We start from the raw sequence: 55,081 nt of genomic DNA, 5'->3' as shown, positions 1-55,081 counted from the left end.
GCCGAGGTCATCGGATGGCGGGTGGTCCCACCTCCCCGAGGTGCTCGTGCGCCAGGCGGACGGCCATGGCCCCCTCGCCGACCGCGGAGGCCACCCGCTTGACCGAGCCGCTGCGGACGTCGCCGACGGCGAAGACTCCCGGCAGACCGGTTTCCAGTGCGAGCGGGGTGCGGGCGAGCGGCTTCCAGAGGTCCGCTGTCGGATGGACCACGTCCTGCCCGGTCGGAATGAAGCCGCGCGGGTCCAGGGCGACGGCGTCGGCGAGCCAGGACGTTCCGGGGCGCGCGCCGATGAAGACGAACAGGGCAGCGGCCGCCAGCACCTGCTGCTCGCGGGTGCGATTGTCCTCGACGACGACGGATTCGACCCGGTCCTCGCCGGTGACCTCCCGGACCTCGGTATGCAGCCGGACATGGATCCGGGGGTGCCGCTCGATCCGGTCGATCAGGTAGCGGGACATGTGGTGGCCGAGATCCCCGCCGCGGACCAGCAGATGGACGGCGGGCGACTCACGCGCCATGAACAGGGCTGCCTGGCCGGCGGAGTTGCCGCCGCCGACGACGGCCACCGGGTCAAGACGGCAGCTCCGTGCCTCCCAGAGGGTGGCGGCGTAGTGGACGCCGAGCCCCTCGAGGCGTTCGATGCCGGGGGCGGTCAGCCGCCGGTAGCGGGCGCCGGTGGCCACCACGACGTTCTTGGCGGCGACCGTGCTGCCGTCGGTGAGCCGCACCACGTTGGTCCCGTCGCGCTGTTCCAGGCCGGTGGCCTCGGCGGGGACGGAGATTCGGGCGCCGAACCGGTTGGCCTGCACGACGGCGCGTTCGGCGAGCTCCATGCCGGAGATCCCGGCGGGGAAACCGAGGTAGTTCTCGATCCGGGGGGATGTACCGGCCTGGCCGCCGGTCGCCACGGCCTCCAGGACGACCGTGGAGAGTCCCTCGGAGGCTCCGTACACCGCGGCGGCCAGGCCCCCGGGTCCTGCGCCGACCACCAGCAGGCCGCAGACGGCCCTTGCGGTGGTCTCGGTCCGCAGCCCGATGACCTGGGCGAGTTCGACGTTGGAAGGATTGCGCAGTACCCGGTGGTCGTGCCAGACGACGACCGGGGTTTCCTGCGGAGTCACACCGAGGCGCATCAGCAGCGCCTCGGCCTCGGGTTCCTTCTCCAGATCGACCCAGCGGTGCGGGAGGCGGTTGCGGGCGGCGAACTCCAGCAGCCGCCGGGTGTCGGGGGAGAAGGCGGAGCCGATGATACGGAAGCCCGTGCCCGCGCCGGCCAGCATGCTACGGCGCAGCAGGTAGGCCCGCAGGATCACGTCGCCGAGCGCGGGTTCGCCGCTGAGCAGGTCGCGCAGGGCGGCCGAACCCACCCCCAGCACCTCGCCGGGAGTGCTCACCACCGCGCTGAGGACGGCGGTCTGGCCTTCCAGGAGACCGAGTTCGCCGAGGAAGCTGTGCGGACCGTGCACATGGACGACGTGCTCCTGGTGGCCGTGGCCGTGGCCGTGGCCGTGGCCTTCGACCACGGCCACCGTGCCCCTGAGGACGACAAAGAACTCCTCGCTGGGTTCGCCCGCCCGGACGAGCTGTTCCCCCTTTCGGACCGGCCGTACCTGTCCGCAGGATCTCAGGATCGCGATCTGGTCGTCCGTCAGCCGCGGATAGGCGCCGTAGACGTCGGCGACGTGCGAGGCATTGGTGGCGGTCACGGTTCACTCCTCTCGGCAGAAGCAGCGGCGGAACCGGAAAGCGGAGGCGGAAAGCGGAACCGGAAAGCGGAGGCGGAAACGGCGGGGGAAGCAGATGCGGAGGCACCAACCCTGGACGAAGCGCGGCCGGGCGGGCCCGCCGGGCTCAGACCATCGCCTCGTGCACGAAACACCACCGCCAGTCCTCACCGGGCTCGAACGACCGCACAACCGGGTGCCCGTCGCTCGCCGCGTGAGCACGGGCGTGCCGCATCGGCGAGGAGTCGCAGCAGCCGACGTGGCCACAGGTCAGGCACAGGCGCAGATGCACCCACGGAGACCCCAGTCGCAGGCAGTCCTCGCAGCCCTGCGGTGTTCTGGGCGTGACGGGCCGGACCATGGACAGGTGCGGGTCGGGCAGAGTGGTCATCGCGGCCTCCCCGAGGTGGGATCGGCTGGTCCGTGGGACGCCGACAGTGACCGGTCCACCCACTGCCGCAGCGCGTTCGCGGGTGCGGCGCCGGTCTGGCGGGCGACGGGCCTGCCGTGGTCGAGAATCAGCAGGGTGGGTACGGCTTGGACTTCGAACCGCTGCGCCAGGTTGGGCGACTTGTCGATGTCGACCTTCACGAGCTTGATCCGGCCGGCCAGGTCCTTGGCGACCTGTTCGAGGGCGGGGCTCACCATGCGGCAGGGGCCGCACCAGCTGGCCCAGAGGTCGACGAGCACGGGCAGGTCCGCCTGCTCGGCGACCTCCCCGAAGTCGGCGTCGTCCGCTTCGGCGATCCACGGCAGCGAGGCCCGGCAGTTGCCGCAGCGCGGCCTGCCCTCCGCCGCGGCGGGTACGCGGTTGGTCCGGCCGCAGTTGACGCAGGCGACCGTCCGCACCGAGGTCCCGGCGCCGTCGGTACTGCCGTCACGGCCGCCGCGGTCGGCGCGGCCTTCTGGAGAAGCACTCATCACGGCTCCTGCGGCTCGTCCTGGAGGGTGACGGTCAGTTCGTCGCCCTCGGCGTCGACCAGGATGGTCACGCCTTCGCGTGCCTCACCACTGAGCAGCGCGCGGCCGATCCTGGTCTCGACCTCGTGCGAGATGAAGCGGCGCAGCGGCCTGGCCCCGTAGACCGGGTCGTAGCCCTCGCCCGCGATCAGTCGGCGGGCCGGCTCGGTGAGGACGAGGGTGATGCGCTGCTCGGAGAGGCGGTCGCGGAGCTCGTCGAGGAGCAGATCGACGATGCGCTCGATCTGTGCGATGCCGAGCGGGTGGAAGAGGACGATGTCGTCGACGCGGTTGAGGAACTCGGGACGGAAGTGGCCGTTGAGCTCGGCCATCACCAGCGCCCGGGCTTCGGGCTTGATCTCGCCGGCCTGGGTGGCCTCCTGGAGGAGGTACTGGGAGCCCAGGTTGGAGGTCATGATGACGACGGTGTTGCGGAAGTCGACGGTACGGCCCTGGGAGTCGGTGATCCGGCCGTCGTCCAGTACCTGGAGCAGCGTGTTGAAGACATCGGCGTGCGCCTTCTCGATCTCGTCGAACAGGACGACCGCGTACGGCTTGCGGCGCACTGCCTCGGTGAGCTGGCCGCCCTCGTCGTAGCCGACATATCCGGGGGGCGCGCCGACCAGCCGGCTGACGGTGTGCCGCTCCTGGTACTCGCTCATGTCGAGGCGGATCATGTTGGTCTCGCTGTCGAACAGCGCGGCGGCCAGTGTCTTGGCCAGCTCGGTCTTGCCCACGCCGGTGGGGCCGAGGAAGATGAAGGAGCCGATCGGCCGGCGCGGGTCGCGCACTCCGGAGCGGGCCCGGATCACCGCGTCGGCGACGAGCTGGACGGCCTCGTCCTGCCCGACCACCCGCTCGCGCAGGATCTCGTCCAGCTTGAGCAGCTTCTGCCGCTCGCCCTCCTGGAGACGGGTGACGGGGATGCCGGTCCACGCGGAGATGATCTCGGCGATCTCGTCGGCGGTGACCACCTCGCGCAGCAGCCGGCTCTCGCCCTGTTTGCCGGCGAGCCGTTCCTCCTCGGCGCCCAGGCGGCGCTCCAGTTCGGCGACGGTTCCGTAGCGGAGCTGGGCGGCCCGGTTGAGATCGTAGGCGCGCTCGGCCTGCTCGGCCTCCTGCCGGGCGGCTTCCAGTTCCTTGCGCAGTTCCTGGACCTTGCGGATGGCCTGGCGCTCGGCCTCCCACTGGGCGTGTTTGGCGTCCACTTCGCCGCGCAGGTCTGCCAGTTCACGGCGCAGGTGCTCCAGGCGGGCCCGGCTGGCGGGGTCGGTCTCCTGGTCCAGCGCGGCCTCCTCGATCTCCAACCGGGTGGCCCGGCGGGAGAGTTCGTCGAGTTCCGCGGGCATCGAGTCGATCTCGGTCCGCAGCCGTGCGCAGGCCTCGTCGACCAGGTCGATGGCCTTGTCCGGGAGGAAGCGGTCGCTGATGTACCGGTGGCTGAGGGTGGCCGCGGCGACCAGAGCGTTGTCCTGGATCTTGACGCCGTGGAAGATCTCCAGCCGCTCGCGGATGCCGCGCAGGATGGAGATCGCGTCCTCGACGGTCGGCTCGTCCACCAGCACGGTCTGGAAGCGGCGCTCCAAGGCGGCGTCGGACTCGATGTGCTTGCGGTACTCGTCCAGCGTGGTGGCGCCGATCATGTGCAGCTCGCCGCGGGCCAGCATCGGCTTGAGCATGTTGCCCGCGTCCATGGCACCCTCGGCGGCGCCGGCCCCGACGACGGTGTGCAACTCGTCCACGAAGACCAGGATCCGGCCCTCGGCGCCCTTGACCTCGGCCAGTACGGCCTTCAGCCTCTCCTCGAACTCACCGCGGTATTTGGCTCCGGCCACCAGCGAACCCATGTCGAGCGAGAACACCGTCTTGTCCCGCAGCCCTTCGGGCACGTCACCACGCACGATCCGCTGCGCGAGGCCCTCGACGATGGCGGTCTTGCCGACCCCGGGCTCGCCGATCAGCACGGGGTTGTTCTTGGTCTTCCGGCTGAGGATCTGGATCACCCGGCGGATCTCGGCGTCCCGGCCGATCACCGGGTCGAGGCGGCCGACGCGGGCCTCGACGACGAGGTCGCGCCCGTACTTCTCCAGGGCCTCGTACGCTTCCTCGGGATTGGCGGAGGTGACCCGCTGATTCCCGCGCACCGTGGTGAGGGCCGCGAGGAATGAGTCCTTGGTGACGCCCTGTTCGCCGAGCCGCCGGCCGGCCGCGGTGGTCGAACCCTCGTCCACCAGGGCCAGCACCAGGTGCTCGGTGGAGACGTACTCGTCCTTGAGCCGCTTGGCCTCCTGCTCCGCGGTGTCGAGCAGCCGGGCCAGCCGCTGGGTCACCATCACCCGGCCCGGGGCGGCGCCCGGACCGGTCGTGCGCGGGCGCTTGGCGAGATCGGACTCGACGCCGTCCCGAAGGGCGGCCGGGTCGGCCCCGGCGCCGGCCAGCAGACGGGTGGTCAGGCCGTCCTGCTGATCGAGCAGGGCCAGCAGCAGGTGCTCCCCGTCGACCTCGGTCTGGCCCATCCGTACAGCGACGCTCTGCGCTGCCTGGAGCGCTTCCTGGGACTTCTGGGTGAGGCGGTTCATGTCCATGTCGTGGGCTCCTTGGCGGCTCGTTCGCTGCGCCGCAGCGCGGCCTCCAGGCGATCGATACGGTCGAGCAGGTCCATGACGACGCCAACGGCCGCGTAGTTGAGGAACAGCCCGGCCCGCAGCCGCTGCACGCGGGCGATGGCCGACGGCGCGTCGGCCCGGAACCACAGCCGGCCCCGGGCGTCACGCTCGGTGTCCACCAGCCCGAGGGCCACGAAGCGGCGTACCAGGTCGGGGGGCAGTCCGCTGTGGAAGGCCACGTCGGCCATGGTGAGCTGGTAGGGGCTGGTCCGGTGGACCCGCACCAGGGGATAGGTGGCCCCGGCGCCGGCCTGTCCGCCATCTTCGGCGGAATGACGCTGATCGGCTCTCATGTCTGCTTCCTCGGGTCGAAGGAGGAGACGGCGGCCAGTTCCTCGAACAGCTCCCGTTCGCGCGGGCCGGGCGAGGACGGCACCATCACCTTGATCTCGGCGTAGAGGTCACCGGGGGAACCCTTGGGATGAGGCATCCCCTCGCCGCGCAGCCGCAACCGGCGGCCGGTGGAGGTACCCGGCGGCACGTGCACCTTGACCGTCCCGCCCGGACCGGAGACCGGCACCGTCGCGCCGAGGGCGGCCTCCCAGGCGCTGACGGGCAGATCGACGTGGATGTCGCGCCCGTCGAGCCGGTAGCGGGGATGGGGGGCGATGCGGACCAGGAGGTAGAGGTCCCCGGCGGAACCCGGGCCCCGGCCTCGGCCGCCCTCACCCGCGAGCCGGATGCGCTGCCCGTCGACCACCCCGGCGGGGATGCTGACCTCGTAGCCGCGCTCCCCGCCGGGGCCGCCCAGGGTGATCTTCCGCTTCCCGCCGTGGTACGCCTCCTCCAGGCTGAGCGTGAGTTCGGCCTCCTGGTCCGCGCCGGGGATCGGGCTGCCGCGCCCGGCGCGGCCGGGCCGGCCGCCGAACATGCCTCCGAAGAGGTCCTCGAAGTCCACGCCGGAGGTGTCGAAGTCGGTCTGCGTCCAGGTCCGGGCGCCTGCCCGGTCGGCGCCTCGGGCGCCCCCGAAGGGACTGCTGCCTCCGAAGGGAGTGCCGCGGTACGCGCCGGCTCCGCCGCCGAAACCGTGGCCGGCCGCGACCCGCTCGTCGTAGTCCTCCGGAACCTGCCGGAAGTCCGGGCCGAAGCGGTCGTAGCGGGACCGGGTGTCGGGGTCGGACAGCACGCTGTACGCCTCGTTGATCTGCTTGAAGCGCTCCTCGGCGGCCGGATCGCGGTTCACGTCGGGGTGGTAACGGCGGGCCAGGGTACGGAACGCCTGCTGGATCTCGGCGGCGTCGGCGGTGCGGGGGATGCCCAGCACCTCGTAGTAGTCGGCTGCCATGGCGGCCTCACTCCTGCGTGCGGCTGACCACTACCGCGGCCGGCCGCAGTTGGCGGCCGGCTTCGCCGTAGCCGGCCCGCAGCACCTGCACGACGGTGCCCGCAGCGGTGCCTGGCTCATCCACCACGGACACCACCTCGTGCTGCTCGGGGTGGAAGGGGACGCCGGTCTCCTCGTAGCGGGGGTAACCGAGGCTTCGCAGCACCTCGACGGCCTGGTCGCGCACCGCCTTGACACCGCTGACGATCGCCCCGGAGTCGGAGTCCGCGTGCTCCAGAGCCAGGTCGAGATTGTCGACGACGGGGAGCCATGCGGAGGCCACCCTGACGCGCTCGGCCTCCAGCTCCCGGGGGAGTTCGCGGGCGTACCGCTTGCGGAGGTTGTCGAGGTCGGCGAGGGCACGCCGCCAGTTGTCCTCCAGTTCCGCGATACGGGCGTCCTGCTCCTCGGGTGGCTCCTGTCGCGCCTCATCGGGCATCCGTGCCCCTTCCCCGGCCTCGCGGGCCTGGGGTTCGGTCGCGGCCGGCTGCGCGGGCTCGGGCGGGGGCCGGCCCTCGGGGGAGCGGGCCACGGAGCGGCGGCCCTGTTCCTGATCCGACATGTCGGCGCCTCAGCTCTTGTCGAAGTCGGCGTCGATGACGTCGTCGTCGCCACCCTGAGATCCGCCGCCGGGCCCCGCGCCGGGCCCCGCGCCGGGCTGGCCGCCCGGCTGTCCGACTCCGGCGGCGTGGGAGGCCAGCGCCGCGTGGATCTGCTGGAGTTCGGAGAGGAGACCCCGGACCCGGTCCAGCGGCGCGTCCTGCTTGTCGGCGGCCCGCGCCTCCTCGATGAGCATCCGGGCGCGGGCCCGCTCGTGCTCCGGTACGGCATCCTCCAGCTCGTGCAGCCGGCGCTCGACCTGGTAGGCGGCGGCGTCCAGCTCGTTGCGGGCGTCGATGGCCTCGCGCATGGCCAGGTCGGAGCTGCGGTTGGCCTCGGCTTCCCGGATCATCCGCTCGACCTCGGACGGGTCGAGGTTGGAGCCTTCACTGATGGTGATGCCCTGCTCGGCTCCGGTGTCCTTGTCTTTGGCGCTGACCTTGAGGATGCCGTTGGCGTCGATGTCGAAGGTGACCTCGATCTGGGTCTCGCCTCGGCGGGCAGGCCTGAGGTTCTCCAGCCGGAATCGGCCGAGCACCCGGTTGTCGGCGGCGATCTCGCGTTCGCCCTGGAGCACCACGATGTCCACGGCCGGTTGGTTGTCCTCGGCGGTGGAGAAGATCTCCGAGCGGCGGGCCGGGATGGTCGTGTTCCGCTCGATGATCTTGGTCATGACGCCGCCTGCGGTCTCCACGCCCAGTGACAGCGGGGTGACGTCCAGCAGCAGGACATCCTTGACCTCGCCCTTGAGCACACCGGCCTGGGTGGCGGCGCCCAGCGCCACGACCTCGTCCGGGTTCACGCTCATGTTCGGGTCCTTGCCGCCGGTCAGCCGCCGTACCAGCGCCTGCACGGCGGGGATACGGGTCGAGCCGCCGACGAGGATGACCTCGTCGATGTCGTTGGCGGTGATCTTGGCGTCGCTCATCGCCCGCTTGACCGGGCCGAGGCAGCGCTCCACCAGGTCGGCGGTGATCTGCTCGAAGGTGGAGCGGCGGAGCGTCTCGGTGAGGTGCTTCGGCCCGGAGGCGTCCGCCGTGACGAAGGGCAGACTCACCTGGGTCTGGGTGACCGAGCTCAGTTCGGTCTTCGCCTTCTCGGCCGCCTCGAACAGGCGCTGCAGCGCCTGCGGGTCCTTGCGCAGGTCGATGCCCTCGGTCTTCTGGAATCCGTCGGCCAGATGGTCCACCACCCGGCGGTCGAAGTCGTCGCCGCCCAGGTGCGAGTCGCCCGCGGTGGCGCGGACCTCGACCACGCCCTCGCCGATGTCCAGGATGCTGATGTCGAAGGTGCCGCCGCCGAGGTCGAAGACCATGACGGTCTCGTGGCCTTTCTTGTCCAGCCCGTACGCCAGCGCGGCGGCGGTCGGCTCGTTGATGATCCGCAGTACGTCGAGGCCGGCGATCTTCCCGGCGTCCTTGGTGGCCTGGCGCTGCGCGTCGTTGAAGTACGCGGGTACGGTGATGACCGCCTCCGTGACCCGCTCGCCGAGCGCCTTTCCGGCGTCGTCGGCCAACTTCCGCAGCACCTGCGCGCTGATCTCCTCCGGCGCGTACTGCTTGCCGTTCACCTCGAAGCGGGCCACCCCGCCCGGTCCCTCGACCACATCGAAGGAGACCGCCTTGGCCTCGTCGGAGACCTCGTCGTAGCGACGGCCGATGAACCGCTTGGCCGAGGTGATGGTGCCCTTGGGGTTGAGGATCGACTGCCGGCGCGCGAGCTGCCCGACCAGCCGATCACCGCTGTCGGAGAAGGCGACGACCGACGGGGTGGTCCTGTTCCCCTCGGCGTTCGGGACGACGGAGGGCTCGCCGCCCTCCCAGACCGCGATGACCGAGTTGGTGGTACCGAGGTCGATGCCTACTGCCTTCGCCATGGGAATCTCCTCCGTCGCGACGCGGGACCGTATCGGCGGGCTGCCGGGACCGCACTTCTCGTAGCCTGGCGCGGTACGCCGCGCGCTTCCTCGTCCCGACAGGGCCAAACCGCGCCGCCGTACCGGTCCGCCAGGACAGGAACGCGGCACATCCGGCAGGTGGGACCTCGTGCCGAGCGGCGTAGCGTGGAGGCGGGAAGCCGCTGTCGGAGCCGCGAAGGGACCTGCGATGGACGCTGTTCCCGCTGCGACCGCCGGACCCGCGCCTGCCGTCCCAGAGCCGGAGGCCGCTCGGCACGCACTGCTACGGCTGGTGACAGTCATGCTCGACGGCGGCGACGAGCGCGAGGTGCTGTGGGGTGCCATGGCGGCGATCGTCGCCACCGGCCCTTTCACCGCCGAAGCCGCGTACACCGTGCACCACGGCCTGGCGCGGCGCTGCCCACCACGCGGGGTGGCTGCCTCCGCCGTCGCCCGGCCGGGGAGCGCGGTGGCGCGGGGGCCGGCAGTGGACCCCACCGGCGAAGCCCCGGCTGAAGCAGCCGCCGCCGAAATGGTGGCCGCCGACCGGCTCGACCGGCGGATCGACGCTCTGGACGGCCACAGCCGGCGCCTGCACGAGCCGGGCGGGCCGTGGGTGCGGGCCATCGCGCTGCGGTACCAAGACCACTGCCTCGGCTATCTCGTCGTCCGGTCCATGACCACTCCCTCGGTCGAGGAGACCGACCTGACCGATCTGCTCGCGCAGCAGACCGGGATCGCCCTCGCGCGCCATACCGGGCGCCGGGGAGTGGCGGACCCCGCCGGGTCGGAGAACTTGCCGGGGATCGGGGAGGACGCGCTGGTGACCGGGGGCGGCGCACCCACCGCCGCCCTCGGCGCGACCATCTCCGCCCTGGCCTCGCAGCTCGCCGTCCACGACGCGCTGTCCCGCGCCGCCGTCTCCGGCAAGGGCGAGGCAGGAATCCTGCAGATCCTGTGCGACCACACGGGATTCGCTGCCCTCACCGAGGACCGCTTCGGCAACCCGCGGGCCTGGGCGGGTCCCGGCCGGGGCGAACCCCGGCAAGGACCCCCCGGCGAACCGGGCGCGGGGCCGGGCGCTGGGCCAGGCGCGGGGCCGGAGAGCCAATGCCGGGACGCCCTGATGCACCGCGCGCGGCGTCGGCCCGGCGCCGTACGGGACCGGAACCGGCTGGTCGTCCCCATCGAGATGGCCGGGGACCTGCTCGGCGTGGTCGCACTGGTCGACCCGGACCGGCGGGCGGCGGAAACGGACACCTTGACGCTCGAACAGGCCGCTCTGGTGCTGGCTCCCCAGCTCTTTTATGAGCGCAGGCTGGCCGAGCTGGAGCCCCACCTGAGGCGCGACGTGGTCGACCGGCTGATCTCCGGTGAAGCGACCGACGACGCCTTCGCCCAGGCGGCGTCCCTGGGCCACGACCTGCGCCGGCCGCACAGGGTCGCCGTACTGGAATGGGCAGGGACGGCCGAGCGGGCCGCGCTCGGCGACGCGGTGGCGCGCGCGGCCGGGCGGCTGCGGTGGGACGTGCTCGTCGGCTCTCGTGGCGAGACCACCGTTGTCCTGATCGCCGGTGAGGACCGGCGCGATCCGGGAGGCGAGCTGCACCGGGCCGTCTCGGAGGAACTCGGCACCGGGACCGGCGCGATCGGGGTCGGCGGCCACTGCGACGTCTTCACCGATCTGCCGCACTCCTACGACGAGGCCGTCCGTGCCCTCACCGTCCGCCGCCGGTCCCGGGATCCGTACGGCAGCACCGGTTTCGAGGAGCTGGGCCTGTGCCGCATGATGGGCACCGGCGAAGGCGAACGGGAAGCCGACCGCTTCGTCCGCGAATGGCTGGGTCGGCTGCTGCACTACGACGCCCGCCACCACACCGAGCTGGTGACGACACTCTCGCGCTATCTGGAGAGCGGCGGCAGCTACGACGCGACCTCCGAGACGCTCCTCATTCACCGCAGCACCGTCCGCTACCGCCTCCAGCGCATCCGCGAGATCACCGGACACGACCTCAACAACGTCGAGACCCGCCTCAACCTGCACGTCGCCACGCGCATCCGCAACGTGCTCAACACACCCCGCTGAGCCGCGGGCGAGCCCATGTCGGTCACCGCGTGTGGGCCGACCCAGGCCCAGCGGTTTGAGCGAAACGAAGAACAGGGTGGACAGCCGGACAGCAACGGGTCACGGTAGTCGACATGCTGTCACTTCCGAGCATTCCCCCTGCGGTTCGCTCCCGGACCCCGCTCACCAAGGCGGAGCGCGTCCGCGTGCTCGACGAGTTCAACGCCGCCGTGCGCTGCCCGGACGCGCACGGTGGGCTCGCGTGCCTGCCGGTCTTCCTCGATACCCTCGCCCAGGACGAGACCCGGCCCGACGGCACGCGGTGGATCGTGGACGACAACGCGCGGTTGGACATGGCGGCACTGCTGCGCTACTGCTTCCCCCAGCCGGAGATACACGTGGTGGCCGCAGAGTACGGCGCCGCAGCTCACAGGCGTGGCTGGCTCCGTCTCGATCGAGCCTTGCGGACTCACGAGTACACGAGTCTCAGCGAGACAGCCGAAGCCTGGGCGGAGAGCGACCGCACCTTCGACGACGTTCTGCAGGCCTATGGTCGACCTTCCGCAATCTTCGGCGACCAGGATCCGCGCTCGGCCAAGACCCTCGGCTACGGCTCCGCCGACCGGACCGCTCCGCTCGCGGTTTTCCACTTCGGCGAAGCGGGAGACGCCCCATCGGCACGCCTGCTCGCCTTCCGGAGCGGTGACGACATGTTCGGAGCGAGCATGGGCTTCACCCCGTTCGGCGACGCCCTTGCTGACGAGCGCGAGAGGCGTCAACACTGACCCGGTCACTCTGAAGCGCGACGCAAACCGTCCGGATAGACGTTGAGGTTGGCGTGTCGCAGGGGGAAGCCGGGCGACGTCCTCGTCCGCCGTCGCCGAGATGGGCGACGGCGGATATGCGTGCGGGGTGAGATGCCCCGGGCGGACACGGTCCTCAAGCCTGCGCGTGACGGCATCCGACGCCGACCGCGTCCTGTCGCTGATGGTCGAGTCGAGTCCGGGATGACCCGGACCCTGTGGGTGGCGCGCCACAGGTGCGTGACCGTCAGGCCGCCCTCGTGCCCAACCCGTGCCTGGGCTTGACGTGCCGGGGCTCGATCGGCGGGGAGACGGGCTCGTTGCCGGAGCTGAGGGAGGATGCCGGCCCTGGCCGGATGAGGGAGGATGCCGGCCCGGCCGCCGAGACGTTTCGCGGCGGCGAGTGTCCCTGCGGGGTGTCGCCGGTCAGCTCTGTTGGTAGAGGACCGCGCCACGGGCCGCCCGCCGAGCTCGGCACCGAGCAGTTGCCCCGGGCCGGCCATCGGGCCGGTCCGGACCGTGTAGGGGTTCGACCTGCGCATGCGGTGCCGAACCTCGCTGTTCTCCACGGGGAAGAGGGGACCGGCACCGTTCGCCGGGCGGCCGCCGAACCGCGGACCCTACCAGCCAGGCTGCCTCACCCTCTCCTGACCCGGCGGGCCGGCCGAACGGCGCACGACGACCTCCAGGTTCCCCGGACGCTGCCCCCGACACTGCCCCTCGGGCCCTTGTGCGAGCCGCGGAGCCCGTTATAGACCGGAATGGACACAGAGCGACCGCGGCTTGAACCGCCTGTCCAGGAGGTGCATGTGCACGCGCATGACCAGAAACCGCGGGGCGAGTCCGAGCGCCGTGACCGCAGCCGGCCGACCGCACAGCGGCAGTCCGCGCCGCTGGAGCCCCGCTCGATCGGTGCGCTGCAGCGCACCATCGGCAATGCGGCCGTTGTCCAACTGCTCAGGCAGCAGCAGGAGTCGGAAGAAGCACCGGTCCAGCGTTCGACGGTCCACCAGGTGCTGCGGTCGCCGGGCCGTCCGCTGGCCGACGGCGTGCGGGAGGAGATGGAGGCCCGTCTGGGCGCCGACTTCAGCAGCGTGCGGGTCCACGACGGCCCCGCCGCGGCCCACTCGGCGGCCGAGATCAGCGCCCGTGCCTACACCTCCGGCGAGCACGTCGTGCTCGGCCGCGGCGGCACCGACAGGCACACGCTGGCCCACGAGTTGACCCATGTCATCCAGCAGCGGTCGGGCCCGGTGGCCGGCACCGACCACGGCGGCGGACTGTCCGTCAGCGACCCCGGCGACCGTTTCGAGCGCGCCGCCGAGGCGAACGCCGTCCGGGCGCTGAGCGGGCCCGTGCCCGATGCCGTCCAACGGGCCGCCGTCGGGTCTCCGTCCCCGGCACAGGAGCTGTCGGTACAGCGGGCGTTCACCGGCGCTGCGTACGTCAGCTACGGCGGAGTGAACGCAAACGGCGTCGGCACCACGATGCACGCCGAACTCTGGCCCGGGCAGCTCGGAACGGGCTCCGTGCCCAAGGAGCAGCCGTCCTGGTGGCCCAAGACCGGCACGACCGGCACCTGGTTCAAGAACTACATGGTGCAAGGGCACCTGCTCAACCACAACGTCGGTGGCCCCGGCGTCATGAAGAACATGACGCCGATCACCGCGTCCGCGAACTCGGCGCACCACGCCAAGGTCGAGAAGGACGTCAAGGACGAGGTGCTGAACAAGGGCAACGTGGTCGAGTACTACGTGGAGGCCGACTACAGCAAGCACCCCGCCGCGAAGGACTTCAAAACGGGCGACCCCGGTGTGGACACCGACATCGACACCAACTACGCCGACAAACTCGCAGGCAAGGTCCACGCCGAGTACACGGTCTACGACACCACCGGCAAGGAGCTGCGCGGCGACGCGTGGGAGATCGAGAACAACCGGATGTAGAACCGACCGCACCCGCTGTCGTCGCTGAAAGCGCCGAAGGAGACGTACGTACGTGATCAACCCCCGTGCCCGGCTGACCGCGATGATCGCCGACCTGGACCGCAACCCCCGCGTGCAGCTCCTGGAGGCCACCGTCGAGCCACCGACCCCACCGGACGACATCGAGCTCGCCACCCGCCTGGCCGACGGCCGTCTCCCGGACGGTGTCGAGGCCTTCTACCGCGAGGTCGGCGCGGTCCGCCTGACGTGGCGGCACACCGTTCCCGAGTTCCTGAACAACGACCTCTCGGATCAGGGCGTGATCGACCTGCTGCCGTTGCGTGAAGTCTTCGGCGACTGGAAGGGCGTCACCTGGCACACGGCGAAGGACCAGGAATTCCGCGCCGTCAAACCCTTCGACAGGTTCGTCCCCGAAGCCTGCACGGCCTTCGTTCCCCCCCTCGACACCGTCCACTACCACTACCTCGGCGAGGAGCTGTACGACACCGGGTACTCGTTCGACGCGTACCTGGAACGGCTGATCGCCTCCCGTGGTTTCTGGTACTGGCCCCAGACCCTCTGCCGGGGTCTGGAGGACAGTGCGGAGGTCACCGCGTTCCGCCGCGCGATGCCGGCCGTCTTTCCGGACTACGACGACACGCTGTTCCACCCGGCACGGCACTGAGCCTGTGCACCGCCGAACCGGCGCTGCGGAACGGCCGGCCCCTCCGCAGCGCCCGGACGGTCGGCGTCCGGCGGTGTGCCGCGGTCATGCGGGTTCCCGGACGATCGCCTGGCCTTGGGCCGGGCTGTCCTGCGGGCCGCCTGGGGCGGTCGGGGTGTGGTGATGGCCGGCCGGTGCGGGCGGGCTGCCCGGAGGACCTTGCGGCGGGACGGCCGGGGGTGCGGGGGCGGCTTGTGGGGGCCGGGGCCAGTGGGCGAGGTCGTGGCGGAGGGCGTCGAGTCCGGCCAGGCAGGTGTCGATGGTGGCGATGGCGGCGCTGCTGTGCTCGCGGATGCGGCGTTCGATGGCGGTGAGCCGGTCTTCGATGTGCTGCCAGCGGCCCTGGGTGGTGAGGGGGTCAGGTGCGTCGTTGGTCGCTGTCATGGCGGAGGCGTTCGGTGCGGTCGGTGAGGTCGTCGAGACGGGTGGCGAGGTCCGGGTGGGTGGCGGTGAGGTGGGGCCGCATGTCGGCGAGGGGTGTTATCAGATCGGCCGGGTCGGGGGTGCCGAGGGCCGCGGTGAGCGCGGCCAGCGCGGTACGGGCCCGGGGGGCCAGGCCGGGCGCGGCGGTGATCTGCGCGGCGAGGACGCGCAGGTCGGCGGCGTTGTCGCGGGCCCAGGCGGTGACGGCGCGGTCCGCGGCCCGGCGGTCGCGGACCGCCTTGACGCGTTCGGCCCCGGTTCCGGTGGCGGCGCGGGTCCGCCCGGCGGGCCGCAGGCGCAGGTAGCGGTTCTCGGCGGCCTGGCGGCTGGCGACGCCCATCGGCTGGGCGAGGTCGGCCCAGGTGGCGCCGGCGTCGCGGGCGTTCTCGACGAGGCCGGCTTCCCAGCCGGCGAGTTCGGTGCGCAGTTCGCGCAGCAGGACCAGGGCGGCCAGGGCGGGTTCGGGGCCCTCGCCGGGTGCACCGGTGCCGGACCGCGTGGGCGGGGTGGTGTTCTGGGCGCTGCGGACGGCGTCGTCGATGGCGGCGAGCGCGGCGGCGGCGGCGAGGAAGGACGCCGGTCCTGTGGGCGGGCCGCTGCCGGTGGCGGAGGTGTCGGGCTGCTGTCCCATGGCTGTCACTCCTTTGGCGACCCAGGTTTTTGTCATCGGATGGATGACATGCTAGAACAGTTTCAGGTGAAGCGCACTGGCACCCATTCGATCAGTGGAGGTGTTTCGCGATGCTGATGCGCACTGACCCGTTCCGCGAGCTGGACCGGCTGACCCAGCAGTTCCTGGGCACGAACGGCACCTGGTCGCGGCCGGCCCCGATGCCGCTGGACGCGTACCGCACCGGCGACGAGTACGTGATCTGCTTCGACCTGCCCGGGGTGGACCCGCAGGCGATCGACATCGACGTCGAGCGGAACACGCTGACCGTCAAGGCCGAGCGCCGTCCCCGCCACGAGGGCGAGGGCGTGAAGTGGGAGCTGTCCGAGCGCCCGCTCGGTGTCTTCTCCCGCCAGGTCATGCTCTCCGACACGCTCGACCCCGCCGGGATCAGCGCCGACTACGACGCCGGCGTGCTGACCCTGAAGATCCCGGTCGCGGAGAAGGCCAAGCCCCGCAAGATCGAGATCAGCCACAGCGGAAGCCGCAAGCAGATCCAGGCCTGACCCCTCCTACCGGACCGCCGTCCCGCACCGACCCCCCCCGGGCCCTGCGGGACGGCCCCCGCCCGGGCCGAACGACCCACCCGGCCCAGCACGTTCCGGCACTACGGTGTCCGGCCGGGCCCACAGCAAGAGACCACCATGCGCGACCAGCGGCACGAACCCATCGTGGTACGGGCGAACGGCGAGATCGACCTCGACACCGCCCCCTCGCTGCGCCGTGCGCTGGCCGCCGCGCTCGAGTCACACCGGGAGGTGGTACTCGATCTGTCGGAGGTGACGTTCATGGACTGCGCGGGCCTGGGCGCCCTCGTCCACGCCCGCAACGAGGCCGACCGGCGCGGCGCTCGTCTGGCCCTGCGCGGGGCCGGCCGCCGCGTGGTGCGGCTGCTCAAGCTCACCGGTCTGCACCGGCGCCTGGCCGTGGAGCCCTGACCGGGCGCCGCCTCGCGTCGGCCCGTGCCGTGCGACGGAGGGAGAACTGCGGTGACTCTTCGATGGGAAGCGTTCCTGGACACGGTTCAGGAACGCGGTGAGTACGACACCCCTGGGGAGGCCGAGCGGGCGGCGCGTGTCGTCCTGGCCCTGCTCGGCGCCCACCTCGTCGGCCAGGTCCGCGCCGACCTCGCGGCCCGGCTGCCCGAGACCCTCGCCCTGATCCTTCTCAACCCGCTGCAGGCCGCCGAGCCGCTCACGTCCGAGCGGTTCGTGCGCGCGACCGCGGCCTGGATCGAGGGCGCCACCGAAGCCACGGCCCTGTGGGACATCGGCGCCGTTCTGTCCACCGTGGCCGACGCGGCCGGAGACGATCTCACCGAGCGTGTCCTGCTCCAGCTGCCGCCCGGCTACGACCTCCTGTTCGGCCGGCCCCAGCCCGGCCACCGCCCCTGAAAACCGCCCCGTGCCGCCGCAACTGCCCGGCCGGCCACCGCCCCGGAAGGCCACCGTCATGACCCGGTACTGCCTCCTTCTCCAGCAGGTCCGCAACCTCGGCCGCTACACCTGCGACGAGGAAGCCGAACGCGTCCTGCACGCGGTCCTTTCCGTCCTCGGCTCCCAGCTCACCGGCGAGGAACGCTGCGACCTCGCCCAAGCCCTGCCCCAGCGGGCCCGCGCCGTCCTCGTCTCGCAGATCCCGCTGCCCCGGCCGGTCGCCGCACCCGCCTTCGTCGAAGCCGTCGCCCGCGCCCTGAACACCAGCCTCACCGGCGCCCGTTGGGACAGCTCCTCTGTCCTGGCGGCCCTGAGCGACCTCGCCGGGGAGCACCTCACTGACCGTCTCCTCGCCGGCCTGCCCCGCGGCTACGCCCTCCTGTTCGGCCGCGCCGACCTCACCACCGCGGCTTGACCCGGGGCGGCACCACCGCCACCTCGCCCCACCCCACCCCTCTCCGCAACGGTGGGGCGCCGCGGCCGTCCGGCGGCGCAGGGCGGAGTCGGTCGCGGCGAGTTCCCACGGCCCGTCGGTGAGCTGGAGTTCCGCCTCATGGACGACCTGCTCGACCGCCCTGACCATGCCCACGGCGGGAAGCCCATCGGCGGGAAGCCCATCGGCGGGGCCTGGCGCGCCGTCCGAGGGGGCGTCAGGGCAGTGGTACGGCGTGCAGGCAGGTGTGCCGGCCGGGCCCGGCCGGCTCCGTGAGGGGCCGTGCCACCTCCCCGGTGATCTCCACCTGGAAGGCGCCGGCTTCGTCCGCGTATACCGGTACCCCGTCCGCTGTCACCGTTCCGGTGGCGTGGACGACGACGACTTCCGGCGGGCCGTGCCGGCCGGGCAGTCCGGGCAGGGTCACCGCGTACCGCGCGGGGGCGTCCACGGCGGGCCCCCTCAGCGTGGCTGCCGGCCGGCGCCGGCCAGCAGGGCGACGGGAACGGTGGCGTGGATGGGGAAGACCTCGTCGGCGCCGGTGATCTCCAGCAGTCGCCGGGTCTGGGCCGGCGGCGCGGCCAGCACCATCCTCACGCCCGCGGCTTCCGCCTGCAGCCGTACGGTGAGCAGGGCGTTGAGACACACGGAGTAGCAGAAGGTCAGCCCGGCCAGGTCGATGATCAGCCGCGCGGGGCTGTCCGCGAGCGCCTTCGCGAGGACGTCCTCGAGTATGCCGCGGTCGCCCTGGTCGACTTCACCGTCGAGACGGACGGTCACCGCCGTCCCGGAGCGCGTCGTGGTGATTCGCAGGCGCGGTGTGGTGACCCGCAGAACGGATTCGCTGGGCTGGAGCACCGAACTCACCGCCCTTCTCAGCAGCCGGGCCCGTCGGCGGCCGGACCGTCGGGGGTGGCGCCCGGGGCGGGGTGCCCTACACCGGCGCGGTGGCCGGCGAGGACCTCGACGTGTCCGGACGCCCGGTTCCGCGATCGCCCGCCACAGGGACACGGTGCGGCGCTGCGCCGGAGGAGGTCGGGGGCGGGCTCACGCGTACTCGTCATGATGATCACCCCTGGAAGGTGAGGTGGCGGTACCGGGGCCGGAACCAGGATCGACATCGGCGAACAGGGCCAGCAGACCGGCGATCTCGTGAGGGGCCTCGGCAGGGTGGCGGAAGTGCGTGCCGTGTACGACGCGGTAGTGGTTGCGGCGTCCGTGCCGGGTGTGGGTCAGGTAGCCGGCGTTCTCAAGATCGGTGACGATCCCCTGAACGGCCCGCTCGGTCACTCCGCATACTGCGGCGAGATCTCGCAACCGCACTTCCGCGTCACGCGAGATCATCAACAGCACACGGGCGTGGTTCGTCAGGAACGTCCAGCTCGTACGCGGTTCCCGCTCGTCCGACATACCACAAGTATGAACCCGGATTCCGGTTTTTCAATGCCTGATCCCAGGTTCCGCCGTGGCTCAATCCGCCTGCTCTCGGCCCTCCCGGACACCCGCCCCGAGGCCTTACGCCGCCGGGCCCGCTGCTGCCCCTGCCGCCGGCCGCAACCTGCGCCGGGCCCGGTGTGGTGGCGGTACGGCCGCGCCGGACGGCACTCCATGAGCGACACGCTCGACAACCCGGACGACCGCGCCGCCTGGATCAACGCCAGGCCGCCCGTACGGCGAACGCCGCGCCGTCCCGGCCCGCCCGGCCGGGACAGCCTGCCCGGCCGCCCGGTGCGGCCGGAGGCTGAAGGCGAGCCGGTCTTCAGGACGGCGAGGACTCACCAGATCGGCAGGTCCGGAAGCCCCGACACGGGTGATCCGGAACCACTGCCCGAGGACCGGGACAGTCCGTGCCTAGGAGGTTGTCTCACGTGGCAAGTTTCGAGAGCTTCTTGTAGCAGGTCAGGGCGGCGGCCATGGCCTGGCCTCGGCTCTGCCAGTCGTTGCGGACCACGTACGGGATCTTGAGACCACGAGCAGCCCATGGCAGGCTCATGCCGCATGATCGATGAATTCGCGAAAGACAACCTGCACGGGAGACTGCGGCGGGACCGCAACGCGCTGCTCTGGAAACTCGACGGCTTGTCCGAATACGACGCCCGCCGACCTTTGACAGCGACCGGGACCAACCTCCTCGGCCTGGTCAAACACGTGGCCACCGTCGAGGCCAGATACTTCGGCGAGGTCTTCGACCGCCCTTCCCCGGAACCGCTGCCCCGGTGGCAGGACCATGACGGCAGCGATCTGTGGGCGACCGAGGACGAGACCCGCGATCAGATCATCGGGTTCTACCGGCGCACGTGGGAACACTCGGACGCGACGATCAACGAGCTTCCCCTCGACGCCCCCGGCCACGTGCCGTGGTGGCCGGAGCCTTGTCCCAACACGAACCTGTTCGCCGTCATGGTCCATGTCCTCGGCGAGTCCAACCGGCATGCCGGGCACGCCGACATCCTGCGCGAGGGCCTCGACGGCCGGACCGGGGTGCGCCCCGAACACGGGAAGCAAATCGACGAGGAGGCCCGTGCAGCCTACTGCGCGAAGATCGAGCAGGTCGCCAGATCGGCCGCGCCAATCAAGGCTTAGAGGTTGTCCCACGTGACTTGATGTTCGTGCGCCATGATGCCGGTCGGGGGTGCTGATCTATCGAACCGTCTGGTTCCTGGGGAGCTCTGGCAGCCGGCCGGCCCGTTGCTTCCGTCACTCGCTGCTCGTCCGCAAGGTGGTGGGAGACCGCTCCATCGGGAAACCCGGCCGGTTCGTCGCCGACCACTTCGGCGGCCCCAGACCTTCACCACCGGCGACCTCGGCCCGGTCGTGCTCCACCGGGCCGGCCGCCACCGCGCCGCCACCGACCAATCCGCGGCCTCGGTCGCTCCGGTCGCTCCGGTCGCTCAGGCGGCTTCCCGACGAGGTGTCGGTGCCCAAGCTGGGGCTGAGCCAGGCCACCGGCTGGACGCAGCCCACCGATCGCGGCCTGGGTGAGGCGCGCCGCGACTCCGCCCTCGGCGACGGCCTGGTCCACCTCACCTGGCCAGCCGCCCCCGGCGTCCGGGCTCTCGAACAGCGCGGCCGCCTGGCCGGTTGGACCGAGGTCTGCGACGACCTCGGGAACGGGGTCGCCCTCGTCTCCGGCCGACCGGCTGCCCGGCCGCGGACCCGCAGGCCGGCACCTGGCCCGGCCGGCGTGCGGATGCTGACGCGGTTCTCGTACTTGCGGCGGGCCTTGCGCTGGGCCTGCCGCGGGAACGCCGTGCCCACCGTCGAGCGGCCGGCGTGGCGGGCGAGGAGTCTGAACGAGGGCCGGACGTGGCGTCCGGTCCCGCGCCCCGCAGGCCTTACGTCGTGCCGGGTCTGGTGGGCCTCTGGTCAGTCGGCCCGTCCGCCGGCGGCGGAGGAGGTCCAGCCCTGCTGCCGGAGCCGTTCGAAGCCGTCCAGCAGCAGGTCGAGCGCGAACTCGAACTCGAACTGGTCGTCGCAGCCCTGGCCCACCACGGAGTCGTCGTCGTGGGCGCTTGCCCCGGCCAGCTCCGCGACGTAGGGGTACCGCTCCGCCAGCTGCCGGAACGTTGCGTCCTGCTCGGCGGCACGCGGGTCGGGCCCAGTACCGGGCGCGGTGGCGGTGGCGGGCGGAGCGTCGAAGACCTCCTGGGTGAAGCCGAGAATGCGACTGCCCAGGGCGTGCATCACGTGATGGGTGAGGTCGACCGAGAGCCCGCCGGTCCGGAAGCTGCCGATCACCGCGTCCATGTGGGCGAGCAGCGCCGGCGTGGGGCCGCTCCGGGACCGGATCACCTGCAGGGCCCAGGGGTGGCTCCGCAGCGCCTCCCGGGCCGCGAGGATCCGCCCGCGGACGGCGGCGCGCCAGTCGGGGCCGGGGTCCGGCGACCCGATCCCGCCGACCACCGCGTCGACCATGCCGTCCAGCAGCTCCTCCTTGTTGGCGACGTGCTTGTAGAGCGCCATCGGCACCACGCCCAGCTCCTGGGCGAGCCGGCGCATGCTGAGCGCCTCGATCCCCGTCCCGTCGGCGAGCGCGACGGCGGCGCGCAGCACCCGGTCCCTGCTCAGGGGGGCCCGTCGGGCCGCGTCCGTCGGCTGGGCCATCTCCGGTCTCCCTCGGTTCGACTGCCGGACCGGTGTTCCGGCTTGACGAGTGTACGGCGTACGCCTACCGTGAGTGCCAGGTGTACGCCGTACACCTTTCGAGGGGAGTGTCCACGTGAGCCCAACCAGAGGAACCGCGGTCGTCGCGGGTGTCCTGTTCCTTGTCACCGAGATCACCGCGGTCGGCGGCCTCGTGCTGTACGGGCCCGTCCTGAAGGGCGCCGACTACGTGACCGGCCCCGGCGCCGACGGCAGGGTGTTCCTCGGGGCGCTGTTCGAACTGCTGCTCGCGGCGGCGGTCGTCGGCACCGGGGTCACGCTGTACCCCGTCCTGCGGCGGCAGCACGAGGGGGCCGCACTCGGCTACGTCTGTGCCCGCCTGCTGGAGGCCGCCGTCATCGTCGTCGGCATCATCGGCGTCCTGTCGGTGGTGACCCTCCGGCAGGACTTCGCGGCCGGCGCCACGGGCTCCGACGCCGCTGCGGTGCGGACGGCGGGTCGGGCCCTGGTGGCGGTCCACGACTGGACCTTCCTCATCGGGCCCAACTTCGTACTGGGTGCCAACACCCTGGTGCTCGCCTGCCTGCTGTACCGCGCACGGCTGGTGCCGCGCTTCGTGGCGGTGCTCGGGCTCGTCGGGGGGCCGTTGATCTGCGCCTCGGCGACCGCCGTACTGTTCGGCCGCTACGAGCAGGTCTCGACCGCGGGGTCGCTGGCGGCGCTGCCGGTGTTCGTCTGGGAGGTGACGCTGGCCCTGCGGCTGATCGTCAAGGGCTTCGAACCCGTCGGCCCCGCCGTCCGCCAGGCCACGGCGGCCGCCTGACGGCCCGGCGACCTGACAGCCGGTACGCCTGGTGGCCCGGACGGCAGCCGTCCGGACCACCAGGCGTACCGGCGCCGGGGAGCGCCTTCGGATGCGTCAGGCCTGCACGCGACCACCGACAGCACTGCCCTCGCCTGAGTGAGTCCCGGGCAGTATGCGGCGGCTGCCGGGCACGGACCGGAACGGCCGGGGAGCGGCAGTCGTCGATGCCGGTGTTGAAGCGGCCCAGGGCGCCCGGGATCAGCGAGGTGTCGCAGGGCAGGGGCGCGTCGGTCAGGACGAGCTCTGGCGCGGGCCCGCTCGGCCCCGCCGGCTGGTGGCACGGGCAAGGACACAGCGACTATCCGGGGGCCACCCGGCTGCTGATCACGGCGGATGCGGGCGGCTCCAACGGCTACCGCACCCGTGCCTGGAAGGCCGAACTCGCTGCCTTCGCGGTGGAAACGGGCCTGGAGATCACTGTGTGTCACTTTCCTCCCGGCACTTCGAAATGGAACAAGGTCGAACACCGGCTGTTCTCGCACATCACGCTGAACTGGCGCGGCAGGCCGTTGACCAGTCACGAGGTCATCGTGAACAGCATCGCCGCGACTCGCACCCGCACCGGGATGACCGTCCACGCCGAACTCGACACCAGCACCTACCCAACCGGCGTGACCGTCGGCGACCGGCAGACAAATGCCTTGCCGCTGGACCGGCACACCTGGCAGGCGACTGGAACTACACCCTCCGCCCCGAGCCCTACGCCGAGATCAACGAAGCCCCGGACCCGTTCGACCAGCCCAGTCCCGACCTCGCCTGGCTGCGGCATCCGACGTTCACCGGGCTCACCGCAACCGAATGGAACGGCCTGACCGCCCAGCTCCTGGCCCTCCACGACACCCAGCGCGAGGGCCAGCTCGAAAAGCGGCGCGGGCACCGGCCCCGCATCAAGGGCGACGGAACCACCGGCCGCCGCCCCGTCCCCACCCTCGCCGACCGCCTCCTGGCCGTCCTGCTCCACCAGCGGCTCGGCCTCCCGCAGGTCGCCGTCGCCCGACTCTTCGGCGTCACACCCGAAACCGTCAACCGCCGCAGCCGCGACATCCGCCAGCTCCTCCAGGCCGCCGACCGCATCATCGAGCCCGCCGAACCCCAACTTGCCAACCTGGACGCGCTCTTCGAGCTCGCCTCAAGCCAGGGCATCACCCTCCTGGCAGAGATCAAGACCGCGAGTTAATCCTCTGCAAGCCCTAACTGAACGGCGTTGCGGCTAGTACTCCAGTGCGGCTGCGTGATCTGCTTCGATGACCGTGCACGGTTGATGGGTCGGGGCGTTGTGGAGGTGGGGTGGGATGGACGAGCGCGCGGTGGTCCTGAACGGGCTGGCGCAAGGCATCCGTCCGCTTGATCAGGGTGTCGACTGGTTCGAGGGTCTGGCCGGCACCGAGAGGTTCGAAGTCCTGCGCGACCTGGCAGGGTTCTGCATCCAGGCCCGCGCCGTCATCGAGGACGGACCGGAGAGCATCCGCAGGGCCGGGATCCGGCCCACCCACACCCCGGCCGTGCTGCTCACGCGCGGGCACCTCACCGAGCAGCTCACAAAGATCGTCAATCTGCGGCAGGACGAGCGCGTCAAGGCGTTCCGGCTGTTGGTCGCACTGCTCGGCGTGGCTGACGAGCGGCGGAGGGCTCGGTTCTGCGCCAACGGGTGCGGCCACGCCTGGCACCACCTGGGCACCGGTGCGGGGAACTGAAGCGGCGCCCCGGGGCCGTACGCCTCCTCCAGCTGCGCCACGACGCCCTCGGCATCGCGGACGACGGCTTTCAGCTCCGCTTCGATCGCCGTACTCGCGTCAGCCAAGCTGCCCGGTCGGCCGCATGGTGATCTGGTTGATGTCCACGCCCGCAGGCTGGTTGAGCGCGAAGGCGATCGTGGCCGCGATCTGCTCGGGGGTCATCGCCTCCTCAGGGGTGCCGCCGCGCTCGGCCCAGAACGCGGTGTCCACCACTCCGGGGGCGATGACGGTCACGCCGACTCGGTCCTTGCCGACCAGCAGCCGGGTGTTCTCGGCCAGCGCGTGCGCAGCCCACTTGGTGACCGAGTACAGATTGCCGGGTGTGTTGCGCACCCCGGCGACGGAACCGATGAACACGATCCGGCCCTTGGATGCCCTCAGCTGCGGCAGGGTCTCGCGCACCAGCAGGGCCGGGCCCAGAACGTTGGTGAGGACCATGGCGCGCATGTCCTCGGGGGCGTGGCTCTCCAGGTTGCCGGGCAGCGAGAAACCGGCGTTGGCAATGACGTTGTCCAGTCGGCCCCACGCCTGAACCACGCGGCGCACGGCGGCGGCGACGTCCTCCGCCTCGGCGGCGTCGCCGGTGATCGTCAGCAGCTGCTCACCCGCTCCGGCCGAAGCGGCGAAGGCGGCCAGCTTCCCCGCGTCACGTCCGGTGACCGCCACACGGTGGCCCTGCTTGAGGAGGGTGCGGGCGGTGGCGGCACCTATTCCGGTCGATCCACCGGTGATCAGCGTGACGGGCTCCATGCAACGGCCTCCTCGGCGACGTGGTCATCAGTTCCGCAAAACGCCTGCACTATACGTGGGGTGAGCTGCTGCCAGGGTTGTCACGCCGTACCGACTCCGCCCAGGCCCGCTCGACCGCCGCCGCCCCTGCGAGCTCCCACGGGTACCTGGTCCGGCCGCTCTCCTGCCCACCGCCGGGACGAGATGATCTCCGCCTACGAAAATCCTGCCAGAGCCAGATACAGGTGTACGCCGACATCTGCCGGCGCTGGAACGTGCCCGCACCTGGTGCGCTGGGAGTCGGCTCGCAGGACTCCTCCCTCTGCCAGGTCCCGGGCGCACCCACGCGACCCGCATCGCCCAACTGCCCACCGCCGACGCCGCCGTGGCCGCCGCCACACTGCGCCACTGCGCGGAGGTGCAGTCGGACCGGGTGCCCGGGCCGCGGTACCGCGGCGATATGGTGTCGGTCATGGGAAGTCGGATACGCGAGGACCGGCCGCTGCGAGACCTGCTCGGCTGGCTGGGGGCCGACGATCCGGCGTCGGCGCGTCGGCGCAGGGTGCTGGCCGGTGCACTGGTCGTGGTGGCGCTGCTCGGGTCGAACGCGTGGGGGCGAACGGAGCCCGGGACCTGGTCCGAGGTGTGGATCGGCACGACGGACCTGCTCCAGTGCGCCGCACTGATCGTCACCGCGTTTCTCCTGGTGTGGCATTCACGGTCGGTCGCGTGGGCCGGGGCCGCGAGCATGACCCTGATCCTGCTCGGTGCCTTCTTCGACGTGATGACGACGGAGGGCGAGGGCGCTTCGTACGCGGCACTTGCCGAGTCCCTGCTGATCAAACTGCCCACCGTGGTGGTGCTGGCGGTCCTGGTCAGGCGCGGCAGGGAGTGGTGACGGCTCGGCCGCCGGTGTTCCGGGACGGCCGAGCCGCAATTACCGTTGCTTTAGGAGCTGTTCAAGGTTCGTACGGCCTCCAGGGCGGGCGCCCCGATACTGGCGCCACGCGCCTCGGGTAGCAGCGCCCCGGGAAATCCCCTCCAGGTCCGCCCGGAACCTGTGAAACGTCAGCCGGTCTGGCCGTACTCGTCGGGCCAGTTGGGGAGCGGGACAGGGCCGCCCGGCCGATCGGGGTTGACGGCCAGACAGAGCACGACGACGCTTGTCGATCGCTTTTGGGTGTACGAGCCGAAGACGTCGGGCCCCTCGTCGTAGCACGCCCGCCTCGCGCAGACCAAAGCCAAGCAGCAGCGAGGCTGGCCCAAATCATCTGGAGATCGCCGGGGTTCCTGGCAGGCTGGGGACATGGCACCCTTCGATGATCAAGAGCTGGACACGGCGGTTCAGAATGCTGACTCGCCGGCCTGGTCCCTTCGCGCCGCTGCCGGGCGGCGGCTCGCGATATCGGACAGGATCGACGAGGTGACGGACGTCCTTCACCGCCTCCTCCTGGATGTTCAGAACACCGCGGTCATCCAGGAGACGGCGGTGGCCCTGCTCGAACGCAATGACACCACCGGACTCCGCTGCGTGCTGCTGGCCAGAAGCTACGCGTCAGAAACCTGGACTGCGGATGAGATCCAAGCCGCCCTGGACGGCAACCCCGAATGGATGACGACCGAAGGCGCAGACCGGCTGATCAAGCAGTACCGCGAGTTGGCAACGGACCAGGACGCCGGCGTCCGCGACGAAGCCCAACGGCTCCTGGCGCGGCTGCGACCACGCGAGGAATGGGCGCGAGACGCAGAGGCCGACTCCTGACTCTCGATTGCTCGTGCGGCGACGGCGGAGACGCGCCGCTCGAGGACGGAACCCCGGTCGACGCCGACCACGACACCGCCCAGGACGGGGACGAGCCCGACGATGTCCACGGACACTGGTCCGTCCGGGTAGGCGGACAGTTCGTGATCCTTGCGGGCGGACAGTCATCTCCCGCTGCGGTATGACCATGAGTCACTCGTCCGGTCGGTGTTGGGATCCGGCCGGACCCCAACTCCGGCTCACGTGAGCGGGACGACGCCCTGGCCGTAGGTGGCCCGGGCGAGGCGGAGGCTGGTGGCCTCGGTCAGCACGATGTGCGAGTGGTGCAGGAGCCGGTCGACCGCCGCGGTGGCGATGGTCTGGGCATGATCGTGCCGAAGCCGGCCGGGTGGATGTTGCTGGTCACGATCATGGACCGGCGTTCGTGGGCGGCGTCGATCACGCGGTAGAACGCTGCGGCGGCGGCGGCCTGGTGGCGGCCGCGTGGTCGTCCGGGTCGCTCGGTTCGCCTGCTGCGAGTCCGCTGCCGTCGTCGCTGTCCGGACGGGAGGGTTGTTGACGGTCGACTGTGGGGCCGGCCCGGTGATGGCCGGAAAAAGTTTTCGGAGGGTGAGCGATGAGTTTCCCGCGCGGGCGTGGTCTTCTCCTGTGCAAGGCGACAACGGACTTCCCGGTGACCGCTGGAGCGGCACCTTCCGAAGGGACGAAGAAAATGATCGAGCTGAACGCGGAACGCGCCCGCCGGACGATCGTCGAGCACACGGAGCGTCTGGCGGCCTCAGCCGTCCTGGCCGGACCCGACGCCGCGGTGCCGACTGCTCCGGAGTGGAGCGTCACCGACCTGGTCGAGCACGTGGGCCGGACCCAGCACTGGGTCGCGGAGATCATCGAGCGGCGCATCACGGACCCCGCACAGCTGCCCACGGAGCTGGCCGTACTCCCCGCTGACCCCCGCGAGTGGCCGACGTGGCTGTCGGAGTCCGCGCGGCGGGCCGCGAACGCGTGCTCGGACGACGCGCTGGACGCGCCGGTGTTCAACGCCGCGGGAGACGAGCGGCCGGGAGCGCTTTTTTGGATGTCCAGCCTCCTCAACGAGGCGGTCGTCCACGGCTTCGACGCGGCCGCCGCAGCCGACACGGCCCGCGAAGCCGACCGACTGACCGACATCGACGCCGACATCGCGGCGGCTCTCATCGGCAACCACTTCACCATGCTCGCCTCCCCCACGTGGAAGCTGCAGCGCCCCGAGTCCGCCACAGCGATCAGCGGTTCGGGGCAAACCCTGCAGTGGCTCGCCACCGACATGCCCGGTGACGCGGGCGCCTGGTTCGTGGAACGGCACGCCGACGGGGCGAGGTGGCAGCCTCGGATTCAGCCCGCCGACGTGACGGTCACCGGCCCGGCACGCTCGCTCCTGCTGACCCTGACCCGACGGCTCCCGCTCACCGGCCACGACATCACCGGCATCACCGTGGAGGGCGACACCGCCCTTGCCCGGCACTGGATCGACAACACCGCCCACGCCAGCGGCTGACCCGCCACCAGCGGACCGACGCCCGCCCGAGCTGTTGTGCCGGACCTGGCCGACCGAGACCGATTTCCTGCTGCCGGGCGGCCGACGCAGGTGCGCTGCGGGAGAAGGCCGGCCCGGGCCGGCTGGAGTGCCCGGGCTGCGAACAAGCCCGAGCCGCACAGGATTTGGGCCCGCTGGCGATGCCCGCCCCGGCCACGCTGGAGCTGGTGGCCGCACTGGCGTAGCCGGCCGTGCCGTGCATGGACACGGGTCACGTGGCGGGGGAATTGGGGAAACCGCCCCGTCAGACGATCAAGACCGCAGACTCCCGCCCACCAGCACGAGCACGAGCACGAGCACGGGCAAGGACCGTCACGCCAGCCCCGCTGACCAGCACGTTTTGAGGACGGAGACACTTCAATGGTGCCTCCTACGCGGTGTCCAGCAGTGCGAGTCCGGCGGCGGTGGGCGTGTGAAGGGCGGTGTTGTGGTGGCGAAGTGTGGTGATCAGGCCGGCCTCGCGCAGCACGGTGGCGTGCTGACTGGCACTGGAGGGGCCAACGCCCAGGGCCGTGGCGATTTCACCGGTCGTGCAGCCGGGGCGTTGCGCGATGATGCGCAGTACGGTGGCGCGGGTTCGGCCCAGCAGCGCGGCCAGTGGTGCCGGTGTGCCGTCCGTTGCGGTCGGGGTCATGAGGGTCAGAGGGCCGGCCTTCTCATCGCGGTGGGCGGGGTAGGTCAGGATGGGCTGGGGTTCGGCATCCGGATCGACCACGGGTGCTTGCGTGGCGAACGCGGACGGCATCAGCAGCAGGCCCCGGCCCCCCAGGTGGACGTCACCTTCCAGTCCGGACACCAGGTCGACCTCCAGCACGGGTGCCCGCCACCGGATACGCGGCGGGCACAGCCCGGTCAGCAGCCGCTCGACACCACCGTGCAGGAGCTCACGGGACCGGACGGCCAGGTCGGCTGCGACCTGGTCGGTGACCTGGGGCCAGTACGGGGCCAGGACGGTTGCGTGGACCCGGCCGAGGGCGTCGACAAGCTGCCGTAGCACCTCGGGGTCGTCGCCCAACCCGGAGGCCCAGCCGGGCATGCGTTGCCGCTCGGCGATCCGGGCCAGGTTTGCCCGGAGTTGTTTTGACGGTGTGGCGGCGACCTGCTCCAGCAACTCGGGGACGCTGCCGATTCCTCGCGGGCTCAGGAAGGCAGGTGCCCATCCGTGGCGGGGTGCCAGGTCGAGAACCATGCGCGCCTGGGGCGGCAGGCGGGCCCAGACTTCGCGGCGCCACGCGCCGAAGCGCAGTGCCTGGTTGCGGTCCTGTAGGACGCGCAGCGCGATGCTCAGTTCTTCCAGCGGCGGCACCGACGTTGCGACGCGGGTGCGGGCAAGGTCGGCGCCGGTGAAATGGAACCGGTAGACCATCCGTCCTCCGCCGCCCGTCCGGTGTGCCGCTGTGGGTGCCGATTCTTCCCATACGTCGTTGTTCACGCCAGGTTGAAACAGGACGACGTCGCCGGTGGCCGCGACCGATGCTGTTGGGGCAGGGAACACAGTGCCCCTGCGGTCGCCCATCCGGATCCCGAGGCGACCGACCGGACATCAGAGAGGCAAACGCATGCGATCGAACGCCTTCGCCAGGACCCTCGTCAGCGTCACCGTCGCGGTCGGCATAGCCGCCGGCAGCATGGCGGGGGCGAGTGCGGGCTTCGCGGCTTCCCGACCGGCCGTCAGGCCTGCGGTGAGCGTCCAGGACGCCTCCATCCTCGCGGTGAACAACCTCGGCCTGAGTACGGCCAGGGCCATGAACTGGCAGAGCTGCCTGAACGCCTGGGGCTTCAACGCCGGCACCCCCGACGGGCAGCTGGGCCCCAACAGCTGGGCGGCGGCGCAGAGGATGCTCAACGCCTGGCACTACAACGCCGGTACCGTCGACGGCGCCGTCGGACCCAACACGATCACGGCGCTGCAGAAGTTCCTGAACGCCACTGGCTACAACGCCGGAACCCCCGACGGGATCGCCGGACCGCAAACCAGGGCCGCATTCTGGAACTACAACGCCACGGGCTGTTGAGCTGACCCGGAGTGCCGCGAGGGTCTGGCCGGGCGGGGCTGCTCGGCCAGATCGGCACCGAGGGTGACTTGCGTCCGCGCAGGTCCAGACGTCGTGCCGGATTGCCCGGAGCAGATTCGCCGGAACGTCCATTTGCCCCCTGTAGGGTGCCACAAGTCGCCCATGGCCCCTGATCAGGTGACCGTGTTGGTGGCGGTGTCGACGACGGACACCGAGCTGCCGAGCAGGTTGAGGATCCACGCCTGCGAGCCGAAAGTGGGTTCGCCCACCGCCCGGGGTGCCCTGTTGCCGGTTGGCTTGGTGGTCCTGGAGAAGTCCCGCTTGCCGGCGACCGCGTCTTTCGTGGGCATGATCGTCTCCCTCTCCGTCGCGCCGGTCAGGTGACCGGCTCGGGCGCCGGTACAGGTCCCGGCAACGGGCCGGGGCGAGGGCACGGTTCCGGTGCGGGCGCAGGTGGTGGCTGCGGATCGGGCTCGGGCTGCGGAGGAGTCGGCGGTACGGGGTCGGGGCCCGGCGTGGGAACCGGGCCGGGCACGGGCCCGGGCTCCGGCCCACCGGGGCCCGGCGCCGGGGTCGGGTTGGGCGGCACCGGATCGTTCGGAGGCGTACCCATCTTCTCGCTCCTTCCCGCTGACCGTGTCCGCCGTTGGACACCGCGGGACCGAGATCGCCCGCGAGGACTCAGTCACGTCCGGCCGGTGGTCAGAGCCGCCGGTCACCACCAAGGCGCCGACGCCCGAGGCCACCTGGCCGTCGCCCATACCTCCACGGTAGGGCGGGCACCCCCACAGCGGCAGGTCGGCTCGGCCACGCCCCCTGCGGAGTCCACAGACGTGCGGCATGGCGTCTGGCGCCGAGGCACGGGTCGCGCGAGCATCGGGCCATGACGGAACCCGAGCCCTCTCGGATGAGCCACGACGCCCATGACCTTGGCGCGACAGCCCGCCTCTACGGCTGGCAGGTCATGGGCGAGCAGGACGGGACGATGCGGTTCTCACTGCTCGACTGGACACTGCGGGTGGAATTCTCCCCAGACGGCCGGTTCTCGTCCGCCATCGCGAACGGTCCCGGCAGCACGGACACCCAGCTGGACCTACAGACCGTGCTCGACGCGCTCGAAGAGTACGGCAGCCCTGCACTGCCCAAGGAGTCCTGAACCACCGTCCCTCGGCCGAAGCCAACCCTCCGGCTGGAGGGACGAGGCGGGAGGGTACGCAACCGGCACGCAGCCGCCCGCTGCAGCCACCCAAACCCCCGACTGCTCCGCGGTATGGCCAGGGGGATCCGGGCCGCGCAGACCGACCTGCTTCCTACCCCACGGACCGTGGCGCGCGGCGGTGCCCCCCTGGTCGGCAGCCTGCCTGGGCCGGGACGGCCCCGGGTCGCTTGATCGGCAGTTCGGCCTGTCGGTCGGCCTCGACGTCCGGACGGGCGCAGGCGATCAGGAGGTCGCACGATGCTGACGGACGGTCTTGGAGCGGCGGCCGGCGACTCACGCCATCGGTGCCCTGGATCGCGTGTGTGAGGCGTGGCGCCGCGGTACGCAGCCCCTGCAAGCCTGTCCCGGGTTCAAGCAGGTTAGCGAGGTTCGACCAGGTCGGTGAGGTCGAGAAGGTCGAACAGCCGGGTGACGCGCGGTTCCCGCACATCCGTGACCTTCAGGACGACGCCTTCCTCCTGCGCCTGGCGGTGAAGCCGTTCCAGGGCGTGCGCGCCCGAGCAGTCGCAGAATTTCACCTGTGCGAAGTCGAGGTTGACGCGGTTGGGCTTGCGCGCGAGGCACTCCTTGACGCGGTTGTCGAGCTCGGACGCAGTGGCGAGGTCGAGCTCGCCCGTGACCGCGACGGTGACCTGGCCGTCCCACCAGGCGACGGCGGTGCGGAACTCGTTGCCGTTCACAGCCATGGGTCCACCTCCCACAGCCGGTGCTGTATCCATTCCCAGAGGTCGCCGGGGTCATCCCGGGCCCAAGCGGAGGCACCCGGCGGTTCGATCCGTATCGGGCCCGCCCGAATGAGCGGTTCGGAGCCGTGCCGCATCGCGGCGCCGGGGGGAGTCGGCGCGGCGTGCACAGACCCCGCGCCACCGGTCTCTCGGACGACCCGTACGGACTCGCGTCCGGCGTCGTAGGCGGCCCGCAGCTCGGGATCGTGCAGGACCTCGTAGGCGGCGACCACCGCGCCGAGTCGCTCAGCCGATCCCGGCTCGCGGGGTCGGCTGTCGGGGTGCAGTAGTCGGACCAGGGTGCGGTAGGCCGAGGTGACCTGTCGCGCGGACGCCGTGGGCTCCACCCCCAGCACCGCGTAGTGCTCGCGTCGGTCTCGCGATCCCGTCATGACGGCCACCTCCCGGGCGACCCCGGCAGACCTCTTCACAGAACTGGATAGAACCTTGGCCAACGCTTGTCAAGATGCCTGAAATGAGGGCATGTGGGCTGCGGCGGCGAGGAAGGACGCCGGTCCGGCTGGCGGTCCGCCGCCGGTGGCGGGTCCTTCGGGCCGCTTTCCCATCCGTGTCACTCCTTTGGCGACTCGGGGGTTTGTCATCCGATGGATGACATGTTAGAACGGATTCAGGTGAAGCGCACTGGCCCCCTTTGATCCTGGAGGTGTTTCGCGATGCTGATGCGCACCGACCCGTTCCGCGAGCTGGACCGGCTGACCCAGCAGTTCCTGGGTACGACGACGGGCACGTGGTCGCGTCCGACCCCGATGCCGCTGGATGCCTACCGCGCCGGCGACGAGTACGTGATCTGCTTCGACCTGCCCGGGGTGGACCCGCAGGCGATCGACATCGACGTCGAGCGGAACACGCTGACCGTCAAGGCCGAGCGCCGCCCCCGCCACGAGGGCGAGGGCGTGAAGTGGGAGCTGTCCGAGCGCCCGCTCGGCGTGTTCTCCCGCCAGGTCATGCTCTCCGACACCCTGGATCCCGAGGGGATCAGCGCCGACTACGACGCCGGCGTGCTGACCCTGAAGATCCCGGTCGCGGAGAAGGCCAAGCCCCGCAAGATCGAGATCAGCCACAGCGGCGACCGCAAGGAGATCCGGGCCTGACCGCGTCCCTGTGCCGTTCCGTGCAGTCCGCACCCCCCCCGCGGCGGGCGGCGCGGACCTGCCCGCAGACGGCGGTTCGCGCAGTGCCGGCCACCGAGGTTGATCGGCCCTGTGCGTCCGTACCCTGGGCCGGCCCGGACCGTGCTGGGATGAAGGGAGGATTCGTGGTGACTCTTCGATGGGAGGCGTTCCTGGACCGGGTCCAGGAACGCGGCGAGTACGACACGCCGCAGGAGGCCGAACGCACGGCCCGCGTCGTGCTGGCCCTGCTCGGCGCCCACCTGGTCGGCGACGTGCGCGCGAGGCTCGCGGCCCGTCTGCCCGAGACCTTCGCCCTGATCCTGCTGAACCCCTTGCAGGCCGCCGAACCGCTCAGTCCCGAACGGTTCGTGCGTGCCACCGCCGCCTGGATCGAGGGCGCCACCGAGAAGACCGCCGTGTGGGACATCGGGGCCGTTCTGTCCACGGTGGCCGACGCCGCCGGCGACGACCTGATGGAGCGCGTCCTGTTCCAGCTCCCGCCCGGCTACGACGTCCTGTTCGGCCGCCCCGCCCCCGGCAACCGACCCTGACCCGCTTTCGTGCCGCCGCCCACGCCGCGGCGGCACGACCCGGAATGCCACCGCCCATGACCCGGCACCGCCCGCCTGATCCAGAGGGTCCGCAGACTCGGCCGCTACCCCGGTGACGGGAGGCCGAACGAGTCCTCGACACGGTCCTGGCCGTCCTCGGCTGCCAGCTCACCGGCGACGAAGGCTGCGAACTGGCCGACACGCTCCCCAGCGGGCCCGCGCCGTCTTCGCCTCGCAGATCCCCTGCCCGAACCCGTCGCCGCGCCCGCCTTCGTCGATGCCGTCGCCCGAGCCCTGAACACCAGCCTCACCATCGCCCGCTGGGACGCCTCCTCCGTCCTGGCCGCCCTCGCGGCTCTCTGGGGCGAGCGGCTCACCGACCGCCTCCTCGCCCACCTTCCCTGCGGCTACGCGTTCCTGTTCGGCCGCGCCGACCTCAATGCCGCAACCTGATTCGACCCGGGCGGGAAACCGCCGCCGGCGCCCGGGTCTGCGAGGTGCCCGCCCGGTGCTGCGCGGATGCGGCTCAACTGCCGTGGGCCCGGTCGCCGCCATGCTGCATGTCCAGGTCGGCCTCCAGTTCCGTGACCCGGGCCTGGAGATCGAGTACCCGGCGCGCCCCTTCCAGGGTCAGCCCTTCGCCGATCAGATTCACCAGGGCCGCGACCCTGTCGATCTCCCGGCGCGAGTACCTGCGCTGGCCACCCGCCGAACGCACCGGCACCACCACGTCCTGTTCGTCCAGCCGGCGCAGAAAGGCCACCTGGACGTGCAGCATGGCGGCGACCTGCCCCACCGCGTAGAGCGCCGCATCCGGGTCGTCGATCGGCAGCACCGCACTCACCTCGCCGCTCACGAAACCTCAACTCCACGTTACAGATTTCCTCCATCCCCAGCCACGCATTGTGTCGCTGGCCTTCCGCAGGCAACGGACTGGCGGACAGCCCCGAGACAGACTTGACATGATGCGGCTCAAGTTTTATGTCTCGATATAGGGAAGTTCTGTGCGTGACCGCGATGAAGGAGGTTGGAGATGACTCGCTCAGTCGGTATCGATCTCGGAACCACGAACTCGGTGGTCTGCGTACTGGAAGGCGGTGAGCCGTCCGTCATCGCCAACGCCGAGGGCACACGCACCACCCCGTCGGTGGTGGCGTTCGGCAAGGGCGGCGAGGTGCTGGTCGGCGATGTCGCCAAGCGGCAGGCAGTCACCAACGTGGACCGTACCGCCCGGTCGGTGAAGCGCCACATGGGCGAGAGCGACTGGTGCTTCCCGGAGAAGGGGGACGTGAACGGCAAGCGCTACACCGCGCAGGAGATCTCGGCGCGGGTGCTGCAGAAGCTGAAGCGGGACGCCGAGTCCTACCTGGGTGAGGACGTGACGGACGCGGTGATCACCGTACCCGCGTACTTCAACGACTCCCAGCGCACCGCGACCAAGGAGGCCGGGGAGATCGCTGGCCTGAAGGTGGCGCGGATCATCAACGAGCCGACCTCCGCCGCTCTGGCCTACGGCCTGGACAAGGAGAACGACCAGACGGTGCTGGTCTTCGACCTCGGCGGCGGCACGTTCGATGTGTCGCTGCTGGAGATCGGAGAGGGCGTGGTGGAGGTGAAGGCCACCTCCGGCGACACCCACCTGGGCGGCGACGACTGGGACCAGCGGATCGTCGACCACCTGGTCCAGCAGTTCAAGAACGGCTACGGCATCGACCTCGCCAAGGACAAGATGGCCGCGCAGCGGCTGCGGGAGGCCGCGGAGAAGGCCAAGATCGAACTGTCCGCCACCACGGAGACCACGATCAACCTGCCCTACATCACGGCCTCCGCCGAGGGCGCGCTGCATCTGGACGAGAAGCTCACCCGCGCCCAGTTCCAGCAGCTGACCGCCGATCTGCTGGAGCGTTGTGAGGGCCCGTTCCACCAGGCCGTCAAGGACGCCAAGATCGAGGTCTCCGGCATCGACCACGTCATCCTGGTCGGCGGCTCGACCCGGATGCCGGCCGTCACCGACCTGGTGAAGAAGCTCACCGGCAAGGACCCGCACAAGGGCGTCAACCCGGACGAGGTCGTCGCGATCGGCGCCGCGCTGCAGGCCGGTGTGCTGAAGGGCGAGGTCAAGGACGTCCTGCTGCTCGACGTCACCCCGCTGTCCCTGGGCATCGAGACCAAGGGCGGCATCATGACCAAGCTCATCGAGCGCAACACCACGATCCCGACCCGGCGCTCGGAGGTCTTCACCACCGCCGAGGACAACCAGTCCTCGGTGACCGTGCAGGTGTACCAGGGCGAGCGCGAGATCGCCGCGTACAACAAGAAGCTCGGCATGTTCGAGCTGACCGGCATCGCCCCGGCCCCGCGCGGCATCCCCCAGGTCGAGGTCACCTTCGACATCGACGCCAACGGCATCATGCACGTCGGCGCGAAGGACCTCGGCACCGGCAGGGAACAGAAGATGACCGTCACAGGCGGCTCCGCCCTGCCCAAGGACGACATCGACCGCATGATCCGCGAGGCCGAGCAGCACGCCGAGGACGACCGCCGCCGCAAGGAAGCCGCCGAGACCCGCAACCAGGGCGAACAACTCCTCTACACCACCGAGAAGTTCCTCAACGACAACCAGGACAAGGTCCCCACCGATGTGAAGAGCGAGGTCGCGATGGCCCTGGCGGAGCTGAAGGAGAAACTCAAGGGCGAGGACACCCCCGCGATCCGCGCGGCGAGCGACAACGTTGCCCAGGTCAGCCAGAAGCTCGGCCAGGCCCTCTACGCCCAGACCGCCCCCGGTGCGCCAGGCGGCGCGACAGGCCAGCAGGGCACGGAGGGGGAGGAGGTCGTAGACGCCGAGATCGTCGACGAGGACGGCCACAAGGGAGGCTCATGACCACTCCACCCAGGCCGAGCAAGAACACCGGAGACCAGCGCCCGCCGGTGGTCATCCGCGACAAGCGGCGCATCGACGCGTCGCCGTCCACGAGCCGGGCATCGTCCCGGTCCGGCGCACACCGTGAGACCCAGGAAGCCCGAGCAGGGAGGAACCATGACGGACATGAGGGAGAAGAAGACCATCACCGTGTTCGGTGCCACCGGCTCCCAGGGCGGTGCGCTGGTCCGGGCGATCCTCGCCGACGAGGACGGTGAGTTCGCGGTCCGTGCCGTCACCCGCACGCCGGAGTCGGACCGTGCCAAGGAGCTGGAGCGGCTCGGCGCCGAGGTGGTGCGGGCGGACATGGATGACCGTACAAGCCTCGTGCCCGCCTTCGAAGGCGCGTACGGCGCTTACCTGGTGACCAATTTCTGGGAGCACATGTCCGCCGCGCGCGAGAAGGCGCAGGCAGCTGCCCTGGCCGCCGCGGCCGGCCACGCCGGTATCCAGCACGCGATCTGGTCCACCCTGGAGGACACCCGCGAATGCATCCCACTCGACGACGACCGCATGCCCACACTGCAGGAGCGGTACAAGGTGCCGCACTTCGACGCCAAGGCCGAGGCCGACCGGTACTTCCTCGACGCGGGTGTCCCGACGACCTTCCTGCGCACCACGTTCTACTGGGAGAACCTGCTCGGGCCCTTCGCACCGCGCCGCGGCGAGAACGGCGTCCTCGAGCTGTCGCTGCCGATGGGCACAAGCCGTCTGGCGGGCATCGCCGTCGAGGACATCGGCCGCACCGCCCTGGCGATCCTCAAACGCGGCACCGACCTCATCGCCGCCACCGTCAGCATCGCCGGCGAGCACCTGACGCTCACCGACATGGCCAAGGCCGTCACCGAAGCACTCGGCGAACCCGTCCAGTACCTACCCCTGACCCCCGACGCCTACCGTGAACTCGACTTCCCCGGCGCCGACGAGGCCGGAAACATGTTCCAGTACTACGCCGACTGCGAGGAGCACTTCACCCGCGCCCGCGACCTGGACGCTGTCCGCGAACTCAACCCGCTGCTCCAGGACTTCGCCACCTGGCTCGCCGTCCACCAGGACCAGCTGCGCGCCGCCATCGGCCCCTGAGCGAGCTGCGACCGCGGCAGGCAGGCCATGGCGGCGTCGATCACGGCCGGAGGAGAGGACCGATGACCATTCCCGTTCCCAAGGACCCGGACGCGCCGATCGTGCAGGAAGCCGGCGACCGTGGTGGGGCGTTCTCGTGGACACCGTGCAGCTCACGCCCAGGGCGGCAGCCATACCGGGCGCCGTCTCGGCGCGGCTGGCCCACCCATCTCGGCCACGGACACGGCGCCGGTCGTCCTCCGACGCGGCCCGCCGCTCCGCCGCCGGCTCGGTACGACGCAGACGGAGTACCGGCGCCGGTTCCGGACCGTCCGGGGTGAACGGACGACGGACGCCCGCGGTCCGGGGACCGCGGGCGTCCTGGGTATGTCAGCAGTGCCGCGTCAGCGGCGGGCGCCCCGACGGCGGGCGATCACCAGCGCGCCCCCGCCGACGGCGAGCAGCGCGGCTCCACCAGCGCCGTAGACGATCATCTGGCTGCTGTTGCCACCCGTGCTGGCCAGGGTGCTGGCCGGCGTGGTCGAGACCGGGTTGGCGGTCGGCTTGCCGACCGGGCCGGTCGTGTCCGCCGGCGCGGACGGCGCCGGCACCGCCGGGGCGGTCGACGGGGTGCCACTGGACGGCGTCCCGGTAGTGGCCGGCGCCGACGGCTTGGCGGTGGTGGAGGGCGAGGCGGTGGCCGTCGCGGTGGCGGTGGCCGAAGGCGTCGTCGTGGCGGTGGGCGTCCCGGTCGGGTGCGGGGTCGCGGTGGCCGTGGGCGACGCCGAGGAGGTCGGCACCGGGACGGTCGGCGTGCCGGTCGGCGTCGGCACGCAGGCCTTGCCGCCGTTCCAGGCCGAGATCAGGTTGTCCGGGAAGATGCCGTCCGGGTACCTCGGCGCGGGGTTGGCGACGCCGTCGAACTTCTTGTCGCCGTTGTACAGGTCGATCTGGCCGTAGCACTTCGGCAGGTGGGCGGAGACGTCCAGGGTCGCCTGGCGGTTCCCGCTGCGCAGCGTGGTGGTCGCCCAGCCGAGGAAGGTCTGCTTGCCCGAGGTGGCCCAGGTCGGCCCCTCGGTGTCGTAGGAGGCCAGCGAGACCCGGTAGTCGCAGCCGTCCACGACGTCGCCGACCAGGCGGACCTGGATGACGCCATGCGGCTGGGACATCCGGCCGTCGGAGATCCAGCCCTTGCCGCCGTCGACGGAGAACTGGACGCCGACGGCGCCGCACCCGTGCTCGGCCTGGGCCTGGGCGGTGCCGGCGGTGAGCAGCGGAGCGCCGACGGCTATGCCGAGGGCGGCGAGGGCCGGAACGCTCCGGCGCAGGAGTTGGTGCACGAGGAAGCTCCCTAGGGGGTTGTACACGGTTCGGGTGGGACTCACCGCTCCCCGGTGGCGATCCGGACGGACCGTCACCGGAACTGAGCGGACGTGAAACCGTGACCGTACCCGATGGCCCCGCGGTCCCGGGCCCCGCACCCCTGTCGAGCAGGCCTTCGCCGCTCTGCTGGGCCTGCTCGGTGGCGTAGGCGTGGACGTGGCGTAGGCGTGGATGAGGTCGTGCATCCGCCACCGTCCGGTGTCCGGGTCCTGCCGGATGAGGCCCAACCACCGAGTACCGCACCCGCACCCGGGCCGGCCTCGACGCCCGGGATCAGGCCGAACACGAAGCCGAGCACCAACGGCCGGAAGCCAGGCTGCGCGACGCGGCACGCACCGGGAACCGACCCACGGCGGCCGCCCGGCCGTCAGGTGACGGGTGCTTTGGCCAGGCCCTCGCGGGTGCGGCGCAGCAGTTCGAGGACCAGCCCTTCGCCGTCGCCCGCCGGGCCCAGGCCGAGCCGGTTGAGGTGCATGTGGACGTAGCTGCGGCACAGCGCGCCGTGGCTGCGCCGGAGCCTGCCGTCCTGGCGCAGTGCGGCGAGCAGGGCGGCCGCTGGGGCGAGGGCGGTGCGACGCTGGGCCAGCAGCAGGCGCAGGACCTCGGTGTCGGGCCGGTCCGGACCGGCGAGGGCCAGGCGCAGGTCGTTGCCACGGCGCCGGTACTCGTCGCCGCCCTCGCGGGTGGTCTCGGCGGCGCCGCGCAGGAACGCCAGCCGTTCCGGCTCGGACAGGCCCAGGGTGTCGAGCAGGTCGTCGACGCTGCTCACCGCCAACGCCGTGCGGTCGAGCGGGATTTCCTCCTCCTCGCCCGCCTGGAGCAGCCAGGCGACCGAGGTGCTGTCCGCGCCGAAGACCTCCTCGGCCACCCGTACCCCGTCGTTGCCGCCATAGCGTTCGACCTCCCGCTCGTAGGTGTCGAAGGCGAGCCTGGTGGCGGCCCCGGTCGCCAGCAGGTCTTCCGCCCAGCGGCAGGCCTGGTCCATCAGCGGGCCGAGCAGGGCGGACCGCTCGCCGTGGAAGCGGATCCGCAGGTGGCTGTCCGTGTCCGAGTAGCGGATGAAGAACCAGTTGTCGGCCAGTCCGGCGGCGGTGGCGAACTCGGCGAAGGTGCGCAGCGGTCCCGCGATCAGCTCGTCCTGCTGCCAGGGGCTGCCGTAGAGCTTGAGGTACAGCCAGTCACTTCCGGGCGGCCGGAACCGGGTGCCCGCCGCCACGGTGTCGGCGGCCGACGTCACCGCGGCGGCCGTGTGCGCGTGACCAGCCGGGTGCCCGTCGAGCCCTGCCGGGTCCACGGCCGCGGCCCGCGCGCGAACCAGCGGAACGACGAGCTCGCAGATGTGGCGGCCGTCCGGCCCGGGCAGCCAGGCGTCCTGCGGCTGCGGCAACGCCTCCTGGAACTGCAGCGCCTGCGTGCCGCGCAGGGCCCGCAGTTCCTCGCGCGCCACCTCGACCTGGTCGGGGTCGGCGAGGTCGAGCAGCAGGCGGTTGTCGCCGACGCACAGGTAGACCAGGTGCGGGACGGCCCACCGCTGCCCCCAGGCCGACAGCGCGGCCGCGAACTCCTCGCCCGCGCCGGTGGGCAGGTCGGCCGCGTCGAGCCGCCACTGCGCGAGGGCGAGCACGGTGCGGCCGTACTGGACCCGTGGCAGGAACGGGAAGCCGTTCGCCGGGCCCCAGGAGAACAGCGAGGGCTGGCAGCGCCCGTCGGCGGCGGCGTCCAGCAGGAAGCGGACCGGGGCGGGTGCGCCCATGCTGTTGAGCATGTGGCCCTGCACCCCGGTGATCCGGGCGGCGGCGGCGGGCCACTCGACGATGAACCGGCCCTCGTGCAGGCCCACGACCAGCTCGCGCAGCGGGATGGCGTCCCGGTGCGGCACCCCGGGCCCGGTGCCGAGCACGATCTCGTGGGTCCGGACCGCCGGCCGGATCGCGACGTTGGCAAAGCGCGCCCGGTGCGGCAGGTAGACGACCTCGGCGAAGAGCGTGTCGGGGCTGGCCTCCTGCTCGGCCCGGGCGATCTCGTCGAGGGCGGTACGGGCCTCCGGGCCGAGCAGGTCGGCGAACCGGCCGAGGTGGCGGCCGGCGGCCGGGGCGCCGAGGTTGGGGCCGACGACCAGCCGGAACTCACCGGCGTCCAGGGCGGCGGGCGAAGCGGCGGTGACGAACAGCGCGAGCTCCAGTGAGAGCGGGCAGGCGGCCGGATCGGGCCGGGACACGGTGAGTGCCTCGATCTGCTCGTCGGTCAGGTCGACGCTCTGGCGGTGTTCCCGGTTGGCGGCGAGGGCCAGGCCGAGCAGCAGCCGGTTGCGCTGCGGCGGCTGCGGGGTCGAGCGCTGGTGGGCCGACGAGTCGGTCGGGGGGCCGAGCCCCACGTCCGGGTCCAGCAGGTCCAGCAGGGGAACCCGGCGCTCCGCCCCGTAACGGCTCAGGAACGCCCGCCGGTAGGACTCCAGGCGGGGCGGGCCGGCCGGGAGGGGACTCAGCCGGAGCAGCAGCTCGGCGGCGCGGGCCGCCTCCGCCGCCACCTCGGCGTTCAGGCCCCGGCCGGCCAGGGGAAGGGCCAGGTCGGTCTGGAGGACGGGGTCTCCGGGCGCTGCCGGGTGCAGCCCGTCGGCGCGTTCCAGCAGGTCAGCCCAGGGTCGGACCCGTGCGTCGAGCGGGAGGGCGTCCCACCGGGCGAGGTCCCGGGAGAGGTGGTCGAGCCCGGCGGCCAGCTCCCGCGCACCGGGGACGGCGGCCAACCGCTCGCGGACGTGGGTGGCGGGGTCGCCGTTGGTGAGGGGCGGTCGGAGATCGGTCTGGAGGAAGCCCTGGGCCCGCAGCCGTTCGACCAGCCCGGCCGCCTTGTCGGGGGTCGCCCCCGCCAGCCCGGCGAGCCCGGCCGCCAGGTCGTCCGCCGTGACCGGGTGTCGCGCCATCTCCAGCACCTGCTGTACGGCCGGGGTCAGCCGGACCGAGACGGTGTCCGCCGCGGCGTCGGCTTCGGCGTCGCGGAGCAGGGCGCGCTCGCCGCGCAGGACGACCGCCGCGTTGGTGACCAGCCGCAGGCCGGCGCGGATCTCCGGCTCCTCCTCCAGACGGTGGATGAGCCCGAGCAGCCAGGCCATGTCCGGCCGGGTGCGGGTGCGCGGCGGGTACGGCCCGAGCGCCAGATCGGTGTGGTCGCTCCAGCGGGCCAGGCCGACGCCGGCGAAGACACCGAAGGGCGTCGGCCTGGTGCACATGCGGATCAGGTAGCGCGTCAGTTTGCGGCGAACCCGCCGAGCTTCCGGGTCGTCGGGGCGGGTGCGGTGCAGGGCGGCGGCGAGGTCACGGCTGGCCACCTCGACGGCGAGGCGGACCTGCGGCGCGTCGGGCAGCAGGGTGTCGCCGCCGGTGGCCGCGCCGGCGGTGGCGAGCGCGTCCACCGGGAGCAGTGGTGCCCGCACCACCGCCCAGTCCAGCGGCCGGTAGATCGGCTGCGCGCGGCGGCGGTGGTCAGGGCCGTTGACCGTCATGACAGCAGGAAGAACCGGTCCCAGGTGGGCTCGGTGTCGGTTGCGGCGGCCAGCAGGACCATGACGACGCCGGGGGCTCCGTCGAGTAGGCCGGGCGAGTCCACCCGGTTGCCGGCCGGTTCCACCGCGGCGTATCCGAGCGGACGGTCGGGATCGAAGTGATCGAGCAGCTGGTCGACCAACTGCTCGGCCCCGGTGGTGAACTGCGGCAGGCCGGTGTCGTGGGCGAAGCGCAGTACCACCTGGAGCAGTCCGGCGACGCCGTGGCAGAACGTGGGCGAGGCGAGCTGGCGGGCGGTGTCGGGCCGCTCCAGCACGCGGGTGACGGCCTCGACGGCGACGTCGCGCAGCCGTCCGTCGTCCAGGGCCTCGCCGGCGTGCCAGAGTGCCCGCGCGATCCCGGGGCTGCCGTAGCACCAGGAGCTGCGCGCCGGGCCGGGGTCCGGCGGCGGGGGTCGTCCGGGCGCCGCCGGCAGCGGGATGGCCGACGGCCAGTTGATGCCCCACGCGTCGTCGAGGCGGTGCGCGGTCAGCCAGTCGGCCAGGTAGCGGACCGCCGCCGCCTGGCCGGGTGCCTCACGGCCGGCCCGCAGGGCGAGGGCGAGGATCGCCAGGGGGCCGGGAATCCCGTGCGCCAGCCCGCAGTTGAGGTTGCCGTACGGGTAGATGGGCCGCGTCGCGGGGTCCCCGAGCTGGTCCTCCGGCGTGGCCCAGCGCGGCGTCGCGCCGTTCGGCGCGGCCAGCTGGACCAGCGCGCCGAGCAGGTCGGCGAGCGCGCCGTGCGGATCGCGCGGCAGCAGGCCCGCGGCCAGCCCGCTCGCCCCGGAGACCAGGTCGAAGTCGCTCACCGGCCGACCGTGGCGGCCCTCGGCGAGCCGCGCGGCCATGAGCTGTGCGCGGGGCACTAGTTCGTCGTCGAGGGCGCCGAGCGCGCGGCGGTAGCGCGTGCCGTCGCGGCTGAGCGCGGCGACGGCGAACGCCGTGCCGCCGAGCCCGCTGTAGAGGCCGGAGCCGATCCGCGCGGAATCCTGCCCGATGCCGTCGAGCCCGGTGACGAGGAAGCGGTGGCCGGTCTCGTCCCACCCCTGGCCCGGCCGACACCGGTCGAGGTACGCGCACAGTAGCGCGATTCCGGCGTCTCCCCCGGCCACCCCGGGGGAGAGCCAGCCGATCGTCCGGGGGAGGCGGGTCTGACGGGCGGCACCGGCCAGCGCCTCGCAGATGCGGGGTACTCCCTGCTGGATGTCCAGGACGTCCTGGACGACCGCGCCGCCTGCGAGCAGCGGCAGGAGAAGAGAAGAAGCCCCGTCAGGCGGTCTCAGTCCCACGGGCTGGTGGGCACCGGGCCCGGTATGACGATCACCGCGATCTCGCCGTCGCGGGCACGGCCCGTCCAGACCTGGCCCCAGCCTTCCGGGACTCCGAAGGTCAGCAGGTCGGCCCGGCGTTCCTCGTCGCGGGCGAGCTCGAAGTAGTCCTCGCAGAGGGATTCGGTGTCCCGCCCGGGTGCCGGGCAGCCGAAGCCGACGTCGGCCACGTCCGTCAGGTAGCGGCGGAAGGGTTCGGTCAGCGCTTGCCAGGCGGTGGCGTCGGCGAAGCAGCCCATGGCCTCCTCCGCCGCGAACCCGGCGCCGGCAGCGCGCAGGGCCGGGTCCTCGCCCACGCCGAGGGCGAGCTCCCATGTGACCACCGGCTCGTCGCGCACGCGCAGGCGCGTCGCGGCGCACTCCCGGTACTCGTTGTAGTAGCCGTCCGAGAGCTGGGGCCAGTCGGCCCAGGAGACGTCCACCGGGTACTCACCGGGCGGGACGCGCAACGCGAGCTCGCGCGGCGGCCCGGCGATCCAGGGCGAGTCGACGACCAACCGGCCGCTCGGCAGCCGGATCGCGGCGACCTCCTGCACCTCGGCGATCTCGATCCAGCTGTACGGGGTGTGCGCATCGCCGCCGATCCGCAGGCCCGGTGTGAACAGTCCGTCGAGGTACTCGCGCGTCTGCGGCCTGACCTCGTCCATTCCCGCCTCTTCCTTCTCACTTCTGTGACACCTGCTGCCCCGGACGATACGCACCCCCACAGACAACTCCGGTGCCGCAGACTGCGCGCAGGTGTCCCGGGCCGGCCGCAAGGTCTCCTTCCCGAGCCTCCCGGCCGAAGGCCGGGGGCCGGTCTATGCGGTGGCGATGGCGGTCAGGACCTTGGTCCGGGCGGCTTTCATCGCGGGCAGGATCGCCGCTGCCAGGCCTGCGAGTGCCGATCCGGCGAGGACGGCGAGGATGGTGGTCCACGGGATGCTGAGTGCGGTGACCCCGTACAGGGTGAGGACCTTCTGCCCGGCGATGCCCCACGCGAGCCCGAGTGCGAGGCCGAGCAGCGCGCCGTGGACGGCGATCAGCACCGACTCCAGTCGGATCATCCGGCCGATCTGTCGGCGGGAGGTGCCGACGGCGCGGAGCAGGCCGATCTCGCGGGTGCGCTCGACCACGGACAGGGCGAGGGTGTTGATGACCCCGAGGACCGCGATCAGGATCGCCAGCGCCAGCAGCGCGTAGACCAGGTAGAGGACGGTGTTGACCTGGCCGGTGATCTGGTTCTTGTAGTCGGCCTGGCTCTGCACGGTGACCTGTGGGTAGCCGGCCAGGGCGGTGTCGAGGGCGGTCTGAACCTGCTTCTTGTCGGCGCCGGGTGCGGTGTTGAGGTAAAGGGTGAAGTCCTGGGCCTCGGGGGCGTACGTGCCGAGGGTGTCCAGGGAGACCTCCCAGCTGCCGCCGTCCTTGCCCGCGCCCGCCGGGGGCTTGGAAATCGCGCCGACGGTGAGGGTGCCCACGTTGCCGTTGAGGAAGTGCAGCTCGACCGGGGAGCCGATCCGCAGACCGTCGGCCTTCGCGGTCGTCTCGTCGACCATCACCTTGCCGGCCGCGACGTCGGCGGTGGAACCGGCGACGTACTGCGGCTTGACAGCCTGGTCGACGGTGGCGACATCGACACCCGAGAGCACGAGTTGGAAGCCGCCCAGGTGGGCGACGGCGTAGCGCTGGCGGGTGACGGCCTGGACGCCGGGGATCGCGTGGACCTTGGCGGTGACCTCGTGGCCGATGGGCTGCTGGCCGTTGCCGGTCAGCACGTAGTCGGCGCCGAAGGTGTTGTCCACGTCGCGGTTGATGGACGTGGTCAGCGAGGCGGCCAGGACGGCGATCGCGCCGACCAGCGACAGGCTGATCATCAGCGCGCCCGCGGTGGCGCCCGTGCGGCGCGGGTTGCGCACCGCGTTGAGGCGGCTGATGCGGCCGACCGCGCCGAACAGCTTCGGGAACGGGGCGCCGAGGCCGTGCACGACGAGCCGTGAGAGCGGCGGGCCCAGGACGACCAGGGCGACCAGCGAGGCGACGATGCCGCCGCCGAGCAGGCCGGCGGCTGTGATCAGCGTGGCGTGGTGGGTGGCGGCGCCGTACAGCAGGCCAAGGCCGGCCGGCAACAGCACGGTGCCCAGGGCCGTGCGGCGGCCCAGCGGTGCGACGGGCGGGGTGGCGGCCTCGCGCAGGGCGGCCATCGGGGAGATGCGGGCGGCGCGGCGGGCCGGCAGGTAGGCGGCGACCAGCGTGACGAGCACGCCGACGCCGTAAGCAGCGGCCGGGGTGAGCGGGTTGATGACCAGTGCGGTGCCGGACAGGTCCACGCCGAAGCTGCTGATCAGGCTCTTCAGTAGCGCGGCCAGGCCGATTCCGGCGCCCAGGCCGAGCGTCGAACCGACGACGCCGAGCAGGAGCGCCTCGGTGAGCACCGAGCGGGTGACCTGGCGGCGCCCGGCCCCGAGCGCGCGGAGCAGTCCGAGTTCGCGGGTGCGCTGGGCGACCAGCATGGAGAAGGTGTTGAGGATCAGGAAGATCCCGACCAGCACCGCGAGGCCGGCGAAGCCGAGCAGCGCGTAGGTGACGACGCTGAGGAAGGAGCTGACCTGCTGGGCGGCGGACTGGGCCTGCTCCTCCTTCGTGGCGATGGAGAAGCTGTCGCCGAGTGCGGCGTGGATGCGCTGCTGGGCGGTGGTGTGGGTGGTGCCGGGGGCGGTGTCGGCGGTGACGGTGGTGAACTGGCCGGGCTTGCCGAGCAGGGCCTGCTGGGCGGTGGCGGTGTCGACGTAGACCATCGTGACGCCGGGGTTGCCGGTGCTGAAGGTGACGATGCCGACGACGGTCGCCGGGGTGGAGCCGGTCGGGGTGAGCACGTGCAGCGCGTCCCCGAGGTGGACCCCCTTGTGCTGGGCGCTGGCCTCGTCGATGACCAGCTCGCCGGCGTCGGTGGGGGCGTGGCCCTGGACGAGGCGGACCTGCGGGTTGTCGTACCAGTTCTGGCCGAGGGTGGGCGCGCCGGTGGTGGGGCCGACCGGCTTGTTGTCCTTGTCGACGACGGTGAGGTTCTGCAGGCTGACCTGGCCGTGTGCGGCCTGCACACCCGGGACGGCGGCGACCTTGGCCACGACGGATGCGGGCAGGGTGGGGATCTCGCCGGACAGGGCGCGGTCCTCGATTTCCGGGGTGAACGCCTGCTTGGGCTTGATCGTCACATCGGCGGCGGTGGAGCTGGAGATGCCGGTGAACGCGAGGTTGATGGTGTCGGAGAAGACCAGGGTGCCGGAGACGAACGCGACCCCGAGCAGGACGGCGAGGGTGGACAGGGCCATGCGGCCCTTGTGGGCGAGGAAGTTGCGCAGACTTGCCTTGATCACGGTCCGTCAGCTCCTGCGTCCGGCGCCGTCGAACTGCCGCATCCGGTCGAGTACCGAGTCGGCTGTCGGCTCCGCGAGCTCGTCCACGATCCGGCCGTCGGCGAGGAAGACGACCCGGTCGGCGTGGGCGGCGGCGACCGGGTCGTGGGTGACCATCACGATGGTCTGCCCGAGGTCGTCCACGCTGCGGCGCAGGAAGGCCAGGATCTCGGCGCCGGCGCGGGAGTCGAGGTTGCCGGTCGGCTCGTCCGCGAAGATGATCTCCGGCCGGCTCGCCAGCGCCCGCGCGCAGGCGACGCGCTGCTGCTGACCGCCCGACAGCTCGCTGGGCCGGTGCCCCAGGCGCTCGCGCAGGCCGACGGTGTCGATCACCGTGTCCAGCCACGCCGGGTCGGGCCTGCGGCTCGCGATGTCCATCGGCAGCGTGATGTTCTCCAGTGCGGTGAGGGTCGGGAGCAGGTTGAACGCCTGGAAGATGAAGCCGATCTTGTCCCGGCGAAGCTGGGTCAGGTGCTTGTCCTTGAGCCGGGTGACCTCGGTCTCGCCGATCCAGATCTGCCCGGCGGTCGCGGTGTCCAGGCCGGCCAGGCAGTGCATGAGCGTCGACTTGCCGGAGCCGGACGGGCCCATGATCGCGACGAACTCGCCGCGCTGCACCGAGACCTCGACCGCGTCCAACGCCACCACGCAGGTCTCCCCGGTGCCGTACGCCTTGGTGAGGCTCTCGGCGCGGGCCGCGATGGCCGGGTGCGGGGCGTGGACCGCCGTTGCTGTGCTCACGCACATCCTCCTGGGTTTGGCTGCGCGGCCTGCGCACTCGTTTGCGGGCATGGCAGACTCGGGGCAGGCAGATAGCTTCTACGAACACGTAGAACTTCTACGAGTTCGTAGAAGATAGCGCAGGAGGTGACCGGGTCCGTGACCATGGACGAACCCACCCCGCCCAAGGGCGGCCGGGCCAGGGGTGAGCTGGAGGCCGACGTCCTGCGCGCATTGCAGCAGGCCGCCCCCGAGGCGCTGAGCCCCGGCGAGGTCAGGGAAGTGCTCGGCGGCGATCTCGCCCACACCACCGTCGTCACCGCCATGTCGCGGCTGCACGCCAAGGGCCTGCTCGAACGCACCCGGCGCGGACGGACCTTCGCCTACGTCCCCGTCGCCGACGACTCCGGACTCGCCGCCCGCCAGATGCGCCAGGTCCTGGAGGGCAGAACGGATCGCGAAGCCGTCCTGACCCGCTTCGTCGACGACCTCTCCGACGACGACGAGGAACTGCTGCGCAAGCTGCTGGACCCGGGACAGTAGGGCCGCCCCGATGTACGTCGCCGTCTACCTGCCGCTGCTCTTCCCGCTGCTGGCCGCCCTGGCGGCCAGGCCACTGGGCGAACGACTCCCGCCCCGCCTGGCCACCTGGCTGCTGACCGTGGGCGCAGTGGTCCTGGCAGCCGCGGGCAGCCTGGTCCTGGGCATGCTCGCGATCACCGCACTGATCCGCTTCCCCGCTCTCGCCCGGCTGGCGCAGGGTCACTGGTCGGCGCAGGCGGCCCAGCACCACGACCCGGCCGCACTGTCGGTCGGCCTGCTCGCCGCTGCCCTGCTGGCCACGGCCACCACCGCGACCGCGGTGCTGCTGTGGCGCCGAGTCCGCACGCTGGCCGCCGCCGCCGCGGAAGCCGCCTGCCTACCCGGACGCGATCAGCTGGTCGTCGTCGACGACCCGGCCGCCGAGGCGTACGCCATCCCCGGACTGCCCGGCCGCATCGTCGTCTCCACCGGCATGCTGAAGGCCCTCGACCCCGACGAGCACCACGTCCTGCTCGCCCACGAGCGAGCCCACCTGGCCCACCATCACTACCTCTTCGTCGCGGTCGCCCAACTGGCCGCCACCGCCAACCCGCTGCTCCGGCCCCTCGCCGACACCGTCACCTACACCATCGAACGCTGGGCCGACGAGAGCGCCGCCACCGCCATCGGCGACCGCCGACAGGTCGCCCACACCGTGGGCAAAGCCGCCCTGGCCTCCCGACGCACCCGCACCCGCCGCTGGATCCCCGCCGCCGCCCTTGGCATCCTGGGCCGCTTCTCCCCAGCCGGACCGGGCCCCGTACCGCGCCGGGTCGCCGCTCTCCTCGCCCCACCGCTGCGCAGCCGCGCACTGCCACTCGCCGGCATCCCCGCACTGCTGCTGGCCAGCGCCGCGTGCGCCGCCGAGGCCGCACACGACCTGGAACTGCTCCTCGAACTGGCCAAACGCGGCGCCTCGCCACACTGAGGGAAGGCAGCGCGGCCAACCGCGCACCCGGCGGCGGTCGTGGCGAAGGCCGTGCGGCGATCGTGGCGCCTGCACTGTGCGGCCGTCGGCCAGGATGATCGCCGTGAACGATGGCCTCATCCAGTGCTGCCCGCTCCGGTCCCGGTCTCGTTCAAGCTCCTCAGCAACAAGCCCCTGGGAGGAAAGCCGGCCCGGGCCGACTTCCTCCCAGGGGTGGGTTCGCGGAGCTCCTACGCCCTGTTATCGGCCCTTGACCGTCGGGGCGAGCGCCAGCGCCAGGTACGCCAGGGCGCGGGCGACGTTCTCCACGTGGGGCACGTGCGGGCCGACGTTCAGGCCGCCACCGTTCTGGCCTGCGGCCGCGTACCGGGAGAGCGCGCTCCAGCCGTTCTCCAGCTCCTGCTGGCGGGCGGGCATGGTGTACGCCATGTTGTGGTTCGCCATCATCTGGATCACGATGCCCTGTACGTCGCGGAGCCGGGCGGCCTCAGCCGTCACCTGGATCAAGCGCAGGAGGGACCTGGCGGTGGCCTGGAACTGGCTTCCGCCGTTCTGCTCGGTGCCGCGCGCACGGTAGGCCAGCTGGAAGACGGAGTTCATCAGTGAGCTGTAGCTCATGCCGGTCTCGTCACGGTTCACGCCCGGGCCGCCCTGCGCCTGCGGCCGTGCCATCTGCGGGTAGCTGCCGTCGTAGGACAGGCTGCGGTAGGTGGCCGGCGGGAGCAGCCCGCCGTCGGGGCCGTTGCGCAGGGCGTCCATGGTCCGGCCGAGGTTGAACCCCTCGTCGTTGAACGCGTAGGTGATGTCCCCGTCGCCGGGCCGGGCGTCGACGGGGGTCGTCGTGAAGCCGCGCAGGTACAGGTTGTCCGGGGTGAACCAGAGCCGCAGCGTCATCTGGCGGCCGCCGCCGTTGACGGCGTTCAGGTCGGCCCGGATCAGCGACACCGAGTTGGAGCCCTGCGTCATGTAGGTCTCGCCGTTCCAGCGGCTCCCGGAGGCGTTGCGCAGACTCTGCAGGAAGGTGCCCCAGTCCTTGGAAATCTGGCCGGGGTTCTGCCACTCGCCGCTCATGTTCACCCAGCAGTGGGCGACGTGGTAGTCACCGGTGTTGGCGCGGGCCGCGCCCGCGCCGGAGACCAGGGTCACCACGCCGGCGACGAAGGCAATGAGCAGGGCGGTGAGCCTGGTCCGCAGGTTCCGGCCGAACGCCGGGCGCCGCGAATGTGTCAGGGGGCGACGCAGCGCGGGCACGGCGAACCGTGGACGGGCCTGTCGGCGGACGCCGCGGCGGGCGGCTCGGGGCAGGGGGACACGGTTGATCATGATGGCGGGCCGGGGCGCCGGTGGGCAGGGGGGTATTCGTATCGTGACCATGCCCGTCGTGACCCCTGCCCGTCGTGACCGAGCCCTGCCCCGTGACGCGCAGTTTGAAGGCCAGTCGCGAGTGGACGCGCACCGTGACCCTGGACGAGAGCCGTAGCCAGACTGTGAACGGCGGGGTGGGGGCGACCCTCGTATGGCTGTCGGCGAAGGCGGCCGTCGAAGCCGAGCTGCAGCGGACCCTGTCCGTTGCCATCGGCAGTACACACCTGTTCGAGGAGGAGTTCAGCATCACGGTCCCCGAACGGACCGCTGTGCGGATCGCGTTGCGCTGGAAGCACGTCGTTCAGTGCGGCAGTGCCCGGCTGATGCTGCCCAATGGAACGATGTACAGCGTGCTGTACCGGGCTGTACTCAAAAGTCCGACCGGCGTTTGCCCCGGTTGGAATCGAACGGGGGCCGAAGCCGAGAACGTTGGCAGTCGGCAGTCGGCAGTCGGCAGTCGGCAGTCGGCAGTCGGCAGCTGGGAGCGGTCCGCGTGACCTGTGGCGATGGCGCCCGTTGCCCTTGGCGTGGCAGAACCCGAGACCCCGGCCTTGCTCCCGATACGCCGGACCTCGTTCGGCTGCCCGTACCTCCCCACGGGCCCGGGCGGCAGGCGGATCCCGCCAGCCGCTGACCGCGTCGAGGGTGAGACCACCGGAGCCGGTGGCGGTCGACGGGCCTGGTCCGCGGCCCGGAATCGCGGTTGTCGACCAGATCACTCCGTTACGGTCAGGCACTCGGCGAGCAGGTCGACGACGTCGTGCCAGGCTCGCTGCGCGTGCCGTGGGTGGTAGCCGACGCCGGGGACCACGGGGTGGTCGACCGGCGGGTGGTGGAAGGCGTGCAAGGCGCCGCCGTAGACCACGAGGCGCCAGTCGACGCCCGCGGCCTGCATCTCGGCGGTGAACGCGCCCCGTTGCGCGGGCGGCATGATCGGGTCTTCCGACCCGACCCCGGCCCACACCGGGCAGCGAATGCGCGCCGCCTCGCCCGGTCGGCCCGTGGTCAGCGCGTTGACTGTCCCGATCGCGCGCAGGTTGACGCCGTCGCGCCCGAGTTCCAGCCCGACGGCGCCCCCGGTGCCGTAGCCGATGGCGGCGATCCGGTCGGGGTCGGTCCGCGGCTCGGCGCGCAACACGTCGAGCGCCGCATGACCGATACCCCGCATCCGGTCGGGGTTGGCGAGCAGCGGCATGCAACGGGCCAGCATTTCCTCGGGGTCACCCAGATAGCGCCCGCCGTGAAGGTCGAAGGCGAGCGCTACGTATCCCAGCTCGGCGAGAGCATCGGCCCGGCGGCGCTCGACGTCGCTGAGCCCCATGCCCTCCGGCCCGAGCAGCACCGCGGGCCGGCGATCGACTCCGGCCGGGAGTGCGAGGTGCCCGATCATCGTCAGACCGTCGGCCGGGTACTCGACCGTGCGCGTGGTAATCGTCGCCATGCGACTGGACTGTAGTGATCGTCGAGTCCGGTCGGGCCGCTGTTCTGCCGCCGGCAGAACAGCGCGGGTGTTCCTCTGAAATGCGGCGCTGGCTCACGATCCGCCACAAACCCCGTTCCCGTGGCAGCGGTTTCGGATCACCTGCCCTGGCCACGGTCTTGGAGGTGGACCTGCCACCTTCGGTGCCGAGCGCTGGCAGGGCCCGGTCGGCCCCCACGATTCCCGAAGGCCGGCGGGACGACGCCCGCAGACTCCTCCACGACGCAACACTGCCCACAGCCGACCGGGTCGCCGGACTACTCCTGCTCTTCTACGCGCAACGGCTCAGCACGATCAGCACCCTCACTGTCGACCAGCTCAGCGAGGCGAACGGCCAGGTCTGCGTCCAGTTGGGGACCGCCCCGACCCGTCCTGCCCGAACCACTCGCCGCACTCGACCTCGACCTGATCGCAACCCGCCGCCCCTACACGGTGATCGGACACGCCGACCAGACGCCCTGGCTCTTCCCAGGGCAACGCCCTGGCCAACACATCAGCGCCGGCCGTCTCGGCCAACGCTGATCAACCTCGGGATCCAACCCGGCCAGGCCCGGTCGACGGCCCTGTTCGCCCTCGCCGAGTACGTCCCGGCCGCGACCCTGGCCCGCATGCTCGGCATCCACATCCAACGCCGTCCAGTGGCAGACGGCGTCAGCTGGCGACTGGGCTGCCTACGCCGCCGACGTCGCTAGCCGTAGCCGTCCACCCTGGCACCGGCCGGGGCGAGGTTGGGCCAGGGATGCCCTGCACTGTCGGAGGCAGCCGACCGAAGCAGATCAAGAAGAGTGCACCCCGGGTAGCCCCGGAAGCTCGCATAGGCACCGCGGTAGTAGCAGCTCCAGTAGCTCACGACCCGCCGTTGCGTGCGTGCGAAGAAGGCCGGATTGTCCGCGATGAACTGCCCGTAAGCGAGGTGGCCCCTGGCGCCGGGCGCGGCGAGATCACGGAGCTCGTCGCAGATGACGATAAGGATCTCCAAGACGTACTCGCCGACCAGTTGCACGACGAAGGGCACAACCCACGGGTCCGTGCAACCTACGACCTTCTCCAGATGGCGCTGCCTGACCAGCCCGTCCCAGTGCCTTGAGTACAGGCAGTGCAGAAGTAGCCGCTGGCGCGGCGAAAGCGACGCTACCGCGTCAGTTGGCAGCTCGTCGTTGTAGCACGTGCCGAGCATAGGCGAAGGCCGGTCCGGAGGCTGAAATCGATCACCTGAAGGCCGCCCAGCCCAATCCAACCCGGCGAACCAATGCGGTCAGAACACTAGCCGGAAGCGCCCGTGAACCATTCCTCAAGCGCTTGGCTACCCGAGACCGCCATTGCTCCGGAGAAGCTGGGCGTTGATCCATCCGCCTTCCGGCGAGCAGAGGAACGTGACCAGATTCGCGCAGTCCTGCGGCACACCGAGGCGTCCCAGGGGCGTGAAGCGGATCATGTCCGCCTTTTGCTCTTCGGTCATCCACCCCGTGTCGGTCGGCCGGGGTTGATCGCGTTACACGTCACTCCCAGATGGGCGAGCTCGCGGGCGGCGGCCAGCGTGATCCGGTCCATTGCCCCCTTGCTCGCCCCATAGGGCAGGTTGCCGACGGTGTGGTCGCTGGTCAGGCTGACGATCCGGCCGCTTCCATGCTGCCCGCGGAATCGCAGCCCGTACTCCCGGATCAGTAGCCAGGTTGCCCGCGCATTGACCGCAAAGTGCAGGTCGAAGCTCTCCACCGTGGTGTCCAACAGGCCGGAGTCGACCGACTCGCAATGGCAGAGCACCAGCGCGGTGATGCTTCCCAGTTCACGCTCGACGCTCTCGAAGAGCTGAGTCGGCACAGCCGGGTCACTCAGGTCCGCTTCGACCGCCTGTGTTCTCGCCCCAAGAGACTCCACCCTCCGCTGCAGCTCTTCGGGCGCCCCAGGCTCCATGCCCCACTGCATCCGCGCGTCATAAGGGGTCCAGTACGTGAAGGCCACGTCCCAGCCAGCACGGGCCAGATTCAGTACCACGGACGCTGCGATCCCCGCCGAACGTCCCGCCCCCGTGACCAAGGCAGCGGGCGCCCCATCGCTCCCACGTCCTGCCGAATCCCCACGCGGGTTTCGCCACTCATGACCCCATCCTGGCGGGGCGCCCCACACACCGCACCCGATTTCCTCGGAACTCACGCTCCAGCCTTGAGAAGCACGGGCCGAGCCACCACCACGAGGCACCGAGGATGCAGATCAGCCAGGTATTGCCGGGTAGGAGCGGCGGGTCACCCCGCCGCTCCCCCCTCAGAACCGTGCGAGCCACTCCTCGCGGCACACGGCTCATGCAAGCCCCACAGG

Annotated in this window: 54 protein-coding genes and 2 pseudogenes; 25 read left to right on the top strand and 31 right to left on the bottom strand. The window is 71.5% G+C overall.

Going from position 1 to position 55,081, the window contains the following annotated elements:
• Positions 1–7 precede the first annotated feature (7 nt).
• The 8 genes from ACIBEC_RS34530 to dnaK (ACIBEC_RS34495) all read right to left on the bottom strand — a co-directional run bounded on the left by ACIBEC_RS34530 (position 8) and on the right by dnaK (ACIBEC_RS34495) (position 9,152).
• On the bottom strand, positions 8–1,708 hold the full coding sequence (locus ACIBEC_RS34530; RefSeq protein ID WP_360506693.1) for an FAD-dependent oxidoreductase: 1,701 nt from the start codon (positions 1,706–1,708) through the stop codon (positions 8–10).
• A 145-nt stretch (positions 1,709–1,853) separates the two neighbouring features.
• Positions 1,854–2,117: a UBP-type zinc finger domain-containing protein gene (locus ACIBEC_RS34525; protein WP_360506696.1), complete on the bottom strand. Its 264-nt coding sequence runs from the start codon at positions 2,115–2,117 to the stop codon at positions 1,854–1,856.
• Entirely contained in the window at positions 2,114–2,647 is a 534-nt protein-coding gene (trxA, locus tag ACIBEC_RS34520; protein WP_360506699.1) for a thioredoxin, read from the bottom strand. The genes ACIBEC_RS34525 and trxA overlap by 4 nt, the downstream gene beginning before the upstream one ends.
• Positions 2,647–5,271 (bottom strand): ATP-dependent chaperone ClpB, encoded by a 2,625-nt coding sequence (gene clpB, locus ACIBEC_RS34515; RefSeq protein ID WP_360506702.1) that lies wholly within the window; start codon positions 5,269–5,271, stop codon positions 2,647–2,649. Before clpB ends, trxA begins: the two co-directional genes overlap by 1 nt.
• Positions 5,262–5,645, bottom strand: coding sequence for a chaperone modulator CbpM (locus ACIBEC_RS34510; RefSeq protein ID WP_360506705.1), 384 nt, complete (start codon positions 5,643–5,645; stop codon positions 5,262–5,264). Before ACIBEC_RS34510 ends, clpB begins: the two co-directional genes overlap by 10 nt.
• On the bottom strand, positions 5,642–6,637 hold the full coding sequence (locus ACIBEC_RS34505) for a DnaJ C-terminal domain-containing protein (protein WP_360506708.1): 996 nt from the start codon (positions 6,635–6,637) through the stop codon (positions 5,642–5,644). Before ACIBEC_RS34505 ends, ACIBEC_RS34510 begins: the two co-directional genes overlap by 4 nt.
• Before the next feature lie 7 nt (positions 6,638–6,644).
• Positions 6,645–7,238, bottom strand: coding sequence for a nucleotide exchange factor GrpE (locus ACIBEC_RS34500; RefSeq protein WP_396289710.1), 594 nt, complete (start codon positions 7,236–7,238; stop codon positions 6,645–6,647).
• A gap of 9 nt (positions 7,239–7,247) precedes the next feature.
• Positions 7,248–9,152 (bottom strand): molecular chaperone DnaK, encoded by a 1,905-nt coding sequence (gene dnaK / locus ACIBEC_RS34495; RefSeq protein WP_360506711.1) that lies wholly within the window; start codon positions 9,150–9,152, stop codon positions 7,248–7,250.
• 229 nt (positions 9,153–9,381) lie between these two features.
• Between dnaK (ACIBEC_RS34495) and ACIBEC_RS34490 the strand changes: the two genes are divergently transcribed.
• The 4 genes from ACIBEC_RS34490 to ACIBEC_RS34475 all read left to right on the top strand — a co-directional run bounded on the left by ACIBEC_RS34490 (position 9,382) and on the right by ACIBEC_RS34475 (position 14,651).
• Complete coding sequence (locus tag ACIBEC_RS34490) at positions 9,382–11,259, top strand: PucR family transcriptional regulator (RefSeq protein WP_396289709.1); 1,878 nt, start codon at positions 9,382–9,384, stop codon at positions 11,257–11,259.
• A gap of 185 nt (positions 11,260–11,444) precedes the next feature.
• On the top strand, positions 11,445–12,023 hold the full coding sequence (locus ACIBEC_RS34485; protein ID WP_360506714.1) for a hypothetical protein: 579 nt from the start codon (positions 11,445–11,447) through the stop codon (positions 12,021–12,023).
• Between the two features lie 827 nt (positions 12,024–12,850).
• Positions 12,851–13,987: a DUF4157 domain-containing protein gene (locus tag ACIBEC_RS34480; protein ID WP_396289707.1), complete on the top strand. Its 1,137-nt coding sequence runs from the start codon at positions 12,851–12,853 to the stop codon at positions 13,985–13,987.
• A 52-nt stretch (positions 13,988–14,039) separates the two neighbouring features.
• A complete protein-coding gene (locus ACIBEC_RS34475; protein WP_360506717.1) occupies positions 14,040–14,651 on the top strand; it encodes a hypothetical protein in 612 nt (203 codons plus the stop codon).
• Positions 14,652–14,735: 84 nt separating this feature from the next.
• Here the strand turns inward: ACIBEC_RS34475 and ACIBEC_RS34470 are convergent, their stop codons facing one another.
• Positions 14,736–15,074 carry a hypothetical protein gene (locus tag ACIBEC_RS34470; protein WP_360506720.1) on the bottom strand — a complete coding sequence of 113 codons (339 nt, stop codon included), beginning with the start codon at positions 15,072–15,074 and terminating at the stop codon, positions 14,736–14,738.
• On the bottom strand, positions 15,049–15,744 hold the full coding sequence (locus ACIBEC_RS34465; protein WP_360506723.1) for a hypothetical protein: 696 nt from the start codon (positions 15,742–15,744) through the stop codon (positions 15,049–15,051). Before ACIBEC_RS34465 ends, ACIBEC_RS34470 begins: the two co-directional genes overlap by 26 nt.
• Positions 15,745–15,854: 110 nt before the next feature.
• Between ACIBEC_RS34465 and ACIBEC_RS34460 the strand changes: the two genes are divergently transcribed.
• From ACIBEC_RS34460 to ACIBEC_RS34445, 4 genes are all read left to right on the top strand, one after another.
• Positions 15,855–16,289, top strand: coding sequence for an Hsp20/alpha crystallin family protein (locus tag ACIBEC_RS34460; protein ID WP_360506726.1), 435 nt, complete (start codon positions 15,855–15,857; stop codon positions 16,287–16,289).
• 138 nt (positions 16,290–16,427) lie between these two features.
• Positions 16,428–16,721: an STAS domain-containing protein gene (locus ACIBEC_RS34455; protein WP_360506728.1), complete on the top strand. Its 294-nt coding sequence runs from the start codon at positions 16,428–16,430 to the stop codon at positions 16,719–16,721.
• Positions 16,722–16,772: 51 nt separating this feature from the next.
• Positions 16,773–17,177, top strand: a complete 405-nt coding sequence (locus ACIBEC_RS34450) for a DUF2267 domain-containing protein (protein ID WP_360506730.1) — start codon at positions 16,773–16,775, stop codon at positions 17,175–17,177.
• Between the two features lie 58 nt (positions 17,178–17,235).
• Entirely contained in the window at positions 17,236–17,634 is a 399-nt protein-coding gene (locus ACIBEC_RS34445) for a DUF2267 domain-containing protein (protein WP_360506733.1), read from the top strand.
• A gap of 235 nt (positions 17,635–17,869) precedes the next feature.
• Here ACIBEC_RS34445 and ACIBEC_RS34440 read toward each other — a convergent pair whose 3' ends face one another.
• From ACIBEC_RS34440 to ACIBEC_RS34425, 4 genes are all read right to left on the bottom strand, one after another.
• Positions 17,870–18,103: a DUF6296 family protein gene (locus tag ACIBEC_RS34440; RefSeq protein WP_360506736.1), complete on the bottom strand. Its 234-nt coding sequence runs from the start codon at positions 18,101–18,103 to the stop codon at positions 17,870–17,872.
• Positions 18,104–18,114: 11 nt separating this feature from the next.
• Positions 18,115–18,519, bottom strand: coding sequence for an STAS domain-containing protein (locus tag ACIBEC_RS34435; protein WP_360506739.1), 405 nt, complete (start codon positions 18,517–18,519; stop codon positions 18,115–18,117).
• 180 nt (positions 18,520–18,699) lie between these two features.
• The gene (locus ACIBEC_RS34430) at positions 18,700–19,062 is read right to left on the bottom strand and encodes a helix-turn-helix domain-containing protein (protein WP_360506741.1); all 363 of its coding nucleotides are present in this window, start codon (positions 19,060–19,062) and stop codon (positions 18,700–18,702) included.
• A 454-nt stretch (positions 19,063–19,516) separates the two neighbouring features.
• Positions 19,517–19,645 (bottom strand): hypothetical protein, encoded by a 129-nt coding sequence (locus ACIBEC_RS34425; RefSeq protein WP_360506744.1) that lies wholly within the window; start codon positions 19,643–19,645, stop codon positions 19,517–19,519.
• 5 nt (positions 19,646–19,650) lie between these two features.
• Here ACIBEC_RS34425 and ACIBEC_RS34420 point away from each other — a divergent pair, with 5 nt between their 5' ends.
• A complete protein-coding gene (locus tag ACIBEC_RS34420; RefSeq protein ID WP_360506746.1) occupies positions 19,651–20,235 on the top strand; it encodes a DinB family protein in 585 nt (194 codons plus the stop codon).
• Between the two features lie 783 nt (positions 20,236–21,018).
• Here the strand turns inward: ACIBEC_RS34420 and ACIBEC_RS34415 are convergent.
• On the bottom strand, positions 21,019–21,756 hold the full coding sequence (locus ACIBEC_RS34415) for a TetR/AcrR family transcriptional regulator C-terminal domain-containing protein (RefSeq protein ID WP_360506749.1): 738 nt from the start codon (positions 21,754–21,756) through the stop codon (positions 21,019–21,021).
• Positions 21,757–21,871: 115 nt separating this feature from the next.
• Between ACIBEC_RS34415 and ACIBEC_RS34410 the strand changes: the two genes are divergently transcribed.
• From ACIBEC_RS34410 to ACIBEC_RS34400, 3 genes and pseudogenes are all read left to right on the top strand, one after another.
• Positions 21,872–22,579, top strand: coding sequence for a DUF4386 domain-containing protein (locus ACIBEC_RS34410; RefSeq protein WP_360506752.1), 708 nt, complete (start codon positions 21,872–21,874; stop codon positions 22,577–22,579).
• Positions 22,580–22,893: 314 nt separating this feature from the next.
• Positions 22,894–23,798 (top strand): annotated as a pseudogene (locus tag ACIBEC_RS34405) (ISAzo13 family transposase); the annotation flags it as partial.
• Between the two features lie 115 nt (positions 23,799–23,913).
• Positions 23,914–24,315 carry a DUF5958 family protein gene (locus tag ACIBEC_RS34400; protein ID WP_360508933.1) on the top strand — a complete coding sequence of 134 codons (402 nt, stop codon included), beginning with the start codon at positions 23,914–23,916 and terminating at the stop codon, positions 24,313–24,315.
• 99 nt (positions 24,316–24,414) lie between these two features.
• On the opposite strand, the gene ACIBEC_RS34395 is transcribed toward ACIBEC_RS34400, so the two are convergent.
• Positions 24,415–25,107: an SDR family oxidoreductase gene (locus ACIBEC_RS34395; RefSeq protein ID WP_360508931.1), complete on the bottom strand. Its 693-nt coding sequence runs from the start codon at positions 25,105–25,107 to the stop codon at positions 24,415–24,417.
• A gap of 451 nt (positions 25,108–25,558) precedes the next feature.
• Between ACIBEC_RS34395 and ACIBEC_RS34390 the strand changes: the two genes are divergently transcribed.
• The 4 genes from ACIBEC_RS34390 to ACIBEC_RS34375 all read left to right on the top strand — a co-directional run bounded on the left by ACIBEC_RS34390 (position 25,559) and on the right by ACIBEC_RS34375 (position 28,382).
• Positions 25,559–25,984, top strand: a complete 426-nt coding sequence (locus tag ACIBEC_RS34390; protein ID WP_360508929.1) for a hypothetical protein — start codon at positions 25,559–25,561, stop codon at positions 25,982–25,984.
• A 408-nt stretch (positions 25,985–26,392) separates the two neighbouring features.
• Positions 26,393–26,848 (top strand): hypothetical protein, encoded by a 456-nt coding sequence (locus ACIBEC_RS34385; protein ID WP_360508927.1) that lies wholly within the window; start codon positions 26,393–26,395, stop codon positions 26,846–26,848.
• 320 nt (positions 26,849–27,168) lie between these two features.
• Positions 27,169–27,297, top strand: a complete 129-nt coding sequence (locus ACIBEC_RS34380; protein ID WP_360508925.1) for a hypothetical protein — start codon at positions 27,169–27,171, stop codon at positions 27,295–27,297.
• A gap of 263 nt (positions 27,298–27,560) precedes the next feature.
• Entirely contained in the window at positions 27,561–28,382 is an 822-nt protein-coding gene (locus ACIBEC_RS34375; RefSeq protein WP_360508923.1) for a maleylpyruvate isomerase N-terminal domain-containing protein, read from the top strand.
• 409 nt (positions 28,383–28,791) lie between these two features.
• Here the strand turns inward: ACIBEC_RS34375 and ACIBEC_RS34370 are convergent, their stop codons facing one another.
• On the bottom strand, positions 28,792–29,787 hold the full coding sequence (locus ACIBEC_RS34370) for a MarR family transcriptional regulator (RefSeq protein WP_396289699.1): 996 nt from the start codon (positions 29,785–29,787) through the stop codon (positions 28,792–28,794).
• A 193-nt stretch (positions 29,788–29,980) separates the two neighbouring features.
• Between ACIBEC_RS34370 and ACIBEC_RS34365 the strand changes: the two genes are divergently transcribed.
• Positions 29,981–30,436 carry a peptidoglycan-binding domain-containing protein gene (locus ACIBEC_RS34365; protein ID WP_360508919.1) on the top strand — a complete coding sequence of 152 codons (456 nt, stop codon included), beginning with the start codon at positions 29,981–29,983 and terminating at the stop codon, positions 30,434–30,436.
• Positions 30,437–30,609: 173 nt separating this feature from the next.
• On the opposite strand, the gene ACIBEC_RS34360 is transcribed toward ACIBEC_RS34365, so the two are convergent.
• Positions 30,610–30,786: a hypothetical protein gene (locus tag ACIBEC_RS34360; protein WP_360508917.1), complete on the bottom strand. Its 177-nt coding sequence runs from the start codon at positions 30,784–30,786 to the stop codon at positions 30,610–30,612.
• A gap of 533 nt (positions 30,787–31,319) precedes the next feature.
• Between ACIBEC_RS34360 and ACIBEC_RS34355 the strand changes: the two genes are divergently transcribed.
• Positions 31,320–31,592, top strand: a complete 273-nt coding sequence (locus tag ACIBEC_RS34355; protein ID WP_360508915.1) for a hypothetical protein — start codon at positions 31,320–31,322, stop codon at positions 31,590–31,592.
• Positions 31,593–32,014: 422 nt separating this feature from the next.
• Here ACIBEC_RS34355 and ACIBEC_RS34350 read toward each other — a convergent pair whose 3' ends face one another.
• Complete coding sequence (locus ACIBEC_RS34350) at positions 32,015–32,341, bottom strand: STAS domain-containing protein (RefSeq protein ID WP_360508913.1); 327 nt, start codon at positions 32,339–32,341, stop codon at positions 32,015–32,017.
• A complete protein-coding gene (locus tag ACIBEC_RS34345) occupies positions 32,332–32,772 on the bottom strand; it encodes a J domain-containing protein (protein WP_360508912.1) in 441 nt (146 codons plus the stop codon). The genes ACIBEC_RS34350 and ACIBEC_RS34345 overlap by 10 nt, the downstream gene beginning before the upstream one ends.
• 282 nt (positions 32,773–33,054) lie before the next feature.
• Here ACIBEC_RS34345 and ACIBEC_RS34340 point away from each other — a divergent pair, with 282 nt between their 5' ends.
• Positions 33,055–33,492 (top strand): Hsp20/alpha crystallin family protein, encoded by a 438-nt coding sequence (locus tag ACIBEC_RS34340; protein WP_360508910.1) that lies wholly within the window; start codon positions 33,055–33,057, stop codon positions 33,490–33,492.
• 149 nt (positions 33,493–33,641) lie between these two features.
• On the top strand, positions 33,642–34,064 hold the full coding sequence (locus tag ACIBEC_RS34335; protein ID WP_396289695.1) for a DUF2267 domain-containing protein: 423 nt from the start codon (positions 33,642–33,644) through the stop codon (positions 34,062–34,064).
• Positions 34,065–34,590: 526 nt separating this feature from the next.
• Here ACIBEC_RS34335 and ACIBEC_RS34330 read toward each other — a convergent pair.
• Positions 34,591–34,920, bottom strand: a complete 330-nt coding sequence (locus ACIBEC_RS34330; protein ID WP_360508908.1) for a helix-turn-helix domain-containing protein — start codon at positions 34,918–34,920, stop codon at positions 34,591–34,593.
• A gap of 177 nt (positions 34,921–35,097) precedes the next feature.
• On the opposite strand from ACIBEC_RS34330, the gene dnaK (ACIBEC_RS34325) reads away from it, so the two are divergent.
• Together dnaK (ACIBEC_RS34325) and ACIBEC_RS34320 are read left to right on the top strand one after the other, a co-directional pair.
• A complete protein-coding gene (gene dnaK / locus ACIBEC_RS34325; RefSeq protein WP_360508907.1) occupies positions 35,098–36,948 on the top strand; it encodes a molecular chaperone DnaK in 1,851 nt (616 codons plus the stop codon).
• Positions 36,949–37,104: 156 nt separating this feature from the next.
• Entirely contained in the window at positions 37,105–38,070 is a 966-nt protein-coding gene (locus ACIBEC_RS34320; protein WP_360508905.1) for an NmrA/HSCARG family protein, read from the top strand.
• Positions 38,071–38,453: 383 nt separating this feature from the next.
• On the opposite strand, the gene ACIBEC_RS34315 is transcribed toward ACIBEC_RS34320, so the two are convergent.
• The 6 genes from ACIBEC_RS34315 to ACIBEC_RS34290 all read right to left on the bottom strand — a co-directional run bounded on the left by ACIBEC_RS34315 (position 38,454) and on the right by ACIBEC_RS34290 (position 48,437).
• On the bottom strand, positions 38,454–39,434 hold the full coding sequence (locus ACIBEC_RS34315) for a hypothetical protein (RefSeq protein ID WP_360508903.1): 981 nt from the start codon (positions 39,432–39,434) through the stop codon (positions 38,454–38,456).
• 365 nt (positions 39,435–39,799) lie between these two features.
• A complete protein-coding gene (locus tag ACIBEC_RS34310) occupies positions 39,800–42,931 on the bottom strand; it encodes a lantibiotic dehydratase (RefSeq protein ID WP_360508901.1) in 3,132 nt (1,043 codons plus the stop codon).
• On the bottom strand, positions 42,928–44,259 hold the full coding sequence (locus tag ACIBEC_RS34305; protein WP_360508899.1) for a lanthionine synthetase C family protein: 1,332 nt from the start codon (positions 44,257–44,259) through the stop codon (positions 42,928–42,930). The genes ACIBEC_RS34310 and ACIBEC_RS34305 overlap by 4 nt, the downstream gene beginning before the upstream one ends.
• The gene (locus ACIBEC_RS34300) at positions 44,250–44,945 is read right to left on the bottom strand and encodes a DUF4241 domain-containing protein (RefSeq protein ID WP_360508897.1); all 696 of its coding nucleotides are present in this window, start codon (positions 44,943–44,945) and stop codon (positions 44,250–44,252) included. The genes ACIBEC_RS34305 and ACIBEC_RS34300 overlap by 10 nt, the downstream gene beginning before the upstream one ends.
• A gap of 153 nt (positions 44,946–45,098) precedes the next feature.
• The gene (locus ACIBEC_RS34295) at positions 45,099–47,651 is read right to left on the bottom strand and encodes an FtsX-like permease family protein (RefSeq protein ID WP_360508895.1); all 2,553 of its coding nucleotides are present in this window, start codon (positions 47,649–47,651) and stop codon (positions 45,099–45,101) included.
• Positions 47,652–47,657: 6 nt separating this feature from the next.
• On the bottom strand, positions 47,658–48,437 hold the full coding sequence (locus ACIBEC_RS34290; RefSeq protein WP_360508893.1) for an ABC transporter ATP-binding protein: 780 nt from the start codon (positions 48,435–48,437) through the stop codon (positions 47,658–47,660).
• Positions 48,438–48,575: 138 nt separating this feature from the next.
• On the opposite strand from ACIBEC_RS34290, the gene ACIBEC_RS34285 reads away from it, so the two are divergent.
• Both ACIBEC_RS34285 and ACIBEC_RS34280 read left to right on the top strand, forming a co-directional pair.
• Positions 48,576–48,953: a BlaI/MecI/CopY family transcriptional regulator gene (locus ACIBEC_RS34285; protein WP_360508935.1), complete on the top strand. Its 378-nt coding sequence runs from the start codon at positions 48,576–48,578 to the stop codon at positions 48,951–48,953.
• A 10-nt stretch (positions 48,954–48,963) separates the two neighbouring features.
• Positions 48,964–49,920, top strand: a complete 957-nt coding sequence (locus ACIBEC_RS34280; RefSeq protein ID WP_360508891.1) for a M56 family metallopeptidase — start codon at positions 48,964–48,966, stop codon at positions 49,918–49,920.
• Positions 49,921–50,160: 240 nt separating this feature from the next.
• Here ACIBEC_RS34280 and ACIBEC_RS34275 read toward each other — a convergent pair whose 3' ends face one another.
• The gene (locus ACIBEC_RS34275) at positions 50,161–51,243 is read right to left on the bottom strand and encodes a ribosome-inactivating family protein (protein WP_360508889.1); all 1,083 of its coding nucleotides are present in this window, start codon (positions 51,241–51,243) and stop codon (positions 50,161–50,163) included.
• Positions 51,244–51,377: 134 nt separating this feature from the next.
• On the opposite strand from ACIBEC_RS34275, the gene ACIBEC_RS34270 reads away from it, so the two are divergent.
• Positions 51,378–51,782 carry a hypothetical protein gene (locus ACIBEC_RS34270; protein ID WP_396289688.1) on the top strand — a complete coding sequence of 135 codons (405 nt, stop codon included), beginning with the start codon at positions 51,378–51,380 and terminating at the stop codon, positions 51,780–51,782.
• A 218-nt stretch (positions 51,783–52,000) separates the two neighbouring features.
• Here ACIBEC_RS34270 and ACIBEC_RS34265 read toward each other — a convergent pair whose 3' ends face one another.
• The 3 genes and pseudogenes from ACIBEC_RS34265 to ACIBEC_RS34255 all read right to left on the bottom strand — a co-directional run bounded on the left by ACIBEC_RS34265 (position 52,001) and on the right by ACIBEC_RS34255 (position 54,802).
• Positions 52,001–52,726, bottom strand: a complete 726-nt coding sequence (locus ACIBEC_RS34265) for a dienelactone hydrolase family protein (RefSeq protein ID WP_360508887.1) — start codon at positions 52,724–52,726, stop codon at positions 52,001–52,003.
• A 727-nt stretch (positions 52,727–53,453) separates the two neighbouring features.
• Positions 53,454–53,942 (bottom strand): hypothetical protein, encoded by a 489-nt coding sequence (locus ACIBEC_RS34260; protein ID WP_396289686.1) that lies wholly within the window; start codon positions 53,940–53,942, stop codon positions 53,454–53,456.
• Positions 53,943–54,068: 126 nt separating this feature from the next.
• Positions 54,069–54,802, bottom strand: a pseudogene (locus tag ACIBEC_RS34255) (SDR family oxidoreductase).
• Between the last annotated feature and the right edge of the window lie 279 nt (positions 54,803–55,081).

Source organism: Kitasatospora sp. NPDC051164, from assembly GCF_044455625.1.
GTDB lineage: Bacteria > Actinomycetota > Actinomycetes > Streptomycetales > Streptomycetaceae > Kitasatospora.
The sequence above is the reverse complement of the archived record's forward strand: the minus strand, read 5'-3'. Positions and strand labels throughout refer to the sequence as shown.

Excerpts from the sequence above, each read along its gene's own strand:
- ACIBEC_RS34275 (WP_360508889.1), bottom strand. The coding sequence starts at position 51,243 with ATGATCAACCGTGTCCCCCTGCCCCGAGCCGCCCGCCGCGGCGTCCGC.
- ACIBEC_RS34400 (WP_360508933.1), top strand. The coding sequence starts at position 23,914 with ATGGACGAGCGCGCGGTGGTCCTGAACGGGCTGGCGCAAGGCATCCGT.
- ACIBEC_RS34370 (WP_396289699.1), bottom strand. The coding sequence starts at position 29,787 with ATGGTCTACCGGTTCCATTTCACCGGCGCCGACCTTGCCCGCACCCGC.
- trxA (WP_360506699.1), bottom strand. The coding sequence starts at position 2,647 with ATGAGTGCTTCTCCAGAAGGCCGCGCCGACCGCGGCGGCCGTGACGGC.
- ACIBEC_RS34465 (WP_360506723.1), bottom strand. The coding sequence starts at position 15,744 with ATGGGACAGCAGCCCGACACCTCCGCCACCGGCAGCGGCCCGCCCACA.
- ACIBEC_RS34345 (WP_360508912.1), bottom strand. The coding sequence starts at position 32,772 with ATGACGGGATCGCGAGACCGACGCGAGCACTACGCGGTGCTGGGGGTG.
- ACIBEC_RS34415 (WP_360506749.1), bottom strand. The coding sequence starts at position 21,756 with ATGGCCCAGCCGACGGACGCGGCCCGACGGGCCCCCCTGAGCAGGGAC.
- ACIBEC_RS34310 (WP_360508901.1), bottom strand. The coding sequence starts at position 42,931 with ATGACGGTCAACGGCCCTGACCACCGCCGCCGCGCGCAGCCGATCTAC.
- ACIBEC_RS34445 (WP_360506733.1), top strand. The coding sequence starts at position 17,236 with ATGACCCGGTACTGCCTCCTTCTCCAGCAGGTCCGCAACCTCGGCCGC.
- dnaK (WP_360506711.1), bottom strand. The coding sequence starts at position 9,152 with ATGGCGAAGGCAGTAGGCATCGACCTCGGTACCACCAACTCGGTCATC.
- ACIBEC_RS34365 (WP_360508919.1), top strand. The coding sequence starts at position 29,981 with ATGCGATCGAACGCCTTCGCCAGGACCCTCGTCAGCGTCACCGTCGCG.
- ACIBEC_RS34265 (WP_360508887.1), bottom strand. The coding sequence starts at position 52,726 with ATGGCGACGATTACCACGCGCACGGTCGAGTACCCGGCCGACGGTCTG.
- dnaK (WP_360508907.1), top strand. The coding sequence starts at position 35,098 with ATGACTCGCTCAGTCGGTATCGATCTCGGAACCACGAACTCGGTGGTC.
- ACIBEC_RS34335 (WP_396289695.1), top strand. The coding sequence starts at position 33,642 with ATGAAGGGAGGATTCGTGGTGACTCTTCGATGGGAGGCGTTCCTGGAC.
- ACIBEC_RS34300 (WP_360508897.1), bottom strand. The coding sequence starts at position 44,945 with ATGGACGAGGTCAGGCCGCAGACGCGCGAGTACCTCGACGGACTGTTC.
- ACIBEC_RS34500 (WP_396289710.1), bottom strand. The coding sequence starts at position 7,238 with ATGTCGGATCAGGAACAGGGCCGCCGCTCCGTGGCCCGCTCCCCCGAG.
- ACIBEC_RS34375 (WP_360508923.1), top strand. The coding sequence starts at position 27,561 with ATGATCGAGCTGAACGCGGAACGCGCCCGCCGGACGATCGTCGAGCAC.
- ACIBEC_RS34390 (WP_360508929.1), top strand. The coding sequence starts at position 25,559 with ATGGGAAGTCGGATACGCGAGGACCGGCCGCTGCGAGACCTGCTCGGC.
- ACIBEC_RS34290 (WP_360508893.1), bottom strand. The coding sequence starts at position 48,437 with ATGTGCGTGAGCACAGCAACGGCGGTCCACGCCCCGCACCCGGCCATC.
- ACIBEC_RS34340 (WP_360508910.1), top strand. The coding sequence starts at position 33,055 with ATGCTGATGCGCACCGACCCGTTCCGCGAGCTGGACCGGCTGACCCAG.
- ACIBEC_RS34525 (WP_360506696.1), bottom strand. The coding sequence starts at position 2,117 with ATGACCACTCTGCCCGACCCGCACCTGTCCATGGTCCGGCCCGTCACG.
- ACIBEC_RS34425 (WP_360506744.1), bottom strand. The coding sequence starts at position 19,645 with ATGAGCCTGCCATGGGCTGCTCGTGGTCTCAAGATCCCGTACGTGGTC.
- clpB (WP_360506702.1), bottom strand. The coding sequence starts at position 5,271 with ATGGACATGAACCGCCTCACCCAGAAGTCCCAGGAAGCGCTCCAGGCA.
- ACIBEC_RS34460 (WP_360506726.1), top strand. The coding sequence starts at position 15,855 with ATGCTGATGCGCACTGACCCGTTCCGCGAGCTGGACCGGCTGACCCAG.
- ACIBEC_RS34395 (WP_360508931.1), bottom strand. The coding sequence starts at position 25,107 with ATGGAGCCCGTCACGCTGATCACCGGTGGATCGACCGGAATAGGTGCC.
- ACIBEC_RS34355 (WP_360508915.1), top strand. The coding sequence starts at position 31,320 with ATGACGGAACCCGAGCCCTCTCGGATGAGCCACGACGCCCATGACCTT.
- ACIBEC_RS34385 (WP_360508927.1), top strand. The coding sequence starts at position 26,393 with ATGGCACCCTTCGATGATCAAGAGCTGGACACGGCGGTTCAGAATGCT.
- ACIBEC_RS34285 (WP_360508935.1), top strand. The coding sequence starts at position 48,576 with ATGGACGAACCCACCCCGCCCAAGGGCGGCCGGGCCAGGGGTGAGCTG.
- ACIBEC_RS34280 (WP_360508891.1), top strand. The coding sequence starts at position 48,964 with ATGTACGTCGCCGTCTACCTGCCGCTGCTCTTCCCGCTGCTGGCCGCC.
- ACIBEC_RS34350 (WP_360508913.1), bottom strand. The coding sequence starts at position 32,341 with ATGGCTGTGAACGGCAACGAGTTCCGCACCGCCGTCGCCTGGTGGGAC.
- ACIBEC_RS34505 (WP_360506708.1), bottom strand. The coding sequence starts at position 6,637 with ATGGCAGCCGACTACTACGAGGTGCTGGGCATCCCCCGCACCGCCGAC.
- ACIBEC_RS34490 (WP_396289709.1), top strand. The coding sequence starts at position 9,382 with ATGGACGCTGTTCCCGCTGCGACCGCCGGACCCGCGCCTGCCGTCCCA.
- ACIBEC_RS34510 (WP_360506705.1), bottom strand. The coding sequence starts at position 5,645 with ATGAGAGCCGATCAGCGTCATTCCGCCGAAGATGGCGGACAGGCCGGC.
- ACIBEC_RS34320 (WP_360508905.1), top strand. The coding sequence starts at position 37,105 with ATGACGGACATGAGGGAGAAGAAGACCATCACCGTGTTCGGTGCCACC.
- ACIBEC_RS34260 (WP_396289686.1), bottom strand. The coding sequence starts at position 53,942 with ATGCTCGGCACGTGCTACAACGACGAGCTGCCAACTGACGCGGTAGCG.
- ACIBEC_RS34430 (WP_360506741.1), bottom strand. The coding sequence starts at position 19,062 with ATGTCGGACGAGCGGGAACCGCGTACGAGCTGGACGTTCCTGACGAAC.
- ACIBEC_RS34420 (WP_360506746.1), top strand. The coding sequence starts at position 19,651 with ATGATCGATGAATTCGCGAAAGACAACCTGCACGGGAGACTGCGGCGG.
- ACIBEC_RS34455 (WP_360506728.1), top strand. The coding sequence starts at position 16,428 with ATGCGCGACCAGCGGCACGAACCCATCGTGGTACGGGCGAACGGCGAG.
- ACIBEC_RS34360 (WP_360508917.1), bottom strand. The coding sequence starts at position 30,786 with ATGCCCACGAAAGACGCGGTCGCCGGCAAGCGGGACTTCTCCAGGACC.
- ACIBEC_RS34470 (WP_360506720.1), bottom strand. The coding sequence starts at position 15,074 with ATGACAGCGACCAACGACGCACCTGACCCCCTCACCACCCAGGGCCGC.